Source organism: Streptomyces sp. CB01580 (assembly GCF_001905795.1).
GTDB lineage: Bacteria > Actinomycetota > Actinomycetes > Streptomycetales > Streptomycetaceae > Streptomyces.
Genome location: NZ_LIXJ01000028.1, coordinates 2284 through 59954 on the forward strand (window position 1 = coordinate 2284; position 57671 = coordinate 59954).

47 protein-coding genes and 10 pseudogenes (1 of these 57 running past the window's edge) are annotated in these 57671 nt (G+C 70.0%); 19 read left to right on the top strand and 38 right to left on the bottom strand.

What is annotated here, in order from left to right; all coding sequences use genetic code 11:
• Positions 1-124: 124 nt before the first annotated feature.
• Positions 125-706 (bottom strand): annotated as a pseudogene (locus AMK22_RS29865) (IS630 family transposase); the annotation flags it as partial.
• 295 nt (positions 707-1001) lie between these two features.
• On the opposite strand from AMK22_RS29865, the gene AMK22_RS41870 reads away from it, so the two are divergent.
• From AMK22_RS41870 to AMK22_RS40235, 8 genes and pseudogenes are all read left to right on the top strand, one after another.
• Positions 1002-1481, top strand: a complete 480-nt coding sequence (locus AMK22_RS41870; protein ID WP_274535449.1) for a class I SAM-dependent methyltransferase — start codon at positions 1002-1004, stop codon at positions 1479-1481.
• Positions 1465-1866, top strand: a complete 402-nt coding sequence (locus AMK22_RS41875) for a class I SAM-dependent methyltransferase (RefSeq protein ID WP_274535450.1) — start codon at positions 1465-1467, stop codon at positions 1864-1866. The genes AMK22_RS41870 and AMK22_RS41875 overlap by 17 nt, the downstream gene beginning before the upstream one ends.
• Before the next feature lie 239 nt (positions 1867-2105).
• Positions 2106-2185: pseudogene (locus tag AMK22_RS42440) on the top strand (Uma2 family endonuclease); the annotation flags it as partial.
• A 153-nt stretch (positions 2186-2338) separates the two neighbouring features.
• Positions 2339-2842, top strand: a complete 504-nt coding sequence (locus AMK22_RS29875; RefSeq protein WP_073790146.1) for a DUF1269 domain-containing protein — start codon at positions 2339-2341, stop codon at positions 2840-2842.
• Between the two features lie 718 nt (positions 2843-3560).
• The gene (locus tag AMK22_RS29880; protein WP_073790148.1) at positions 3561-4061 is read left to right on the top strand and encodes a hypothetical protein; all 501 of its coding nucleotides are present in this window, start codon (positions 3561-3563) and stop codon (positions 4059-4061) included.
• Positions 4062-4491: 430 nt separating this feature from the next.
• Entirely contained in the window at positions 4492-4695 is a 204-nt protein-coding gene (locus tag AMK22_RS29885) for a hypothetical protein (protein ID WP_073790150.1), read from the top strand.
• 682 nt (positions 4696-5377) lie between these two features.
• A pseudogene (locus AMK22_RS41235) lies at positions 5378-5482 on the top strand (transposase domain-containing protein); the annotation flags it as partial.
• Between the two features lie 109 nt (positions 5483-5591).
• Positions 5592-5777: a hypothetical protein gene (locus AMK22_RS40235; protein WP_199883352.1), complete on the top strand. Its 186-nt coding sequence runs from the start codon at positions 5592-5594 to the stop codon at positions 5775-5777.
• A 69-nt stretch (positions 5778-5846) separates the two neighbouring features.
• Here AMK22_RS40235 and AMK22_RS29895 read toward each other — a convergent pair whose 3' ends face one another.
• The gene (locus tag AMK22_RS29895; RefSeq protein ID WP_073790152.1) at positions 5847-6491 is read right to left on the bottom strand and encodes a hypothetical protein; all 645 of its coding nucleotides are present in this window, start codon (positions 6489-6491) and stop codon (positions 5847-5849) included.
• A 710-nt stretch (positions 6492-7201) separates the two neighbouring features.
• Positions 7202-8158, bottom strand: a pseudogene (locus AMK22_RS29900) (citrate synthase 2); the annotation flags it as partial.
• On the opposite strand from AMK22_RS29900, the gene AMK22_RS29905 reads away from it, so the two are divergent.
• On the top strand, positions 8099-8602 hold the full coding sequence (locus tag AMK22_RS29905; RefSeq protein WP_242434186.1) for a hypothetical protein: 504 nt from the start codon (positions 8099-8101) through the stop codon (positions 8600-8602). The pseudogene AMK22_RS29900 and the gene AMK22_RS29905 sit on opposite strands and share 60 nt — an antisense overlap.
• A 12-nt stretch (positions 8603-8614) precedes the next feature.
• Here AMK22_RS29905 and AMK22_RS29910 read toward each other — a convergent pair whose 3' ends face one another.
• The 24 genes and pseudogenes from AMK22_RS29910 to AMK22_RS30025 form a co-directional block, all read right to left on the bottom strand.
• Complete coding sequence (locus tag AMK22_RS29910; RefSeq protein ID WP_143203606.1) at positions 8615-8986, bottom strand: hypothetical protein; 372 nt, start codon at positions 8984-8986, stop codon at positions 8615-8617.
• A gap of 211 nt (positions 8987-9197) precedes the next feature.
• Entirely contained in the window at positions 9198-9491 is a 294-nt protein-coding gene (locus AMK22_RS42130) for a hypothetical protein (RefSeq protein ID WP_158072087.1), read from the bottom strand.
• A gap of 405 nt (positions 9492-9896) precedes the next feature.
• Positions 9897-10493, bottom strand: coding sequence for a sigma-70 family RNA polymerase sigma factor (locus AMK22_RS29920; RefSeq protein WP_073790155.1), 597 nt, complete (start codon positions 10491-10493; stop codon positions 9897-9899).
• Between the two features lie 153 nt (positions 10494-10646).
• Positions 10647-11156: a hypothetical protein gene (locus AMK22_RS41245; RefSeq protein ID WP_242434179.1), complete on the bottom strand. Its 510-nt coding sequence runs from the start codon at positions 11154-11156 to the stop codon at positions 10647-10649.
• Positions 11157-11592: 436 nt separating this feature from the next.
• Positions 11593-12621 (bottom strand): annotated as a pseudogene (locus tag AMK22_RS29930) (cytochrome P450); the annotation flags it as partial.
• Positions 12622-12634: 13 nt separating this feature from the next.
• The gene (gene asnB, locus AMK22_RS29935) at positions 12635-14443 is read right to left on the bottom strand and encodes an asparagine synthase (glutamine-hydrolyzing) (protein WP_073790159.1); all 1809 of its coding nucleotides are present in this window, start codon (positions 14441-14443) and stop codon (positions 12635-12637) included.
• Between the two features lie 83 nt (positions 14444-14526).
• Complete coding sequence (locus tag AMK22_RS38690) at positions 14527-14820, bottom strand: hypothetical protein (RefSeq protein WP_242434180.1); 294 nt, start codon at positions 14818-14820, stop codon at positions 14527-14529.
• Between the two features lie 89 nt (positions 14821-14909).
• A pseudogene (locus AMK22_RS29945) lies at positions 14910-15401 on the bottom strand (ABC transporter ATP-binding protein); the annotation flags it as partial.
• A 316-nt stretch (positions 15402-15717) separates the two neighbouring features.
• Positions 15718-16557, bottom strand: coding sequence for an alpha/beta fold hydrolase (locus AMK22_RS29950; RefSeq protein ID WP_073790235.1), 840 nt, complete (start codon positions 16555-16557; stop codon positions 15718-15720).
• A 49-nt stretch (positions 16558-16606) separates the two neighbouring features.
• Entirely contained in the window at positions 16607-17008 is a 402-nt protein-coding gene (locus AMK22_RS29955) for a hypothetical protein (RefSeq protein WP_073790161.1), read from the bottom strand.
• A gap of 308 nt (positions 17009-17316) precedes the next feature.
• Positions 17317-18396 carry a fatty acid desaturase family protein gene (locus AMK22_RS29960; protein WP_073790237.1) on the bottom strand — a complete coding sequence of 360 codons (1080 nt, stop codon included), beginning with the start codon at positions 18394-18396 and terminating at the stop codon, positions 17317-17319.
• 23 nt (positions 18397-18419) lie between these two features.
• Positions 18420-19697 (bottom strand): ATP-grasp domain-containing protein, encoded by a 1278-nt coding sequence (locus AMK22_RS29965; protein ID WP_073790163.1) that lies wholly within the window; start codon positions 19695-19697, stop codon positions 18420-18422.
• A 261-nt stretch (positions 19698-19958) separates the two neighbouring features.
• Positions 19959-22757 (bottom strand): amino acid adenylation domain-containing protein, encoded by a 2799-nt coding sequence (locus AMK22_RS29970; protein ID WP_079186465.1) that lies wholly within the window; start codon positions 22755-22757, stop codon positions 19959-19961.
• A gap of 23 nt (positions 22758-22780) precedes the next feature.
• Positions 22781-23605 carry an SDR family oxidoreductase gene (locus AMK22_RS29975; RefSeq protein WP_073790165.1) on the bottom strand — a complete coding sequence of 275 codons (825 nt, stop codon included), beginning with the start codon at positions 23603-23605 and terminating at the stop codon, positions 22781-22783.
• A complete protein-coding gene (locus AMK22_RS29980; protein WP_073790167.1) occupies positions 23596-24321 on the bottom strand; it encodes a thioesterase II family protein in 726 nt (241 codons plus the stop codon). Before AMK22_RS29980 ends, AMK22_RS29975 begins: the two co-directional genes overlap by 10 nt.
• 16 nt (positions 24322-24337) lie before the next feature.
• Positions 24338-25876 carry a condensation domain-containing protein gene (locus AMK22_RS29985; protein ID WP_242434181.1) on the bottom strand — a complete coding sequence of 513 codons (1539 nt, stop codon included), beginning with the start codon at positions 25874-25876 and terminating at the stop codon, positions 24338-24340.
• Positions 25877-25920: 44 nt separating this feature from the next.
• Positions 25921-26157 carry an MbtH family NRPS accessory protein gene (locus AMK22_RS29990; protein ID WP_079186466.1) on the bottom strand — a complete coding sequence of 79 codons (237 nt, stop codon included), beginning with the start codon at positions 26155-26157 and terminating at the stop codon, positions 25921-25923.
• Positions 26154-27779: an ATP-binding cassette domain-containing protein gene (locus tag AMK22_RS29995; protein WP_073790173.1), complete on the bottom strand. Its 1626-nt coding sequence runs from the start codon at positions 27777-27779 to the stop codon at positions 26154-26156. The genes AMK22_RS29990 and AMK22_RS29995 overlap by 4 nt, the downstream gene beginning before the upstream one ends.
• On the bottom strand, positions 27779-29518 hold the full coding sequence (locus AMK22_RS30000) for an ABC transporter ATP-binding protein (RefSeq protein WP_073790175.1): 1740 nt from the start codon (positions 29516-29518) through the stop codon (positions 27779-27781). The genes AMK22_RS29995 and AMK22_RS30000 overlap by 1 nt, the downstream gene beginning before the upstream one ends.
• A complete protein-coding gene (locus AMK22_RS30005) occupies positions 29515-34497 on the bottom strand; it encodes a non-ribosomal peptide synthetase (protein WP_073790177.1) in 4983 nt (1660 codons plus the stop codon). Before AMK22_RS30005 ends, AMK22_RS30000 begins: the two co-directional genes overlap by 4 nt.
• A gap of 77 nt (positions 34498-34574) precedes the next feature.
• Entirely contained in the window at positions 34575-38432 is a 3858-nt protein-coding gene (locus AMK22_RS30010) for a condensation domain-containing protein (protein WP_073790179.1), read from the bottom strand.
• Positions 38429-40201 carry a non-ribosomal peptide synthetase gene (locus tag AMK22_RS30015; protein WP_073790181.1) on the bottom strand — a complete coding sequence of 591 codons (1773 nt, stop codon included), beginning with the start codon at positions 40199-40201 and terminating at the stop codon, positions 38429-38431. Before AMK22_RS30015 ends, AMK22_RS30010 begins: the two co-directional genes overlap by 4 nt.
• 8 nt (positions 40202-40209) lie before the next feature.
• Complete coding sequence (locus AMK22_RS30020) at positions 40210-41136, bottom strand: TauD/TfdA family dioxygenase (protein WP_073790183.1); 927 nt, start codon at positions 41134-41136, stop codon at positions 40210-40212.
• Between the two features lie 673 nt (positions 41137-41809).
• Positions 41810-43030, bottom strand: coding sequence for a PP2C family protein-serine/threonine phosphatase (locus AMK22_RS30025; RefSeq protein ID WP_384411731.1), 1221 nt, complete (start codon positions 43028-43030; stop codon positions 41810-41812).
• A 519-nt stretch (positions 43031-43549) separates the two neighbouring features.
• On the opposite strand from AMK22_RS30025, the gene AMK22_RS42135 reads away from it, so the two are divergent.
• Positions 43550-44026, top strand: coding sequence for a hypothetical protein (locus AMK22_RS42135; protein WP_338014195.1), 477 nt, complete (start codon positions 43550-43552; stop codon positions 44024-44026).
• Positions 44027-44107: 81 nt separating this feature from the next.
• Here the strand turns inward: AMK22_RS42135 and AMK22_RS30035 are convergent, their stop codons facing one another.
• Positions 44108-44599 carry a GNAT family N-acetyltransferase gene (locus AMK22_RS30035; RefSeq protein WP_073790185.1) on the bottom strand — a complete coding sequence of 164 codons (492 nt, stop codon included), beginning with the start codon at positions 44597-44599 and terminating at the stop codon, positions 44108-44110.
• A gap of 98 nt (positions 44600-44697) precedes the next feature.
• On the opposite strand from AMK22_RS30035, the gene AMK22_RS30040 reads away from it, so the two are divergent.
• Positions 44698-45618 (top strand): LysR family transcriptional regulator, encoded by a 921-nt coding sequence (locus AMK22_RS30040; RefSeq protein WP_073790187.1) that lies wholly within the window; start codon positions 44698-44700, stop codon positions 45616-45618.
• Positions 45619-46046: 428 nt separating this feature from the next.
• Here the strand turns inward: AMK22_RS30040 and AMK22_RS30045 are convergent, their stop codons facing one another.
• The gene (locus AMK22_RS30045; RefSeq protein WP_073790189.1) at positions 46047-46940 is read right to left on the bottom strand and encodes an NADP-dependent oxidoreductase; all 894 of its coding nucleotides are present in this window, start codon (positions 46938-46940) and stop codon (positions 46047-46049) included.
• A 70-nt stretch (positions 46941-47010) separates the two neighbouring features.
• On the opposite strand from AMK22_RS30045, the gene AMK22_RS30050 reads away from it, so the two are divergent.
• On the top strand, positions 47011-47616 hold the full coding sequence (locus AMK22_RS30050; RefSeq protein WP_073790191.1) for a TetR/AcrR family transcriptional regulator: 606 nt from the start codon (positions 47011-47013) through the stop codon (positions 47614-47616).
• A 121-nt stretch (positions 47617-47737) separates the two neighbouring features.
• Here the strand turns inward: AMK22_RS30050 and AMK22_RS38695 are convergent, their stop codons facing one another.
• Positions 47738-47968 (bottom strand): sugar phosphate nucleotidyltransferase, encoded by a 231-nt coding sequence (locus tag AMK22_RS38695; protein WP_073790193.1) that lies wholly within the window; start codon positions 47966-47968, stop codon positions 47738-47740.
• Between the two features lie 48 nt (positions 47969-48016).
• On the opposite strand from AMK22_RS38695, the gene AMK22_RS30060 reads away from it, so the two are divergent.
• The gene (locus tag AMK22_RS30060) at positions 48017-48700 is read left to right on the top strand and encodes a hypothetical protein (protein WP_073790195.1); all 684 of its coding nucleotides are present in this window, start codon (positions 48017-48019) and stop codon (positions 48698-48700) included.
• Positions 48701-49058: 358 nt separating this feature from the next.
• Here the strand turns inward: AMK22_RS30060 and trxA are convergent, their stop codons facing one another.
• Both trxA and AMK22_RS30070 read right to left on the bottom strand, forming a co-directional pair.
• Positions 49059-49418: a thioredoxin gene (gene trxA, locus AMK22_RS30065; RefSeq protein ID WP_073790197.1), complete on the bottom strand. Its 360-nt coding sequence runs from the start codon at positions 49416-49418 to the stop codon at positions 49059-49061.
• 59 nt (positions 49419-49477) lie between these two features.
• The gene (locus AMK22_RS30070) at positions 49478-50455 is read right to left on the bottom strand and encodes an NAD(P)/FAD-dependent oxidoreductase (RefSeq protein ID WP_242434184.1); all 978 of its coding nucleotides are present in this window, start codon (positions 50453-50455) and stop codon (positions 49478-49480) included.
• Between the two features lie 252 nt (positions 50456-50707).
• Here AMK22_RS30070 and AMK22_RS30075 point away from each other — a divergent pair, with 252 nt between their 5' ends.
• The 3 genes and pseudogenes from AMK22_RS30075 to AMK22_RS41250 form a co-directional block, all read left to right on the top strand.
• Entirely contained in the window at positions 50708-50992 is a 285-nt protein-coding gene (locus AMK22_RS30075; RefSeq protein WP_073790199.1) for a hypothetical protein, read from the top strand.
• Positions 50993-51177: 185 nt separating this feature from the next.
• Complete coding sequence (locus tag AMK22_RS30080; RefSeq protein ID WP_073790200.1) at positions 51178-52170, top strand: LLM class flavin-dependent oxidoreductase; 993 nt, start codon at positions 51178-51180, stop codon at positions 52168-52170.
• 76 nt (positions 52171-52246) lie between these two features.
• A pseudogene (locus AMK22_RS41250) lies at positions 52247-52336 on the top strand (RacP protein); the annotation flags it as partial.
• Positions 52337-52579: 243 nt separating this feature from the next.
• Here AMK22_RS41250 and AMK22_RS30090 read toward each other — a convergent pair.
• From AMK22_RS30090 to AMK22_RS30105, 6 genes and pseudogenes are all read right to left on the bottom strand, one after another.
• Complete coding sequence (locus AMK22_RS30090) at positions 52580-53389, bottom strand: class I SAM-dependent methyltransferase (protein WP_073790202.1); 810 nt, start codon at positions 53387-53389, stop codon at positions 52580-52582.
• Positions 53390-53624: 235 nt separating this feature from the next.
• On the bottom strand, positions 53625-53975 hold the full coding sequence (locus AMK22_RS30095) for a hypothetical protein (RefSeq protein WP_143203607.1): 351 nt from the start codon (positions 53973-53975) through the stop codon (positions 53625-53627).
• Between the two features lie 169 nt (positions 53976-54144).
• Positions 54145-54511 (bottom strand): annotated as a pseudogene (locus AMK22_RS41255) (IS701 family transposase); the annotation flags it as partial.
• 75 nt (positions 54512-54586) lie between these two features.
• The gene (locus AMK22_RS39655) at positions 54587-54757 is read right to left on the bottom strand and encodes a hypothetical protein (RefSeq protein ID WP_158072088.1); all 171 of its coding nucleotides are present in this window, start codon (positions 54755-54757) and stop codon (positions 54587-54589) included.
• Positions 54758-54895: 138 nt separating this feature from the next.
• On the bottom strand, positions 54896-55717 hold the full coding sequence (ppk2, locus tag AMK22_RS30100) for a polyphosphate kinase 2 (protein WP_073790206.1): 822 nt from the start codon (positions 55715-55717) through the stop codon (positions 54896-54898).
• Between the two features lie 114 nt (positions 55718-55831).
• Positions 55832-56410 (bottom strand): winged helix-turn-helix domain-containing protein, encoded by a 579-nt coding sequence (locus AMK22_RS30105; protein WP_073790208.1) that lies wholly within the window; start codon positions 56408-56410, stop codon positions 55832-55834.
• A gap of 135 nt (positions 56411-56545) precedes the next feature.
• Here AMK22_RS30105 and AMK22_RS38700 point away from each other — a divergent pair.
• From AMK22_RS38700 to AMK22_RS30120, 3 genes and pseudogenes are all read left to right on the top strand, one after another.
• Positions 56546-57000: pseudogene (locus AMK22_RS38700) on the top strand (peptide deformylase); the annotation flags it as partial.
• Positions 56987-57501: pseudogene (locus tag AMK22_RS30115) on the top strand (helix-turn-helix transcriptional regulator). The pseudogenes AMK22_RS38700 and AMK22_RS30115, both read left to right, overlap by 14 nt.
• Positions 57502-57506: 5 nt before the next feature.
• Positions 57507-57671, top strand: partial view of a glyoxalase gene (locus tag AMK22_RS30120; protein ID WP_443333326.1) — the start only. It continues 474 nt past the right edge of the window; only the first 165 of its 639 coding nucleotides appear in the window; its start codon is at positions 57507-57509; its stop codon lies beyond the right edge, outside the window.

Below are 57671 nucleotides of genomic sequence, written 5' to 3' on the forward strand. Positions count from 1 at the left end.
AATATCTTCATCGACCTCACGTCCTTCCGTTCCCCCGAAGCGAGGTCCCCCGCTTCTTCACGCGCCGTCGTCCGTCCGACACGTCGTCGTGCCGTTCGGCTCACATCATGGCGGCGTTCTCGTCTACCGGCAGCACCGGCTGAGTCCGGTCCAGCGCCTGCACCTGCGTCTTCTCGTCGACCGACAGGACGACAGCGCCCCCAGGCGGGTCCAGGTACAGCCCGACGATATCGGCGACCTTCTCCGCGAACGCGGGGTCTTTCGACAGTTTGAAGGTGCCCGACCGGTGCGGCTTCAGATTCTCCTCCCGCCAGATGCGCGCGACATAGTGGAAGGAGACCTTGATGCCCTCGCGACGCTTCAGGTGATCGGCCAGTGTGCGCGTCGACCAGTGCGACAGGCCCGATTCCGGTGGCGGAGTCATCCTCGTGAGCGCGATCACTCGGCCGCGGGTCTGCGGCGGCACCTGTTCCTTTCCGCCACCGCGCTTCCTTTCCACCAGACCCGCCACCCCGCCCTCCGCGTACCGAGTCCTGGTTCGGTCCACCGTCCGGGCGGACACCCCCGCCAATTCGGCGATGTCCTTGCGGCGGCGGCCCTCGCCCGCCCACAACACGATGCGGGCTCGCAGCGCCACATCCGCCGTCACGTGCCGGTCCGCCGTCAACGTCCGCAATTCTGCGGCCTGTTCCGAAGAGAGGTTCACGCAGTGTCCAACGAGTCAAAGAGCTTCAGGTGACACGAACCAGATCACGAGACACTAGCGGCTCTGCTCCATAGGTCGAGCCGTAATTGATCCGGCGCTGTTTGGCCGTTGGGAATTCTCGCAAGAAATAGGATGCGTAGGGTTCCGTCGCTTCTCGGGGCCGAATGGCAGGTCATTCCGGGGATCACGAGGATCACATTCGTTACCAAAACAAAACTCGGAGACCCTTCCAAAATTTTCGTTTTTGTGATATTCTGTCAAATTCTTGAGCTAATGTCCGGCATCATGGTGAACAATGGACAACCCAGCCGGACCGCTCTCATGTCGGCCGCAGCACGCGCGGCACACCTCCTCGTCGACAAGACCCCCCTCGATCTTCGCCGATACCCTGGCGCAGGCCTTCCTGGGGGAGCGTGCCGAAGAACTCCTCGGCTACCACCGGTCCTATGGTGGGCACCCAGTCCTGTCCGGCGCGCGGGCGACGGCTGTTACCCGCAGCCGCTACACCGAGGATCGACTGGCCGAGCCGGCCAGCCGGGGCGTCGACCAGTACGTGATCCTCGGCGCGGGGCTGGACTCCTTCGCCTACGGGTCGGAACTGGCCGACGGTATGCGGGTGTTCGAGGTGGACAAGCCGACGACCCAGCACTGGAAGCGGGCGCTGCTGGTTGAGACGGGGACGACGGTGCCACCGTCCGCCTTCTTCGTCCCGGGTCGACTTCGAGAAGGAGTCCGCCCGGTCACTTGCCGCTCACCTCGTGCGGGCCGGCTTTGACCCGGGCCGACCCGCGCTGGTCAGCTGGCTCGGGGTCACGATGTACCTGACCTCGGAGGCGATCAGGCAGACCCTGGCCGTCATCAGCGGCTTCGCACCTGGTACGAAGCTTATCGTTGAGCACCTCCTCCCGGCCGGACTCCGCGACGAGACAGGTCAGTCGTATGCAGAGCTAGTCATGGCCGCGGCGGCCGAGCAGGGCGAGCCCTGGCAAACGTTCCTCAGCATCGAGCAGATGGACGCCCTTTTACTTGAACACCGGCTCCAGCCGGTCGAGTACGTCCGGCAACGCGAGACGATCGACCCTGCGGGGTGGGAACGGACCGACGCGCTCCGCCCGTTCGAATTGTCCATCCTCGCCCGTGCGAGCGTCCCCGCCCGCTGAGGGCTGTCCCAGCCTCGGCAGGCCGAGCCGCTCATTGCTCTGGTGGCTGCGGGCCGCCAGACCGCCCCCAAGAGCTGATCTCGGATGTGGTCGTGGGGCGTCGACCGAGTGTGTTCGTCCGGCCGGTGAGCATGGAGGAGGTGACTGCGGCCATCAGCCGGGAGAACCTGCGCCGGATCCTGCACGCCGGCCAGGTCGGGCATTGCGCAAGGTGAGGAATGGGTACGGAGCGTAGTACGCGCGCGGGCGTGCCGATGTACCTGCTCCCGACCGGTTCGACACGCGCGGACCGATGGCAACGCTGTTCACGGAGCCGAATCCGAACAATGAGTGATGCCGGATCCCATCGACAAACAGTCTCGGTTGACAGGGACCAGGCGGAGTTGTGAGCGGCGAAAAACGGGCATATATGCGGTGAATCACGCTAATGTTCTGGGGGACGTATCGAATGCCTGTCGGAAGGAAGTCCGCCGTGAGCAACCTGTTCGCGATCGCCTACCCGGATGTCGCCACTGCGCAGACGGTCCGTGACGAGCTGGTCGGCCTACAGAGGCAGAAGCTGATCGACTTGGAGGACATCGTCGTGGTGGAGCGCCGCGAGGACGGGAAGATCAAGCTGCACCAAGCGGTGTCGAACACCGGGATGGGCGCGGCCTCGGGCGCGCTGTGGGGCGGTGTGATCGGGCTGCTGTTCTTCATGCCGTTCCTGGGCGCGGCGGTCGGCGGCGCTACCGGCGCGGCCGTGGGCGCGTCCACGGACACAGGCGTGGACGACAACTTCATGCGCCAGGTCGGGCAGAAGATGGCGCCGGGCGGTGCCGCGGTGTTCGCGCTGGTGCGCTCCGCGACGCAGGACAAGGTGGTCCCGGCGGTGGCGCAGTTCGGCGGCAAGCTGATCCAGACCTCGCTGAGCCACGAGGAGGAGGAGCACCTGCGGGAGATCGCCAAGGCGGCGAACCCGGCGTCGACGCTCTGACGCTTCCTCAGGTTCTCCAGCGGGGTGCCGGGCAGGTGTCGCCCGGCACCCCGCGGTCCCGCAGGGCCCGACCGGCAGGGCGACTGCGCCGTCAGCCTGGCCGACGCTCCAGGTCACCTTGTCGCTCACGGCTCTCGCGGCTCTCACGGCCAGGAGTTCGACCGGGTCGGGCTCGCCGTTGACTTGACGCGCCGTGACAGCAGCCTCGCGGGAACCGTACGCGGTGGCTCGGCGTGGCATCCGGATCCTCCGCAAGCCGTCACGTTCACCGAGTCCAGCTGGAACGACTCTGCGCGGGCACCCGCCGCGGATGCATCGAGCCTCTATTCGAGCCGGGGCGGTTCAGTCGCCTTTCTGCCGGGCCGTGTCCCGGCAACGGGTCAGGTGGCCCATTGGTGGCGGGGAGTGTCTCATGGCTGTCCCGCCGTGAACAGTGGGCGTGTCAAGCCACACTCCCCCACAGGCCGACCCCTCCATGACCCTTCACAGACACGCGGAAAGGGCCTTCCAACCCCGCAGGACCGAACTTGCGATCGGGAACCATGCAAGCAGCCGAACGAGGTGGTGACCGAGGGACGCGCGGTGAGAAACAGGGCGGTCCGTGCGCTCGGCAGCAGGAGGCCAGCGCTCGGCAAGAAGGTGCCTTCCGGCTTCGGGCCCGTGTGGACGAAGATCCTGAACGGACATCAGGTCCACACGGAACAAAGATGGAGGAATTATGAAGAACGGGAAGCGGGTTGCGACACTGCTCGCGGTCACTGCCCTGCTCGCCTGTACGACGGTCGCAACGTCCACCGCGGCCCCCCAGTTGTCCGGGCCGACCACCACGCGGGCGGCGGACCTGCAGCAGCAGGTCGACGCCGTCCTCGCCGGGCACCCCCGCGGCCGGCAGGTCTCGGCCGACCGGGTCGAATATGACGGCCTTACCGTCACCCGCGTACCCCAGTCGGCGCAGGGCGACGGCAAGAGCGCCAAGCTCGCCCTGGACTGCGCCTACGGGCACCTGTGCATGCTCGTCCGCGGCACGAAGTTCGACTACTACAAATGCCAGACCTGGACCGTGAGCAACTGGACCGGCGACGGCCCGTTCGTGAACAACCAGACTCCCGGCACGGTCGCGAAGTTCTTCAACCAGGACGGCAGCGTCCGGTGGACCTCCACGGCCTACCAGGCGGGGAACGCGACGTGGGACCCCATCTATTCGCTCCGCCCGTGCTGAACTGACGCACGGCAAACGAGCCGCCCCCGGTCACGAGGGGGCGGCTTCATACGTACCGCTTCAGGAAGCACACAGCATCGCCCCATGCCTTCGGGCGCTGCCACGGCCAATCGTCACTGTCAGCAACCGAGTCGGCTGTCGCCCGGCTCGACCGGCGGGGCCGTTGCTTCGATGAAACGGTCCAGGCGCTCGTACGGACCGCGCACGGGGTGAGCGCGGCCCTGGGCCGCGCAGGGGGTGGTGGGGCGGCATTCGGTGTCTTCGAGGACGAGGTCGGCGAGCGCGCGGGCCAGGTGGTTGTCGGGCAGTTGGTGGGCGATAGTACGGACGTCGGTGGCAACCGCTCGGGCGGCGCCGGTGGGCTGGAGTGCGATCTGGTGGCCAGTCCGCGGTGTGAAGGCCCGGGTCGCTGCTCCAGGCGAGGACGGCTTTGACCGCGCAGACCGTCGTCACGGGGAAAGTCCGGCCCGTCGCCGAGACGAAACTCGCCGTTCTCGGCCTCGACGCCCACATCAAGTTCCCGTACGGCGGACACGGCGAAGACCACGACGACCGTGCCGAACTCGTCCGTACCGCCATGGCCCGCAGCCGGAAGCCCCCGGCGCCCCGATCGAAGCCGCAGATGTCCTGCTGATCGGGAACACACCCGCTGACGTGGCCGCCACAGGATCCGCAGGAGTCCCGGTCCTCGGCGTCGCCACCGGCCGTTCGACGCTGCGCACCCTCGCCGAAGCCGGAGCCTCACACGTCATCCGTCGCGCGATCGGCGTCGGTCAAGTCGGTGACCGGGCTCTCTCGTACGAATGCTCCCTGTCCGGTCGGCGAACCGCGGGCCGGGCGGAGCCGTCGGTGAGGGCATGCAGATCGACGAGCGGCACATCGCCGAGCCGGGGCTCGTGGGCTCTCCAGCAGCAGTGGGCAACCTCCGGTATCACGCCGGTGCGGCGGCTCTCGGGTGAGCCCGGGGTCCGGGCACGGGTGGATGCCGACGTGCACCAGCCGGGAGCACGATGAAGTAGTAGCGTGCGCGGCCTCGTCTGCTGCGGATTGTGCGGCGCGTATCCGGGGCGGCGGTGACCTGGCGGCGGACGCAGACCTCTAGCGGCAACGTCGTTCAGTTTGGCGTGGGGGCTGTTCGTCAAGACCGGTGAACAAGGCAGCGGAGCTGCTGTAGAAGAGGGATGTCACTCCAAGACATCTTCACCGCAGGAGCTCCGCTGTTGGAACAGGCTGCCATAACAAGGACGGTCGGGGTAGCGGCCGAAGTTTTCGCGCCGGGGCATATCGGTGAACTGACCCGGATCATCCCGTTCGAGATGGTCGACGAGGTGCTGGCGGAGACCGGTGCGGTGCAGCGCAGGATCCGGCTGGTGCCGGCACGTGTCACGGTCTACCTGCTGCTGGCCGCAGCCTTCTTCACCGGGCTGGGCTACCAGCAGGTCTTCGACCGGTTGTGCGCCGGGCTGACGGGCCTGGCTCCGGTTCAAGGGGCGGTTCCAGGACTGGGCCGAGGACGGTGGCGAAGGGATCGTGCACTGCCCGTCCTGCGCCCGGCCGTCCGGGATCGACCGGTGGAGCTGGGAGGACGACTACTACGCGTGCGGGCACCTCGGGTTCACGTTCTGGGGCTGGGCGGAGCTCACGTCCGACTTCACCCGGGAGATCGGCCGCAAGCTGGGCGGCCACCGCACCGTGCTCCTCGCCGGGAAGCTGTAGAGCGTGGGCCGCGGGCCGGGCAGGCCGTCAGGGACGGGATGCCCGGCCCGCGGACACGGGAACGGCTGATCAGCTGGTCCAGAGGACCGGGCTGTCGCTGTACGCGTCACCCTCCTCGAACGAGGCAACCGCGATGGGATCGGTCTTCGTGGCGCTGAGCGAGCAGGTCTCGTACGACGCGCCCTTGGTGGTGAAGTCGCGGGGTGCCGTCTCGCTGTCGCACTTGCCCGGGAGGTCGCCGATCAGAATGACGCCCGTGGGGCCTCCGCCTTCCAGCTTGCCGCGCAGCCTCAGCGACGAGTACGACAGGTCGGTGCCGCCGACGTTCTCCACCTTCATCCGGATGTAGTAGGGCGTCATGCCCTTCGCCTTGTCACCGAAGGAGGCCATGTCGGCCTCGGCGCCCTTCTCGATCGCCGTGACAGTCACGGCGACGGTGCCCTTCTTGTCGGTCCCGTACTTGAACGGCAGGACCGCTCGGTCGCCTATCTTGAACTTCGTGCCCGGTGCGGCGACGTCACCACCGGCCGGAGCGGCAGCGTCGTCGCTGGGGTCCGCGGACGGGCTCTTGCTGCCCGGGTCGGACGACGCCGGGGCGGAGGCCGGCGGCGAGTCCTGCGCCGATGCCGCGTCCTCGCCGTCGCTGCAGGCCGTGAGCCCGAGCGCCAGGGTGGTGAGGGCAACTGCGGAGACGATACGTCCCTTGTGTGTCATTTTGGCCTAACTGGCAGTGAGGGCTGCCCATACGGCAGCCGGAACGTTCAACTGGGCGAAGCGCCCGGCCATGTGACCGGACGCGCCGACGCGGCACGACGACGGTGCGTCAATGAGGCGCGCCACGAGGCCATCTCAGACTGAGGCGGGAATGACACAGACTCGCCACAGGTACGGCACAGGCATGGCACAGGGCGCGCGCGAGGGGTGCGGCACAGGTGCGTGACGGGCGCGGCACGGCTCGGAGGGTCGTTTTCCGAAATGCTCACGCTGGTTGCGATGGGCAAGGGCGTCCTGCCGGTCGGAGATCATTCCCGGAGTTACTACCCGCAACCGGATGTGGCCCATGTGCCCCTGCGTGACGCGCAGCCGATAGAACGGGGACCGGTCTGGCTGGTCCCCGGTGCCTGGGACCCGTTCGCCGCCGCCGAGCAGGCCTGGCTGACCGGCGGCGACGCGCCGGTCCGCTGCACGCACTGCCGCGCCGAGTCCCCGCTCACCGAATGGACCGACATGGACAACGCCTTCGCGTACGGCAGCCCTCGGCTTCACCTTCTGGGGATGGCCCGACCCGACCCCCCGCGTCCTCGCCGAGTTCGGCCTCTGCCTGGACAAGCACCGCACGGCCTGCGTACGCGGCAAGATCGGAACGGAACAGAATGGAACGGACGGGGGTGCCGCGGCGTCTCCCGTCCGTCCGGACCCGGGCCTCAGTTCCCCAGATCCGCCAGCTGCTCGTACCCCGGGATCTCCCGCGGATCACGCGAGCCCGGCCCCACGTACCGCGCCGAAGGACGCACCAGCCGCCCCGTGCGCTTCTGCTCCAGGATGTGCGCCGACCAGCCCGCCGTGCGCGCGCACGTGAACATCAATGTGAACATGTGCGCCGGGACCTCCGCGAAGTCCAGCACGATCGCCGCCCAGAACTCCACGTTCGTCGCCAGCACCCGGTCCGGGCGCCGCGCGTGCAGCTCCTCCAACGCGGCCTTCTCCAGCGCCCGCGCCACCTCGAAGCGCGGCGCGCCCAGCTCCTCGGCGGTACGCCGCAGAACGCGCGCCCGCGGGTCCTCCGCCCGGCAGACCCGGTGTCCGAAGCCCATCAGCCGCTCGCCCCGGTCCAGGGCCCGCTTGACGTACGCGGTGGCATCGCCGGTCCGCTCGATCTCCTCGATCATGCCGAGGACCCGGGACGGCGCGCCCCCGTGCAGCGGCCCCGACATCGCGCCCACCGCGCCCGACAGCGCCGCCGCCACATCGGCGCCGGTCGAGGCGATGACGCGGGCCGTGAACGTGGACGCGTTCATGCCGTGCTCGGCTGCCGACGTCCAGTACGCGTCCACGGCCTTCACGTGTTTGGGGTCCGGCTCGCCGCGTCAGCGGATCATGAACCGCTCGACCACCGACTGCGCCTTGTCGATCTCGCTCTGCGGAACCATCGGCAGCCCCTGCCCGCGCGCCGACTGGGCGACGTAGGACAGAGCCATCACGGCGGCCCGCGCCAGATCGTTGCGCGCCGTCTCCTCGTCGATGTCGAGCAGCGGCCTCAGGCCCCACACGGGAGCGAGCATCGCCAGCGCGGCCTGCACATCGACCCGGATGTCACCCGAGTGCACCGGGATCGGGAACGGCTCGGCGGGCGGCAGACCGGGGTTGAACGCGCGATCGAGACCGCGTACGCGGAACTGAAGTCCACGATCCTGGGCGGGCGCGTCCTTCGGGCCCGCACCCCGGACGGCATCGAGCAGGAAGTCTGGGCCCTGCTGACCGCCTACCAGGCACTGCGGACCGCGATGACCGACGCCACCGACAGCGTCCCGGGCACCGACCCCGACCGGGCCGGCTTCACCACCGCCCTCGCCGCCGCCCGGGACGAGCTCCTCCTTGCCGCCGGCATCATCACCGGCACCGACATTGATCTGGTCGGCACCATCGGCCGTCACGTCCTGGCCCAACTCCTGCCCGCCCGGCGGGTCCGCGCCAAAGACCGCATCCTCAAACGCGCGATCTCCAAATACAACGCATGCGGACCCGCCATCGACCGAACCACCTACAAAGCCACCATCAACATGCTCACAAGCAGCCCTTGGCACCCCCGGCCCCGCCCTAACTGAACGGCGTTGCCTCTAGCGGTCACCTTCGCACGCGTCGAGGCGTACGGCGGACAGGTAGTGCGTGCTGTGAGGGTTGACGTTTGCGGGCAGTAGGAGCTTGCGGTCCGACGGGTCGAGGACCTCGGTCAGTTCGTGGATTGGGTAGCCGAAGAGGTCGAAGTCTCCGAAGGCGACCGGAACGTCAGCGGCTCGGTCCGGGACCCTCTCGGTCCGCTCGACAGCCAGGTGCCCCATGGCCTGCTCGGCACAAGCCGTGCAGGCATAGGCCGTGACCAGGACGCCGCGGTGAACGAAGAAGAAGGTCCAGTGCGCTCCGCAGATCCACCCGCCGGCGCGGATGTCCGCCAGGGTTGACGCCGTCCACTGCGCCGCATGCTCGGTCATGCCGAATCGCAGGACGCCTGCATTCGCAGGGAGAACGAGCCCGGTGCCGGGCACCAATTGGAAGGTCACTCGAATAGTGTGCCGGGACGCTTTGGTCGGGTCACCGCCCTGAACAAGACTCATCGACAATCGATGCCCGCTCTCACCCGCGCAGCCAACCCAACTCCCCGTCGCAGAAGGGGAGTCAGAATCGTCGCAGTTCAGAGGCGGTTCACGAGCTCCTGCGGTCGGTGAAGTCGACGAGCACCACCGCCTCAACCCCCGCACCACCGGCGCCCAGACCGCCGGCCTCCTCGAAGACCTCACCGAACGCATCGGTGCGACGTCCGTGTACGTGGGCATCGACGTCACCACGACCGCCTTGTTCAACGGTGCGCGTGGGGCGAGGCTCGCCGGGCTGGCCTCGCTCATCGAGTGCGGGCCGCTGCCCGCCCGGCGCGGGACACACGAGCCCTTCAAAGAACTGATCACCCGTCTTGAGAACGCCCTCGTCCTCCAGCAGCACCGGCCCGGTGCCCTCCCCCGCCACGCCCCCATCTCCATCAGCGGACCGCGGGGCGGATCGGGAGCCTGACCCGGCTGGTCCGCCAAGCCGCGCTCACCGCCATCTGCGACGGCACCGAAAAAGTCACCAAGACCTTGAGGGAGAGCCTCCCTGACCAGCGAAAATCCAGTCAGACCCTTTAGCTCCATGGACTGTCACGACACCCCGCACCCTGTCGCAACAAAACCGCAACAACCGATGTCGGGGCTCGCCGCCCCGCCCGCGTGACCGCCATGCCGCCGGAGCGGGTCCGGCGCCACGACCATCTAGGCAAGCACGCTTCCAAGGAGCACACGCGGGCACGGGCCAAGCCGCCGTTCCGGCCGGAGCCGGGCCACCGCCCGGAACGACGGCCCGGCCGTGCCGTCAGGCCACAGCGGCCTCGGCCCGGCAGGTGATGCCGGGCTCGTCCGCCATCATCTCGGCCAGGCTCGTCCGGGCCCTGGAGACCCGGGAGCGCACCGTGCCGACCGGGCACCGTGCCACTTCCGCGGCCTCCGCGTACGGCAGCCCGTACACCTGCGTGAGCATGAATGCCTCACGCCGATCGCGTGGCAGGGAGTCGACCAGTTGCATGAGGGCGACGCCCTCGTCGATACCTGGCAGGTCGGTTGGCTGGGCGCGCTCGGCGGCACCCTCCCAGTCGACCGTGTCGGCCGCCTTCGGGCGGCAGGCCGCACGGCGCAGACTGTCGGCGACCGCCCGGCGGGCGATGGAGAGCAGCCAGACACGGGCCGAGGAACGGCCCTCGAACCGGTGCAGCGAGCTCAACGCCCGCAAGAACGTGTCCTGGGCGAGGTCGTCAGCGGCCTGCGCGTCATCCGCGAGGTGCGCCACATAGCGGCGTACGTCGCGTTGGAGGGCGCGCACGAAGCTGTCGACCGCTTCGCTGTCGCCGCCGGCGGCGGCGAGCGCCCACGCGGTGACCGTCTCGTCGGTCACGGCGGGCAGGGCAGGGCTCATCGTCCCGTGGTCCTTCCTGGGAAGATCCCGCACGGTCGGGCCGAGATGGGTCCAAAAGACCATCGGCCGTCGTGCGAGTGGGGAGATCCGTCCGCGCGGACGCGCGCACGGGAGACCGCCGCCGCATCGAGCGCGACGGCGGTGATCCGGCTGTCAGAAGACAGCGATCGCCCCGGGAGGCCCCCGGGTGGTAAGGGTGTGGGCGAGCACGAGCTGCCGCAGGCGCCGCCGGGACCGCGGCGACGGCCGGCAGGCGGGCGGACGCGCCAGCGGTACGAGTACGGCGAGCACGAGCCGCAGCGGTACGAACGCGCGGTCCGCGCAGGCACGCACCAGCGCGAAGGCCGCGCGCTCCCCCTGGGCCAGCCACAGTCCGCACAGAACGGCGGCCAGCAGGTGGGCAGCGAGCATGCCCCAGTGGGCGGCGCCTGTCATGTGGCCCATGTCATGCATGCCCGCCATCCCTGACATGTCAGTCATGGTGGCCGCGTCATGGCCCATGGAGGTCATGGCGCCGACGTCGTACCCGGGCGTGTGGCGCAGATGCTGCGTCAGGCCAGCCCGGACCGCGATGTCATAGGCGTGGGCCGCCTCGGCCGGCGTGGGGTCCGCGCCGCAGAGCACGTACCTGGCCCACTGCTGGACGGTCTGCGGGCTGTTCACCGCCGACGTGAAGGGCTGCTGCCCGCCGGACTGCGCGAGCGTGAAACCGATGTGCAGACCCGTCTGTACGGCGACGGTCAGACCGGCCACCGTACGGCGCCGACGCTCCTGGCCGCCGAAGGCCCAGCCGATGGTGCCGACCGCGGCGGTGCCGGACAGCAGCACCCACCAGGGCAGCCCGGCCCCGGACATCAGCACGTGGCCGACGGCGGCGAGCACGACGCAGACGGCCGCGAACATCGCGGCCCGCAGTGCGCGCAGGGTTCCGCCAGCAGACATGACACCCCATCCTGGCACCCGCCGGATGGGCCGGGCACCCGGGTGCCCAACGCCTTCCGGATCGGGACGAGTCGTACGACGGGCACGCCGCCCTGCTCACGCCCGTTCCTCGAAGTGGCCCGGTCTGCCGTGCCGGTGGACGAGGCGCCCGTACCGCTCGGCGCGGGTCGCGGTTGGCGGCGCACAGGGAAACGATCACCGAGTCGCCGGCGGGAACCTCGCTGCCCTGCAGATCGCTGTCCTGTTCGAAGAAGCGCCAGGTGGTCAGCTCGAAGGCACTGTCGTAGCGGAGGAGTTCGTCGACCGCGCGGGGCAGGAGGTCCGGGTCGTCGCGCAGGCGGGCGAGCTGGGCAGGGTGGCGGAAGAGGGTGATCAGGGCGGTGGTGATCTGGTTGGTGACCGGTTCCTGGTCGGCCACGAAGAGCTGGAAGATCATCGAGTCCAACTCCTCCTGCGACAGCTCGCGACGGTCGCGGGCCACCACCAGGCGGCTGAGGAGATCGTCGTCCCCGTGGTCGCGTTCGTAAGCGACGACGTCGGCGATATAGCTCTGCAGGCCGTGCAGCCGGGCCTCGTAGTGCGGCCGTCCGGCGTCGGTGGGGCCGACCGGCTGGACAACCTTGCCCCAGTCCCGGTCGAAGCGGGCCGCCAGTTCTGCCGGGAGCCCGATGACCTCGGCGAGGACCTGGAAGGGGAAGGCGGCGGCGAACGCGGCCACGAGATCGGCGGGACCCGTCTCCGGGAGGGCGTCGACGAGGGCGTCGGCCAGTTCCTGGAAGCGGGGCCGCAGCCGCTCGACACGGCGCGGGGTGAACGCGTCGGTGACGAAGCGCCGCATCCGCGTGTGCTTCGGCGGGTCCTGGTGCAGCAGGTGCACCTGGAGCTGGGAATGCTGCGGCTCGGGCATGATCGAGGCGCGCTCCCGCCAGCGGTCGTTGCCGCGGTCGTGGTTCTTGCCGAGGCGGTCGTCGTTCAGCGCGGAGTGGGCGGCCTCGTAGCCGGTGACGAGCCACGCCTGTACGCCGCTGGGGAAGAGGACGCGGTGGACCAGGCCGGCCTCGCGCATCCGCTCGTACAGCGGGTAGGGGTCGGCCTTGTACGGGCAGCCCATGAGCGGGACCGGGTCGGGCAGGGGTTCGTGCGGGCCGTCGGTGTCCGCGGCGGGCAGCCGCTCGTGCAAAGTCATGCGGGCGTGCTCCTCACAGGGCGAGGTCGGGCTGGTGGTGGTCAAGCCAGAGGGCGAGGTCGACGACGCGTTCGAGGCGCAGCCGGTGGCCCCACTGGAGCTGATCGGAGGCGGTGTCGAGGCAGGGTTTGACCAGGGTCTCGTCGGCGAGGGAGCGGACCGTTTCGTCGGCGAGCGCGTCGCGGGCCAGGTCCTGCAGGCCGCGGTTGTAGTCGGGGTGGTGGGTGGCCGGGTAGTGGTTCTTGGGGCGGTGCAGCACCGAGTGGGGCGCCAGGCCCGTGCCCGCCGCCCGCAGCAGGCTCTTCTCGCGGCCGTCGAAGCTCTTCAGCGCCCAGGGGGTGGCGAAGGCGTACTGGACGAGCCGGTGGTCGCAGTACGGGACGCGCACCTCCAGGCCCTGGGCCATGCTGAGGCGGTCCTTGCGGTGCAGGAGCTGGCGCAGCCAGCGGGTCAGCGACAGGTGCTGCATCTCGCGCTGTCGGTGCTCGGCGGGCGTCTCGCCGTCGAGGTGCGGTACGGCGGCCAGGGCATCGCGGTAGGTGTCGTCGCGGAACTCGCCGATGCGCAGGTCCAGTTCCGGATGGAGGGGCATGGCGGCCTCATCGCCTGTGACCAGCAGCCAGGGGAAGGTGGGCGCGGCGAGGGCCTTGGGGTTGCGGAACCAGGGGTAGCCGCCGAAGACCTCGTCGGCGGCCTCCCCTGACAGGGCCACGGTGGAGTGCTTCCGTATCTGCCCGAAGAGGAGGTACAGGGAGGTGTCCATGTCACCGACGCCGATCGGCGAGTCGCGGGCCACGACGACGGCCTTGCGGTGTTCGGGGTCGAGAAGCACAAGGGGGTTGAGGACGACGGTGGAGTGGTCGGTACCGATGAAGGCGCCCGCCTCGGTGGCGTACGGGGTGTCGTGGCCGGTGCGCAGGACGTCGCCGGTGAACTGCTCGGCCTGGTCGCTGTAGTCGACCGCGTAGGAGCGGATACGGGCGTCCGGGTTCTCGCGCGTGCGCAGTTCGTCGGCGAGCAGGACGGTGGAGTCGATACCGCCGGACAGCAGGGAGCACAGGGGGACGTCCGCTTCGAGCTGGCTCCGCGCGGCGGTGCCCACCAGGGTGTGTACCCGGGCGACCGTCTTCTCCTGATCGTCGGTGTGCGGGCCGGCCTCCAGCTGCCAGTAGTGGCGTTCGCGGATGCCGTCGCGGTTCAGGACCAGCAGTCCGCCGGGTTCGACCTCGCGCACCCCGGACCAGATGGTCGGCCCGGTGTTGAACAGCAGGCTGTACGCCTCGCGCAGCCCGTCCGCGTCCACCCGGGGCCGGATCTCCGGGTGGGCGAACAGCGCCTTGGGCTCGGAGGCGAAGGCCAGGCAGCCGTCGACGTGCGCCCAGAACAGGGGCTTGACGCCGAGCCGGTCGCGGACCAGCAGGAGCCGGGAGGCGCGCTCGTCCCAGACGGCGAAGGCGAACATGCCGTCCAGGTGGTCGGCCACCGCCTCACCCCACTCGGCGTACGCGCGGAGCACCACCTCGGTGTCGCTGCGGGTACGGAACTCGTGTCCCCGGCCCCGGAATTCGGCCCGGAGTTCGTGGTGGTTGTAGACCTCTCCGCTGTAGGTCAGCACGGTGGCCGGGGCGTCGGGCCGGTCCGTCATCGGCTGGGCCCCGCCGGCCAGGTCGATGACCGCCAGGCGGCGGTGGCCGATCGCCGCGTGCTCGCCGAGCCAGACGCCGCCGGCGTCGGGGCCTCGCGGGGCGAGCGTCGCGGTCATGGCCTCGATGACCGGGGCCTGGGTGCGGGCGTCCTGGTGGAAGGACGCCCAGCCGGTGATTCCGCACTTGCGTGGGTCTCCTCGGGGGTGGTGATGGAGCGCGGTGGCTCAAGGGCGTGCGGCGGGAGCCGCGTCGGGATGGCTCAACGGCGTGCGGCGGAAGCCGCGTCGGCGGTCTCCTCTGACGGGGCCACCGGTCGCCGGGAGGGCAGGGCCAGCAGCGGTACGGCGAGACAGGCGGCGGTGGCGGCCAGGGCCAGTCCGGCCCGTGCGCCGCCGTTCGGGCCGGTCAGGCCCCAGGCGGCGGTGGCCAGGGCCGGTCCGAGCGTGAAGCCGAGGCTGCGGGCGAGCTGGACGGTCGAGCCGACCGTGGCAGCCCGGTCCGGCGGGGCGGCCCCCATGACCAGGGCCTGGACCGGGCCGCCGTTCAGGCCCATGCCGAAGCCGGCCACCGCCAGCCGCCAGCCGCCAGGCCACGTCCGCCGGCGACCAGCCGTCGCCCAGGGGGACGAGCAGCAGCAGACCGACGGCGGTGAGCTCGGCGCCGGTGAGGGCGACGGGCCTGGTGACGTATGTCGAGGTGGTTGGTCGGCTCGTCCAGGACCAGGACGTCCGTCCGCTGTGCGAACGCGCGGGCGAGCAGGACGCGTTGCCGCTCTCCGCCGGACAGTTCCGTGAAGCGGCGTTCGACGTGGTCCGTCATGCCGACGTCGGCGATAGCCCGGGCCACGATGTCCCGGTCGGCGGCGTCCTCGCCCGCGAAGGCCCGCTTGCAGGAGGTGCGGCCCATCGTGACGACCTCGCGCGCTGTCAGCTCGAAGTCCCCGCCCCGCTCCTGCGGGAGGGCGGCGATGTGCCGGGCGGATCGCGCCGGGCGGAGCCCGCTCAGGTCCGTGCCGTCGAGCAGGACGCGCCCGGCGACGGGCCTGAGATGCCGGTACACGGTCCGCAGCAGCGTGGACCGAACAGCGCCGACACCGGCAGCAGGCGGTGGTGGTCGCCGCCGACGACCGCGCAGTCCGTGACGGTGACCGGGTAGTTGGCTGCGGCCGACTTCCCGGCGGCGGGGCTCGCCCCGCCGCCGTCACCGCAGCCCGCCACGAGACCCCGTCTGGGCGTCATTCATAAGCCGGGAAGCGTGGATCAGGCCGGCTTCCTCGACCACGCGCGCCCGACCGAAACCCGTCCACCGTCTCCAGCTCGGCCGCCCGAAGGTCCTGGTCGAACGTGCCCACGTCGAAGAACAGGGCCTGGCAGCCTGTTTGCTGCTCGCCGCAGCCTGGTTCCAGGTCCTCGCCAGCACTGTTCCCACGCTCAGACGTGATGGCGGCTGGTCAGGTCCTTCTGCATCGACCGCCAAGAATGGAGTCGAGGAATCGGCGGATTGCAACTGCTGACTCCTTCGGTCTTCGTAGATGAGGCCAGTGGTCGGCGTTCAGTTCGATCAGGGTGGTGTCGGGGCGTCGAGATGCCATCTCGCGGGCCTGCGCGGTGGGCAGCACGGTGCTGGCCGTGCCGTGCAGGAGCAGCGCGGGGCAGTGGGAGCTCAGCCATTGGTTCCAGTGGTTGCCGAGCACGCGGGTGTCGGAGTCGACCATGTCCGTAGGGTGAGAGCCGAGCCGCCACCCGTCGTGGTGCGGTCGCAGTCCGCTTTCCAGCAAGGGTGTCAGGGGGCCGCAGGCGGCGAGGAGTTCCTCGCGTGTGGGGGCGGTGTACGGAAGGTCGAGCAGAACGGACAGCGGGGCGTGGTCCACAACTGGCAGGTACACAGGCCCATCAATGTTGATCAGGGCGCTTACAGCATCAGGTCGGGCCGCGGCCAGGTAGTAGGCGTTGATGGCACCGAGGGAGTGCCCAAGGACGGGCAGAGGCTGATGGTCAAGGCCCAGGTAGGTGAGCAGGAGACTCAGATCGTCGAGGTATCCGTTCCGATCGTACTGCTCCGCCCGGTCGGAGTCCCCGTGCCCCCGCTGGTCCAGTGCGACCACCCGCCACCCGTCGGGGCTCAGGGCGCGGGCGAGCTCTGCGAAGTCAGCTCCTTCGCCGAGATGTCCGTGCAACCCGAGCAAGGGCCGCCCCCCTGCCGGCCCGAAGTCGAGATAGGAGAGGCGCCGCCCGTCGGGAGTGGTGAGGTATGCGCGCACGGGCAGACCTGAGGCTGGTTCGGTGGGCATGGCTTCACCGTAGAGAAAGCTCACGCAGGCATGCCACAGCATCGTCGGTTCAGAAACAGCTTCTGACCACCCCGAGGAAGGCATCGGCCCCCTGGACCCCGCCGATGGGCGCCGGACGCCGTACCAGTGGCCGGCGCGACTGCCGCGTGACGGCATCGGCGAGCAGGGCCACCCCTTCGGCGAGTTCGTCACGGGACGCCGTCAGCGGCGGCAGGAGCTTGGCCACCTCGTCGGCGGAACCCGAGGTCTCGACCAGCAGACCGCGGAGGTACGCCTCGTGGCTGATGCGCGCGCCGAGGTCGGGGGCGGCGAAGGCGATGCCCCAATCGAGGCCGCGGCCGCGCACGAGGGCGCCGAGAGCGAGGAAGTCTGCCTCGGCGCGCGTCATCATGTCCAGGCTGCGCGCGATGCCGTCGGCTTCGATGCAGTCCGGCAGGGCACGTTTGAGCACGGGGGTGGTTGTGGCCGTAGTTCAAGGTGCCGGCGCCGGCGAAGAAGTCCGGGTAGGAGCGCCCTTCAAGGTCTGTCGGACGGCTCCCTTCGGCGATTCCGAACACCGCCGGCCACATGCGGGAGCAGTTGCGTACCTCCGGCTCCAGCGCGATCGGGTCGAAGGGAGCGCACTCGTCGCGGGAAGACGTCATTCGCCTCCTGGGCGGGTCGGCCCGGGTGATGGGGGCAGGCCACGGGATGGGAGAACCGGAGAAAGCCGAAGGAGGTCCATGGAAGACCAAGGAAGTCCGGGGAAAGTGCCTGCGCCTATTCGCTCTTGCGGGGTGGCGCCGGGCGGGCGAGGGAACCGACGATGTCGGCCAGTGCGCACGGCTGACCCTGGCGCCCCCGGTGGAAGAGCCCGCTGAACGAACGGTCCACGGTGGCGTACTGGGCGTCATCGAGTCTGATGCGCCGCGCCCGCTCCAGGTTCCAGTAGGGCGTGCGCGGATCGAGATGGTGGTCCAGATGACGGTGATCGGCGTACGTACCCGTCAAGAACAGCTCCAGGCCCCGGCTCATCCGGTTGCGCGTCATGAACAGACTGATGTTGGAGTCGCGCACCAAGGGGGTGTGTTCGGACAACTCGATGTACCAGCCGAGTATTTGAAAGGTCGTCAGGTAAGGGATCAGCCAGAACAGGACGATCAGGTGCCACCAGCCCATCGCGACGCTCGCGCCGACCACGACGGCCCAGAACAGGGCGAAGACCACGCGGTCACGTCGTTCCCTCCGGCCACGGGCGGCGCTGCCCGCTGAGCCGCCCGCGAGCTCGTCGGCGTGCTGCCCTCCGAAGCGATTGCGTACCAGATAGCGCAGATACGACCACGTCGACGATCCCAGCAGGGGAAGGACCACCAGGCTCCACCACAGCCTCTTCTTCGACTGCCGCTGATAGACCTTCCGCTCGATGAAGTACCGCAGATCCGGATCGCGGTCCGGGTTCCCGAGGTGTGGATGGTGTTCGGCGACGTGCGACCGCTTGTAGGCATAGTGCAGCTGGAAGATGGGGTAGGCGGTGAGCACCGTGCCCAACAGCAGATTCAGCCTCCGATCGGCGGTGAGGATGTTGTGCGCGCTCTCGTGCAGAAGGTTGGAGAACGCCCGCTGCCGGGAGCCGATCACGACCAGCGCCAGCGGATAGAGCCACCAGCTCACACCGGTACACAGCAGTACCGAACCGATCACCAGCAACAGGTCCCTGGTCCAGCCGAGCGGACCGTGCCAGTTGTCGAGGACATTGAGTTCCCGGATCCGCTGTTCGATGTCCGGCGCGAAGCGGTACTGGCGGTGCCTTCGGCCGTCGAAGGCCCACTCCGGGGTTTCGCGCTCCGATGTTCCTCTCATCTCGTCCGTCCCCCATTTGCCGTTCACAGTCTTCCGAGCTCAGTGCCGTTGAGAATGTGCACGGTGCCGTCGCCGGGAAAGGTGACGTGGAATTGCAGGCACCGCGCCATCTCGTCGACCTTGGCCACGAGTTCCGCGTGGTCGGCGACCGTGCCCATGGCCACATCGAGTTCCTGTGTGTTCGTGCCGCCGGGAAAGGAGGTGCCGGGCCTGACATGGGACCGGTACACGGAGACGCCGGGCAGCTTGCGCAGCAGATCGGCCCCCTCGAACGCGACGAGGTCACACGGCACGGTCGGGCCGGAGTGGAAGACGTGGAAGTAGACCTTGTCCTCGGGCATGGCAGGCAGCGTCACCGGCAGCCCCAGGGCGACACGGCCGGCCGTCTCCGTCAGGCTCAGGCCCATGACGAAGACCGCCATCGCGTTGATGTCACCGCCAAGACGCCCGTTGATCTCGATGATGCGGGGGCCCTCCGCCGTCATCTTGACCTCTGTGTGGGCCAGCCCCGACCGTACCCCCACGGCGTGCAGGGCGCGGGTGGTCAGCTCGTACACGGCCTCCCGGTCGGCCGCGTCCAGGGCCGCGGGCCAGAAGTCGCCGGACTCCCTGAACGGCGGGAGGACCGGCATCTTCCCGGTGATGGCGAGGTGGCGCACCGCGCCGTCCTCGGCCACGCTCTCGACGGAGACATAGTCGCCGAAGGGCCCCGAGGGGCGCCCCACCAGATACTCCTCCAGCACCAGCGCCCCGCCCTCCTCGAAACCGGGGCAGCCCTCTGCCAGCAGCCGCTCCGCCAGCCGGCGGCCGGTCTCCTCGTCCTGGACGAGATAGGTGTTCCTGCTGGATCCCCCGTGGGCGGGCTTGAGCACGGCGGGCAGCCCAACTGCCGCCAGCGCCGCCGGCCACTCTCCGGGCTCCGCGATGCGGTGGAAGCGGATCGAATGCACCCCCGCGTCGCGCAGTGCGGTGCGCTGCTCGAACTTGTCGGTCAGCAGCGTGGTGGTCCGCCGACTGTGGAAGGGCAGGCCGAGGCGCTCGGCGAGGACCGTTGTCAGCCGCAGCGCCCGCTCCGAGAAGGTCACGATGCCGGCGGGCTGTTCCGCGGCCAGCTCACGAACCGCGTCGTCGACCGAGGTCGCATCGACGGTCCTGCCGAACTGGGCGAGCAGCGGCTGCCGGGTGCGGGCATGCTCGCTCGGCGCGATCACCGTGATCAACGGTGCCACGTCGGCGAGTCCGGCGGCGATTTCACTGGGCTGCGCGGCGCCCTCGTCGTAGACGACGACCAGTGGTTTCATCGCTGGCCCCGTCCCTGCCCGAAGGTACCTTGCCACCTGATGGCACTCGGTACGGAACGACGTGCCGACACGCTCATGGTTCCTCCTCCTGTCGAGATGGCTTGCGGAACTGTGTGTAGAGCGGCTCGAAGAACGGCTTCGACCGTGCGGTGCGCGCGTCCGCCCGGACGCTTCCGACGCCCCATGGCCACGCAGGCGTCGTACGGTGGGTGGTCACGACGGCGCCGTACGCTCGCGAGGTGCCGGCGGCAAACACCCCGCTCAGCCGGCAGGGGTGCTCAGGGCCAGGGCCAGTTCCCGTACCGACGGATTGAGGTACAGGGTGCGCGGCGGTACGTCCGGCAGCCCGCGCTCCCGCAGGACCACGCCCATGCGGACCACCATCAGGGAATTACCCCCCAGCTGGAAGAAGTTCTGGTCCGGGGTCACCTCACGGCCCAGAAGGTCGGCCCAGACGCCGCACAGCGCGTCCACCAGAGCGTCGTCCGCCACGCTGTCGGCGGCAGCGCCGGGCCCGGCCGTCCCGGCTCCGGCGGCAGGCGCGGGCAGCCGGGCCACATCGAGTTTGCCGTTCGCGGTCAGCGGCACCCGCGGCACGGCGGTCACCGTGGCCGGGACCATGTAGTCGGGCAGCAGCCGAGCGGCCCGTCGCCGAATCGCTCCGGTTTCGGTCTGCGGCCCCGGTGCCTGCGGTCCGCCCCGCAGGACCACATAGGCGTCGATCCGCGCGGTCATCGGGTCGTTCGGGTCCGCACGGCGCACCACGGTCGCCGCGGCCTCGACCTCGGGGTCGTCCAGCAGGACGGCACGGATCTCGTCCAGCTCGATGCGGAATCCCCGGATCTTGACCTGGCTGTCCATGCGGCCCAGGTGCTCCAAGGTCCCGTCGGGAAGCATCCGCCCCAGATCGCCGCTGCGGTACATTCGCCCGCCGGTGAAAGGGTCGGGAACGAAGCGCTGCGCCGTCAGCTCGGGGCGGTCCAGGTACCCGAGCGCCACGCCCGCGCCACCGACGACGAGTTCCCCGCTCGCCCCCGGGGGCAGCAGCCGCCCGTGCTCGTCCATCACGTGGACGTGCCAGCCGGGCAGCGGACGCCCGACGGAGCGCGTCCCGGACAAGGCCATGCGCCGTGTGATGGTCTGCGCCGTGACGTGCACGGTGGTCTCGGTGATGCCATACATGTTGACCACGCGGCAGCGGTGCTCGGGGTAGCTGTCGAACCAGGGCAGCAGGACATGGCTGTCCAATGCCTCACCGCCGAAGACCACCAAGCGCACCGCCAGCGACGCCGGGCGTTCGCGGACCTCGGGCAGGAGCTGGGAGAAGGCCGACGGAGTCTGACTCAGGACCGTCACCCGCTCCCGGTCGAGCAGCTCGTGAAACTCCTCAGGGGTGCGGGAGACCTGGTACGGCACCACGACCAGGTGTCCGCCTGTGAGCAGACAGCCCCAGATCTCCCACACGGAGAAGTCGAAGGCGCTGGAGTGGAAGAACGTCCAGACGTCGCCCGTGCCGAGCCCGTATTCCTTCTCGGTGGCCTCGATGAGACCGACGACGTTGGAGTGCGCGACCAGTACGCCCTTGGGGCGACCGGTGGAACCGGAGGTGTGGATGATGTACGCGGGGTCCGCCGGGTCGAACTCCCCCCGGAACGGCTCGTCCTGCCCGTCGACCAGTTCCTCGACGCCAACCGCATCGGGGGTCGGGAAGCCCTCGCGGTCACTGACGGCGAGCCGCCATTTGGTGTCCCCCGCGATGAACGCCACCCGGTCCGCCGGGAGATCGGGGTCGACGGGCACATAGACCGCCCCTGCCGTCAGTACGGCGAGCAGGGCGACGACGTGGTCGGCCGAGCGGGGCAGGCACACGCCCACCCGGTCGCCGGGTCCGACGCCGCGCGAGCGCAGCCCCCGGGCGAGCAGCCCGGCGCGCTCCTGCAGTTCCCGGTACGTCAGCCGCACACCGCCGGACGAGACGGCAATGGCGTCCGGCGTACGGTGGGCCTGCTCGGCGACGAGGGCGTCGATGCGGCGCAGGCCCACACGGGGCGGCGGAGGCGCGGTGGTCCCCAGGGCCGCGAGGCGCTGCCGCTCCGGGCCGTCGAGGAAGTCCGCCGTGGCCGCAGGTGTGCTTTCCTCGTCCCCGCACACCTGGCGGAGGGCCGCCGCGAGATGGTGCAGCAGCTGCCGTACGGCCGGTTCGGCGAAGTCGTCCTCGTGGAATGAGGCGTACAGGGTCGCGTCGGGCCCGGCGCCGACGGTGAGCGGGAAAGGCCGTCCTGGGGCGGGCCGGTAGTCGACGCCGTCGGCCGTGCGGAGGGGGAGGCACAGCCCGACCGCCGCCGGCGGGGTGTCCCGCCGGGCATCCGCGTCCCTGAGGTGGCGCCGGGCCCGCGAGACCAGGTCGCGCAGGCTCCCGTTGCCGGTGTCCAGGTGCCGGGAGCGCACCCGGTCGTCGGCGATGCCGACCGCCGGCGCGGGCTCCCCGCCGTAGCGGGCCAGAACAAGGGCGAGTGCGGCGAGCCAGGCCGCCTCGTCGGCGCCGTCCGGGACACCGCCGCTGAACGGCGACTCCACGATGACCGACACGGTCCCGCCCGCTTCGGAGCGGCTCCCCGAAGCCCAGGCGGGGATGGCGGGCCAGGACGGATCGCGAGGGGCGGCCTCCTGGGGCGTGCGAAGGCCGGGCGGTTCCGCCGTGCCCTGTGCAGCGTGGCGGGCCAGGCGGCACAGGCCCTCGGCATCGAGCACGTCCCGGCGCGCGACGACGATCAGATCGGCGGGACCGTCACCGGACCGCAGCAGTACGGCCCGTATCCCCGGGCCGGTGCTGGGCAGCGGACGGGCCAGCTCACGCTCGGCGCGGGCGAGGTGGCGCGCCGCGGGGGTACGGGCCCCCAGGTCCTCCCTCCACAAGCGGGCGTACGGCGCCAGACGCCGGGCGATGGCATCGGTGTCGGTGTCCGGCGGGGACGCCGAGGTGCCGGCGAGCCGGACACGGACGGCGTGGCAGCGCGACGACAGGGACTGTGCGAGGTTCAGCGGTATGTGCGGGGACATGGATCCGGCTTCCTCGGTTCGTGTCAGCGAGCGGTGAATCCACCGTCGACGGTGAGCACCGCGCCGGTGACCTGAAGAGCGTCGTCGCCAGCGAGCCAGACGGCCGCGGCGGCGACGTCATCCGGTTCGATCAGGGCGTTCATCGGCTGCGCCTGGAGGAAAGCCGCCTCGTGCTCGGCGACGGGGACCTCCAGCGATCGGGCGATCTCGGAGAGCATGCGGCCCTCCACCGTGCTGTCGTCGCGGACCGAGCCCGGACAGATGGCGTTGACGCGCACCTTCATGGGGGCGAAGTCGAGTGCTGCCGCCTTCGTCAGCCCGACGAGTCCGTGTTTGGCGGCCACATAGCCCGCGAAGTGCCGATAGCCGACCGTGCCGGCCGTCGAGGCGACATTGATGATGCTGCCGCGGCGGCGCTCCAGCATGGGCCCGGCCACCAGGCGTGTCATGCGCCAGGCGCCGGACAGGTCGACATCGAGCATGAGGTTCCACTCGGCTTCGGCGATCTCGTGCGCAGCCTTGCCCGAAGGGGCGGCGATACCGGCGTTGTTGACGAGCACGTCAATTGTGCCGAAGCGGTCGACAGCCTGCGCGTACGCCCGCTCCAGGGCCTCGGCATCCCGTACGTCGGCGGTGAGGGCCAGCGCAGCGGCTCCGTGCTCCCGGCACAGTTCGGCGGTGTGCTCCAGCTGACCGGATGTCCCAAGGGGGTAGGGCACGCCCGGGAGGTCGGCGCAGATGTCGAGCAGCACCAGGTCGGCGCCCTCGCGGGCGAAGGCGGTGGCACAGGCCCGGCCCAGGCCGCGCGCCGCTCCGGTGATCAAGGCGGTGGTGCCGCTCAGACGCATGCGCCACCGTCCTCGACCGTGGCCAGCTCGGCCTCCAGCAGCTGTACGCAGTGGTCGGCGGCGCCCGCCAGATACATGTGGCCGCCCTCGGTCTCCATCTGCCGGAAGCCGCGGCTGGTCGCCTCGCGCCACTGCGCCACTTCGGCGGCGGAGACCAGTTCGTCCCGGTCCCCTCGGATGGCCGTGATGGGGACGGGAAGCGGCGTGCGGTCGGGCGGGGAGACGTAGCTCTCGTGCATCTCCACGTCGGCGCGCAGGGTCGGCAGCAGCAGCTCCCGCAGGGCGGGGCTGTCGAGCGCGGGATGGTCGTAGCCCGCGAATTTGCGTACCTGGCACAGGAATTCGTCGTCGGGCAGTCCAGAGGCACGATCGCGGCGGCCCGCCCACGGCGCCGGGGAGCCGCTGACGATGAGCCGGACCACTTCGCTGCGGCCCTCCTCGACCAGACGGTGTGCCAGCTCGAAGGCCAGTACGGCGCCGAGGCTGTGGCCGTACAGCGCCAGGCGCCCACCCCGGGGTGTCGCCTCGGTGACCCTGGGCAGCAGGTCCGCTGCGGCCTCGCACGCGTCGACGTGCGGCGGCTCGACGAACAGCTCCTCGCGACCGGGTAGTTGGAGGGGAAGGATCTCGATGTGCCGGGCGACGGCGGTCCACGAGCGGTAGAACGCGGCTCCCGCACCGGCGAACGGCAAGGTGATCACAGTGATGGGTTGCATGCGTCCGGGCGCTCTCTCAGTCGATCGCCGCAGTGGCGAGGGGAAGGGCCGGGGAGTCGGGCTGGGTCGCGAGCCGCTCCGCGGCGCGCAGCAGGGCCTCCCCCAGGCGCTGTGCGAACCCCTCGCCGTAGCGGGCCGTGTCGGCGGTGACGTCGAATCCCAGGCCCAGGCCGCGCGGGTCGTTGATCAGCTCCACCCGCACCGGGAGGCTGGTGTGGTCGTACATGTCCTCCTCCACCCCCACGAGGCCGGAGGCGAGGAGGTCGTCGCGCAGGTGGAAGTGGACATAGCTCAGGGCGACCTCGAACGGGTCACCGCCAACGGCTTCCCTGATCTGTGCGTAGGGGAAGCGGCGGTAGGGCAGCAGCTCGTGCTCGGCGGCCAGAGCGCCTCGGGCGGCCTCCTGCCAGCTGAGGCCGGCGAGTTCGAGCCGGAGCGGGAGGTGGTTGAGGAAGAGCCCGATGGTCAGGTCCCCGCCCTCGGTCTCCGGCCTGCCGTTGACGGAGAGGCCGACCACGGGGGCCGGGACCTGCCACACCTCGGCCACCGCCGCGCAGTGGACGGCCACGGCCAGGCTCTTCATCGGAACGCCCCAGTGGCGCGCAAGCTCCTCCCACCGCTGTGCGATCGCATGCGGGACAGGCATCGAGCGCTTGTCGTGGACGGCCTCCGCGGAGTGGCGCGCCGCCGCGGTGCCGTCGTACCTCGTGACGAAGAAGTCCCGCGCCCGAGGGTCGGCGGCGGCCTCCCGCTCCAGCCGTACGTACTCCTCGTAGCGGGCGGGCCGCGGCAGCGAGACCTCCTCGCCGCGCAGCAGGCCCGCGTACAGACGAACCAGTTCGGAGACGAAGACGGACTCGCTCCAGCCGTCCATGATCGCGTGGTGGAAGGCGTACGAGAGCCGGAACGCGCTGTCCCGGTCCGGAAGTCCGGCCGCGTGCACCCGGATCAGCGGCCCGCTCTCCGGGTCGAACGGTTGGCCGAGATCGGTGAGTGAGGGGCTCAGCCGCAGCACGGCGGCTCTCGACACGACGGCCACCGGGACGTCGAACCCCGTCAGGTCGAAGCGGGTGCGCAGCCCGGGGTGGCGTTGTGCCATGGTCTCCAGCGCCTGTTCCAGCAGGGCCGTGTCCAGCGGCAGCTGGATGTCCCTGGCGACGGAGTCGACGTAGACCGTGCCCCGGGACACCAGACTCTCGTAGATCATTCCGAGCTGAAGGCGGGTCGCGGGGACCGCGGACTCGGCGTCCGCGGGCAGATTCTCCCGGTCCTCGGGCCCCAACAGGTTCCATTCCTGCGGCAGGTCGCCGAGCGGCTGTTCGGCGGCGCTCGACGCACCGGCCGGGGACAGTCCCGCACACGCGCCGCGCAGCGTCGGGTTCCTGAAGAGCTGTACCAGGGTGAGCGGGAGGCCTCTGGCCTCGGCCTCCGTCACCACCTTCAGGGCGAGCAGGGAGTCACCGCCCAGGGAGTAGAAGTCGTCGTCGGGGCGGACGTCCTGTGCGCCGAGGACGTCCTTCCACACCTGCGCCAGCAGCAACTCGGCTTCTGTCATGGGGTGTTCACCTTTCTGGGTGCCTCGTGACCAGGGCTCGGGGCTCATGACTCTTCATGGGTTCGTCCAGGGGGCGACGGGCGTGTTCGGGATGTGGTGGGGGGCGGTGTGCCCGGGCCGCCCTCCTGCGGCCTCAGCTCCGTCCATACGCGGGCGATGTGGTCAAGGCACTCCTCGCGTGTGCCGGTGAGGCCGGTGGCGCGCCAGCCGTCGGGCAGCCTCTTGGCGGATCGCCACACGGAGTGCCGTCCCGCACCGTCGGTCACGACGTGGTGAGTCATGCGCCCACCCGTGCCCGGTCGAGGCGGACGACCTGGTCGGCTGCGGCCAGCAGATCAGGGTTGTGGGACACCACGATCCACACGGCCGGCCGCAGCCGGGGCAGATCGGCCCACATACGGCGTGCGGTCTCCCCGTCGAGTGAGGAGTCGCAGTCGTCGACGACATAGACGTCGGCGGGGCGGCAGAGCATTCGGGCCAGGGCCAGCCGCTGGCGCTGGCCGCCGGACAGCCCGCTGGCGTCTCCCGAGCCGATCCGGGTGTCCAGTCCGTCGGGCAGTTCGGTGGATCCCGGCTCCAGACACACCGCGCGCAGGGTCTCCTCCAGACTGTCCCGGTCCACTGCGGCGCCACCGAGCAGCAGGTTGTCGCGGGCGGTGCCCTGGATGAAGCGCGCCGACTGACGGGCGTAGGAGGCCCGCGGCGCCTGCCACCACCCGGCGTCGCCCGTCACGTCCCGGCCGTTCCACAGGACCCGGCCCTCGGCGTCGGGCGTCAGCGCGAGCAGGGCGTGCAGGAACGCGCTCTTGCCGGTGCCCACTTCGCCGGTGACGGCGACCAGTGTGCCCGGGGTGGCGGTGAAGGACACCGGACCGAACCGCCCGTCGCACGCCAGTTGTTCCACCCGCAGTTCGGTGAGGCGGGGCGCGTCCTCGGGCACGGGCGCGGGTTCGCCGTCGGCGAGCTCCCGCAGCCGGTCGTACGAGACGCGGCCCTGCTCGGCGCGGGCCATCGCCCGGCCGAAGAAGAACACCTGCTCGCTCAGCCAGCTGGTGTACGTCAGGAACAGTGCCAGCTCGCCGACGGTGAACTCGCCGGCGGCCATACGGGTCGCCGTTACCATCAGCACGATGGCCGTACCGAAGGTCACCATGTTCTGGAAGAGACCCGAGAGGAAGTCCGAGGCAACCTGCTGGCGTGCCTGGACCTTGCGGCGCTCGGTGAACTGGCCGGACAGGTCCTCCACGCGGTGGTGCACAGTGTTGGCGAGCCGGACGTCACGGATGCCGCTCAGCAGGTCGGTGAAGGCCCCCGCTATCCGCCCCTGCCGCTCCCTGGTCTCCTCCTGGAGGGTGCCGATCCTGCGCTTGAGCGTCGTACTCAACCACACCGCACCGACGAGGGGCAGCAGTGAGAGGGTCACCACCACATCGGTGCTCAGCAGCACGCCCAGCGCGATGAACAGCAGCACGGTGCGGTAGAACAGGTCTGCGGTCCACCCCAGGAATTCGGCGATCTCATCGGTGTCCTCACGGATCCGGTTGAGCTGGTCGCCTTCCTTCAGCCGCGGTCCTCGGGCCCGGGAACGGCCCACGAGCCGGGACAGCACCGAGGTCTTGAGATGGGCGCTCACGCGGAAGATGAGGGTGAAGTCGAGGCCGAGACCGCCCACCAGAACGAGGGCGCGGGCCGCCATGGTGGCGACCACCAGGCCCAGGAGCCACCATGTGGAGCTCGCGGTGGGGGCGCCGGCAGCCTCGTCGAGGAGCGCCTGGACCCCCACGCCGACCAGTAGGGGCAGGCCGTGAATCATCGTCCATACGACGGTGCTGCTCAGGTAGAGCCCTTTGTACCGGCCACCGGCATGCAGCAGGAAGCGCGAGAACGCGGTCTTGAACGTCATCACGAGAACACCCCCGAGTTCATTCCCCGAGCGGCGCCGGGGCTGTTGGGGCCGCCGGGGCGGCACGCAACGACCGCTCCGTCGGCCATCTCCACGATCTGGTCGGCGTTCTCCAGGGTGGCGAGCCGGTGCGCGACCATCAGCACCGTCCGGTCCTTGCAGGCCTGTTCGACCACCCGGGTCCAGGTCCGTTCGGTAGCGGCGTCCAGCCGCGAGGTCCCCTCGTCGATGACGAGCAGCGAAGAGGGACGGACGAGCGCACGCGCCCCGGCGAGCAGTTGTGCCTCGCCCTCCGACACCGTGCGTCCGGCGGCGCCGACCATGGTGTCCAGCCCCTCGGGCAGGGCGCGGACCCAGTCACCGGCGCCGAGACCGTCGAGGACCTCCCAGATCCGGCTGTCGGGCACGGGGGTGCCGAAGAGCGTCAGGTTGTCCCTGATCGATGCGGAGAACAGGTGGGAGTGCTGGCTGAGCACGGAGATCCGGGACGCCATCTCCTCGGGGTGGATACGGGATGCCTCCACGTCTGCGATGAGCACCCGGCCCTGTTGCGGCGTGCCCAGTCCGCACAGCAGGTTGACCAGTGTGCTCTTGCCCGCGCCGGTACGGCCCACGATGCCGGTCACCTGCCCTGGCCGGGCCTCGAAGGTCACCTCGCTCAGCACAGGCGCATCCGTGGTGTAACCGAAGGTGACGCCGTCGAACCGGACGGCCAAAGGGCCCTCGGGCAAGCGCTCGTACCCGGCCTCCTCCACCGCGCCACAGGGCTGCGGCTCGGCCAGCGTGCGTGCGGCGATCGCCAGCGAGGCCAGCATCCGCTGCACCTGGTCCATCTGGGAGGAGAGGTCCTCCAGCGGTTCGCTGAGGCGCTCGACATAGAGATAGATCATGGCCAGGGTGCCCACGCTGATGCTGCCGACGCCCAGGGCGCGCAGCCCGAAGGCGAAGCTGATACCGAAGCTGACAGCGAAGAAGAGCTGGGTGCACGGCCAGAAGGCGCGCCCCCCGATGTAGGCCCGGCGCTCGCGCACCAGCAGATCCGCGAGCAGCCCCCGCGCCTTGCTGGTGACCCACGGGGCCTCGCCGAGCGGCAGCAGGTCGTCGCGCGCGGCCAGCGCGTCGCCGATGAATCCGAACGCCTCGGCCTTCTTGGCGCGGGCGGTCTGCCAGCGGCGTACGGCGAGCCGGGTGAGCTTCGCCAGGACGAGCGTGATGATGACGAGCAGCACGGCGACACCTGCGCCCGCAGCGGGCGCGATGGTGAAGATGATCACCACCGTGCCGAGGGCCAGCGCGAGATTGCCCATCACCCGGAACCCGGCCTCGGCAAGCGCCTCACCGATCACGTCCGCGTTGCCCTCGACCGATTCGAGGACCTCGCCCGCGGACCGGCGCTCCACCTCGAGCACCGGTCGGTCGACCACGACCTTGCGCAGCAGCCGACGGCGGATCGTATCGGCCACGCCCCAGCCGGAGCGCGCGGCGAGATAGCCCGCCAGCAGATTCGCGCCGACGCCTACGGCCGCGATCCCCAGATAGATCAGGGCCAACCGCATCAGCTCATCGACGGAATCACTGCCCGACGCCCCGTCGACGTAGGCACGGATGACCAAAGGGCCCGCCAGATCGCAGACGAGAGCCACCGCGAGGATCGCGAAGCCCCCGACGACGGTGCGTCTGGCCGAACCGATGGCGTCCCACAACAGACGCAGACCGCCCGTGGATTTCTCCGACGTCATTTCCCGTTCTCTCGTAGAGCCTGCATGTAGAAAGCGGCCAGTTCCCGCACCCTGTCCTCCGGCAGGGCCTGGTCGCTGAACTGCCAGCGGACCTTCAGCCGACTGTTGGTGATGGAGGCGTTGATGTCCAGGAGGTGGGCGCGGGGCGCGGCGGCCGGCTTCCACTGCCCGGTGTCCTCGGTGCCCACCGTGTCCAGGTGTTCGAGCTCGCCGTCGAAGTCGTAGCGCACCAAGGGAACGGGCAGGGCCGCCAGTTCTGCGCGCGTCGCAGGGTCCGGATGCAGATGGCGCAGCGCCTCGAAACCGAGACCGCGCTGCGGGACGTCTCCCAGCCGCCGGGCCACCGCCTCACGGTGGGCGGCCGGCCCCCGGTCGCCGGGCAACGGCAGCAGCAGCGGGTAGGACGTGGTGAACCAGCCGACGGTACGGCCGAGTTCCAGGTCGGCGAACAGGTCCTCGCGGCCGTGACCGCCCAGTTCGATCAGCAGGTCGCCGCACTCCGCACCCAGCCATCGGCCGCCCGCTGCGCCGAAGTCGGCCAGCAGGCAGGCGAACAGGGGCTGTTGGGTGCTTCTGCTGTGCGCCACGTAGCGGCGGGTCTCCTCGTGGTCGAGTTCCGTCCACACCGCCCGCGCACTCGCTTCGGTGCCGCGGTCGTCGGTGGCCGACCACGACAGCCGACCTGCTCCGGCCAGCGTCCGCCAGTGGGTGAGCCCCAGGCTCTCCGGGGCCCGGCGCACATGCGCGGCAAGGCGTGACGCCCAGGAGTAGTAGGACGCTCCGGGCTCCTCCAGGGCGGCGGGCGCCTCACCGCTCAACAGGCGGTTCAGATCCTCGGCGAGCACGTTCCATGAGTAGAGATCGACCACCGCGTGATGCACCACGAGAAGCAACTGGTCCGCTGCCGCGCCGGGCGTCCGGAACAGGGCCGCGCGCACGACGGGCCCGCGGTGGAGATCGAGCGAGGTGTGCAGGCCGTTCGCGATCGTGCCCCTCCTCCGCGCGGCCTCCTCGGGGGCGTACCCGCTCAGATCGTGGACCGTCAGGGGCACATCGGCGTCCTCGGCGGGCCCCTGCAGCAGGCCGCGCGGGGTGCGCACGAACCGCGCGCGCAGCGCGGAGTGCCGCCGCAGGAGGCCGTGCAGCACGCTCGCGATCCGTTCCCGGCTGTCCCCCGACGTCACGTCGAAGAGCACGCCGTGGTTCCAGTGGTGGTGATCGGGCAGGTCGCGGGCGAAGAAGGCGTACTGGGTGGGCGTCAGGGGGTGCAGGGACTCGACGGCCGGGGCGTCCAGGGACGCGGATCCGGTCTGCTCGGTCAGGGAGCCGCGCCAGCGGGTGAGCAGGTCGTCCAGTTCACCGTGATCGTGCCTGCCCGGCACGTATTCGACGTCCACGGTCAGGGCGCCGTCCACGACGAAGGCGTTCACCTCCAGCTCGCAGGGGCGGTGACCGCGTGGCGAGCGTCTGGTGCCCAGGTCCTCCACGACGGTGAACAGACCGTCCTCCTCCGATTCGTCCAGTCGGCCAAGGTAGTTGAAGCTGACGGCATGGGCCGTACCGAAGCCGGGGCGGGCTCCGTCGATCGCCGCGGCCGCGTCCGCCCAGGACAGGTCCGGTGCGACGGGCAGCGCCACCGTGTCGAGCACGGTGAACCACCCGACCGTACGCGTCACGTCCAGGACCGCGTCGGCCTCCGCGCGGCCGTGACGCTCCACCTCGACGAGGAGTGTCCCGGAGGGGTGGACGTGCGACAGGGCCCGGCCCAGCCCGGCGAGCAGAGCGGCGGGCACACCGCTCTCGCTCTCGCGTGCGGCCCTGCGCACCAGCCGGGTGGTCTCCTGCGGGCTCAGGGTGAACCGGGCATGGGCCCGGTCGCCGTACACATTGGCCACCAGGGGGTCCGTGGCGAGCGCGGGTACGGGCGGCGGGCCCTGGGGCACGGCCGGCTGTGCCGCCGCCGGCGGCCCGGCCTGCGCGAGGTGACGGGCCCAGGCGAAGTAGCCCCCGCTGCACGGGCCGAGCCCGTCCGCCGCGCCACCGTGCCGGTACAGGATCTCCAGTTCGGACAGCAGGACGTCCCAGGAGACCTGGTCCACCACCAGATGGTGGGCGGTCAGGAGGAGCCGGTGCCCGTCGAGGAGCGCGGCGCGCAGCAGCGGCCCCTCGCTCACGGACAGCGAGGCATGGGCCGCATCCGCGGTCTCCTCGGCCGGACGGTCCACGGCACGCCACAGCAGATCCTGCGGCACCTCCGACATGACCTGCCGCAACTCGCCGTCGACCCGGGCGAACCGGACGCGCAGCTGGTCGTGGCGCTCCACGAGCCGCCGCAGCGCACGCTCCAGGACTTCGGGGTCCAGTGGCTCCTCGCCTGCCAGTACGTACGACTGGTTCCAGTGGTCGGGATCGATGAAGTCCTGTGTGAAGAACCAGCGCTGAATGGGAGTCAGTGGCGCATCGGCTCCCTCGGGCTCGGCCGTGTGCACGGCCTCCTCGTCCTTGGCGAGGCGCGCGAGCTCCTCAACCGTGCGATGGGTGTAGAAGTGCTTCGGGCGCAGCGCGATGCCCTGCCGCACTGCCTCCTGCACGATCCGGATGCTGACGATCGAGTCACCGCCGAGCAGGAAGAAGTCGTCCCGGATGCCGACGGGCACCTTCAGCGCCTTCTCCCACAGGGCGCAGAGCGTCTTCTCGGCCTCGGTACGGGGTGCGGGGCTGCCCTGGTGCCGCCCCGCCGCCGCGGGAGCCCGCTCCGTGTGCGCGAGGGCACCGAGTGCCTTGCGGTCCACTTTGCCGTTGCGGGTGAGCGGCAGGTCGCCGAGGCACACGACGTCCGAAGGGACCATGTAGGCGGGCAGTCGCTCGGCGGCGAAACCGGTTACTTCCCGGGCGAGTTCGTCCGGTTCTGCCCGGTGCGGGGTGGCCACGAACGCGACGAGCCGCTCCGCGGCGCCCTGGCGGGCCACCTCCACCGCGACCGCCGTGACGTCGGGGTGCGTCTCCAAGGTGCGTTCGATCTCGCTGAGCTCCACCCGTCGGCCGCGCAGCTTGACCTGGGTGTCCTGGCGCCCCAGGCACTCCAGTGTCCCGTCGTTGCGCCATCTGCCGCGGTCGCCCGTGCGGTACATGCGGGCGCCCGGGCACGGGCTGTGCGGGTCGGGGAGAAAGGCGTCGGCCGTACGCCGGGCGTCGCCGAAGTAGCCGCGACCGACCGAGACACCGCCGACATGGATCTCGCCGACCACGCCCACCGGCACCGGTTCCAGATCCCGGTCCAGTACGTAGACCCGGGCATGCGGCAGCGGACGGCCCACCGAGGTGTGGGAGCCGGCTGCCGGGTCCACCGCTCCTTGGGTGACATCGTCCGTGCACTCCGCGGGGCCGTAGGCGTTGAGCAGCGGGACCGTGGGCATCGACCGGGTCCATCGACGCGCCAGTTCGACGCCGAGCACCTCTCCCGTGGAGATCACCCCGCGGAGCCGCTCGCGCAGGGCGCGGGCTTTGGCGGGTTGCTCGTCGAGGTGGTCGAGCACCAGCGCGATCATCGTCGGCACGAGCTCCAGGTACTCGAAGCCGTGCAGCACCGACAGCTCCACCAGAGCGACGGGATCCCTGACCGTCTCCTCCCCCACGACGCACACGGTGGCCCCGGCCGTCAGGGCGCTGAACATCTGCCACACCGAGATGTCGAAGGACACCGGCGCGGTCTGCGGCAGCTCCGCTCCGGGGCGCAGCGCGCAGTCCGCCGCGCGGAACGCCATCAGTGCCAGGAACGAACCATGCTCGATACAGGCGCCCTTGGGCAGGCCCGTGGAGCCCGAGGTGTAGATCACATACGCGAGGTCCGAGGGGGCCGGAGGGGGCCCGAGCAGCTCCGGCACCTGCTCCGGGGTGCAGGTGAACGACCGTGCACGCTCGGCCAGTTCCTCCGTCCTGAGCACGGTTCGGGACGGGTCGTGCGCCGTGTCCTGCGCGCTGACCAGTACGCGGACCCCGGACAGCAGTTGCTGTCGGCGCAATTCGGGCAGCGTGTGGTCCACCGGCATGTAGGAGCCGCCGGAGAAGAGAATGCCGACCGCCATCACCAGGTACCAGGCGTCCCGGGGGCCGCTCAGCGCCACCGGCATGTCCGGGCCGACACCCGCCTCCCGCAGTTCCAGGGCGATGGCCGTGGCGTAGCGGCACAGCTGGCCGTACGTGAACGAGTGGCTGCCGTCGTGCACGGCGACCGCGTCGGGGTGCGCGCGGGCACGGGCCAGCAACAGGTCTCGGTAGGCCGGTCCGGGCGCGGGCGGCTGTTCGCTGTTGAAGTCCTCCAGGATTCGGTGACGGCTGTCCTTGCCGAGCAGGCCGATGTCGGCGAGCGCACGACCGGGCTCGGACAGCCCGGCCCGCATCGCCATGACCACGCCGGTGGCCAGATCCTCGATGTCCACGCCGAGCCGTACGTCGCAGGACACCACGACACTGCCGGCGTCGAGGCCGATCGCAATGCCTTGCCGGGCGCCGGCATCCCCGACGACGATCTGCAGAGGGCTGTCGGGCACGTGGACCCCTGCGCCCTCGGCCGGTGCGTGATCGCATGCCTCGGCGACGGCCTCGCGCACCCTGCCGAGCCACTGCGCGAAGCCGAGATCGGTGTCGACTTCGAGGAGAACGGGCAGCCCGGTGCCGAAGGGCGCGCCGAGGCGGACCGCCACCGTGGGGCCCGCGCCGAAACGGCTCAGCACCAGTGCGGTGGCGGCGGCCAGCACCGTCCACGCCAGTTCGGGGCTGCCGCCGGTGATCTCCTCCAGGCGCGCCACGGTGGCGTCGGGAAGGTCCGCTCGGGCCCTCGCGCCGCGGTCGCTGCGAGCCGGACCGTCGGGAGCGAGATAGGCATCGGCGAGCGCCGACTCGGCGTCGCGCAGGGCGTCCGTGCGTTCCAACCAGAAGTCCCGTACGGCGAGGGGACCCTGGGCAAGGGTAGGTGCCATCGTCCTTCCGTCTCAGAAGTCAGGAGCCTCGAACGGCAGGGGTCGCTGAAGCCGGCCGCGGACTCGGGGCTGGTGGGTCAGAAGGTGAAGTCCGGTAGGTGCGTGCCTGCCCGGGGTTCGGTCGGCGAGTCCAGCAGCTCGAACAGGTCGCCGGTGAACCCGCCCCGAGCGATGCGCTCGAGGATGCCGCGATAGTCGTCGAGCCACTGACGGACCGTGTCCTCGCGGAACAGGGCCGTGGAGAACTCCAGCGCCGCCTGCAGTTCGTCCCCGTACTCGACCCAGCCGAGATTGAGCGCGAACTTGGCGCCGTCCGGCTCGATCTCCAGGAGTTTCACGGCGGGCCCGTCGGCGCCGATCCGGCGCAGCGGGTGGAAGCCGCTCTGGAAGTCGAACATGGTGTCAGCGGCGGTCTGCCCGGCGAGACCGGCCAGACGCAGTACCTGGTCGGTGGGCAGGTACCGGTGGGCCTGAGCGCGCAGGGAAGACTCGCGTACCGTACGCAGCAGTGCGGAGAACGGCTCCTGCGGACCCAGCTCCACCCGTACGAGGAGGGTGTTCACGAAGCAGCCGAGGATGTCCTCGTCCTCGGGGCCGCGGGCAGCGACCGGCGTCGCCACACAGATGTCCCGTGCCGCGGTGACCTTCCACAGCAGGGCCGACCAGGCGGCGAGCAGCAGCATGTGGAGTGTCACCCGTTCCCGGGCGGCCAGTTCGCGCAGTCCTGCGAGGGTGTCCTGGCCGATGCTCAGCGGGAGGCTGGCGCCGGCGAGCGCCGATGCGTCGCGCTCGTCGCTCGTGCTGTCCCGGGGCAGCTCCATCGGCCGTACGCCGCTCAAGTAGTCGGCCCAGAAGGCGGACAGCTCGGCCCTGCGCGGCCCGGCGAGCAGCGCGCGCTGTTCCTCGGCGTAGTCGAGATAGCTGCGGTCGGACGCCGGGAGGTCCGCGTCGCGGCCCAGGTCTTCCAAAAGGATCTGCCAGGACCAGCCGTCGAAGAACAGGTGGTGGAAGAGCAGCACCAGGATCTGCCGCGGGCGGCCCGCGCCGGTGACCGTCAGCAGGTGGTACCGGGCCGGTGGACGGCCGTACGGATCGAGCGGGACCCGTACCAGCGCGCAGATCTCCTGAGTCAGTGCGTCCTCGTCGGCGGCACGGCTGGTGTGCCGCTCCAGCCTCACGGGGCCCGGTTCGGCGTCGTGCACCACCTGTTCCACCGTCCCGTCGGCGGTCTCCCGGAGCGAGCAGCGCAGCATGGGGTGGCGGCGCCGGATCCTGCCGAGACGGACAGCCAGGTCCTCCGGGTCGGCCGGATCCACCAGTTCGAGGACGACGGGCACGGTGTACGCCGCCGAGTCCGGGGCCAGCCGTTCGGCCGCCCAGATAGCGGTCTGCTGGCCTGACAGCGCGGCACGGGTGCGGGCGGAACGGCCGGTGCCCGCGGCGCGGGTTGTTTCCGTGGCTTGCATGTCTGTGGCCGTGGGGGCCTGTGCGGGGGAGGCAGCCTCGGGCGCGGAATCGGCGACGAAGTCCGCGAACTCGCCCACCGTCGGCCGGTCGAAGAGGTCGAGCACTTCCAGTGCGGTACCCAGGCGGGCGTTGAGCCGCGTCACCAGCTGGGTGCCGTTGATGGAATTGCCGCCGAAGTCGAAGAAGTCGTCGTCGGGGGCGAACTGCTGCTCTCCGAGCACCTCGCGTGCGACGCTCAGCACCAGGTCGGCGACGCCGACCGGCCCGTGCTCGGGCTGGGGCTGGGCCGAAGCGACGCGGCCGCTCGCTTCGCCCTCCTCGCGCGTCCGGGGCCAGCACGGCGCCTCCTGGAACGGGGCCGCGGGCAGTTCCAGGCGTCGTTGTGGCGGTCCGGCCAGGCCCCGCGTCCAGTCGAGGGTATGGCCGTGCAGGTGGAGACGGGCGACCGAGCGGGTGAAGTCCGTCGGCTGGGCCGGCGGGGCGATGGCTGTGTGCAGTGCGCTGCCGGTACCGGCAGCAACCAGAAGCGGTTCCCCGTCCATTGCCTGCAGTGCGGTCCGCAGCGTGTCGCCGTCCACGGGCGCAGCCGACCGTTCCCGTTCCTGCGCCGCGTCCAAGGCGTCGCGCAGACTGCTCTCGCCTCGGGCCCAACGGGCAGCCGCGCTGCCCGCGCCGTGCGCAAGCAGGGTGGTGACGGGGACGCCGAGATCGGCCAGCGCCGCGGCGCTGCCCGCGCCGTGCAGCACAGCGAGTTCGGCCGGGGTCCAGTGCGCCGTGGCACCGGGCTGCCTGCCCGTCTGCCGTGCAATCTCCCGCGCCTCGGTGAGCACGCGGGCGAAACCCGCGTACACCTCGGCCAGCGCCTCCAGTTCGGCAAGGCCGGCCGTGCCGGTGCCGCCGAGCACGAGCGCCACGGACAGCCCTTCGCGCGGCGGAAGAGGCATCCGCAGCGCGCTGTCGAGCTGCCGCAACAGTTCGGGGCCGTCGACGGCGGCGGCCGCCCAGCGGTGCGGGAAGTGTTCCCGGCCCCAGGCGAGCACGGCACCGGCCGCCTCGATGTCGAAGCCATGGGGGTCGGCGGCGACCAGGGAACGCAGTTCGTGCAGCTGGGTGCGCAGGCCCGTTTCGTCGTGCGCCGACAGGACCACGGGACGGGCCGTCGCCGCCCGCCCGAGCGCGGGGGCGGTCCTGGGGCCTTCCTCGACCACGAGGTGGACGTTGGTGCCGCTCAGACCGAAGCCACTGATGCCGGCCCGCCGAGGGCCGTGGGTCGCGGGCCACGAAGTGCGCTCCGCGACCACCCGGACCGGTGAACCCTCCAGTCCCAGCAGCGGGTTGGGCCGCGAGAAGTGCGCGGTGGGGAAGAGCTCCCCGGCCCGGAACTGGGCCAGGATGCGCACCAGCCCGGACAGCCCCGCCAGTGCCGCGAGATGGCCGAAGTTGGCCTTGGCCGAGGAGACAGGCAGCTCGGTGCTCCGCCCCGCCAGGGCGTCGGTGAGCCCCTGCACCTCGATGGGATCCCCGATGCGTGTGCCCGTGCCATGCGCCTCGACGTATCCCAGTGACCGAGGGTCGACACCGGCGTCCTGCCACGCCTGCCGGATGACATCGGCCTGTGCCACGGGGCTGGGGGCGGTGATCCCGTTGCTGCGGGCCGCGTCGGAGTTCATCGCACTGCCCAGGATCACGGCGTGGATGTGGTCGCCGTCCCGTTCGGCGTCCGCCAGCCGCTTGAGCAGCACGAACCCGCCGCCCTCGCCGAACCCCACGCCGTCGGCGGCCTCGTCGAAGGATCTGCTGCGGTCGGTGGGGGAATCCACGCCGAGGCCTTCGCCCGCGTCCTGACGGTGCGGGACGGGGCCCAGCACCATCTCGCACCCGCCGACGAGCGCCGCTTCGCACTCGCCGTGCGCCAGGGCGGCGCGCGCCTGGTGCAGGGCCGCGAGGAAGGACGAGCACGCGGTGTCGACGCTCAGTACGGCGCCGCGCAGGTCGAGGTGGTAGGCGATCCGGCCTGCCGCCAGGGCCTGCAGACTGCCCGAGAAGGCGAGGCCGTTGTTCCGGTCCGCGGGGTCCAGCAGGTCGTACAGGCACGGCTGCGGTCCGCCGTTCGCCGCGACGAACACGCCGACCCTGCCGCCGCGCAGTTCGGCGGGCGCATAGCCCGCGTTGGACACAGCCTGGACGGCCAGCCGCAGCATCCGGCGCTGCCGAGGGTCGATCAGCTCGGCCTCGGTGCGCGAGAGCCCGAAGTAGCGGTGGTCGAAGCCCGCGATGTCGTCGAGCCAGCCGCCCTCGCGAGCGTTGTCGGGGATACGCACCCGCGTCGTGGCGGCACGCTCCTTCGGCATCGGGCGCACGAGGTCGCGGCCCTCGCGGAAGATGTCGATGGCCTCCGCCCAGTTCGAGCAGCCGGGGAGCTCGAACGCGATGCCGGTCAGGGCGATCCGTGTGTCGGCGACGGTCACAGCTCCACCACCGTCATCCCGCCCGTGGCCACCGGTGATTCGGCCGCTTCTCCGTCCAGGGCCGCGGCCAGTCCGGCGATCGTCGGGTGCGCGAACAGTCTCCCGATGGTCAGATCGGGAAAGGTCCTGCGCAGGCGGCCGAAGACCATCAGCGACTTGAAGGAGTCACCGCCGATCTCCAGGAACTTTTCGTCGCGGCCGACCTGTTCGCGCCCCAGGACCGCACACCAGATCTCGGCGATGAGGCGTTCCGTCGCGGTGTGGGCGGCCCGGTCGTCGTCCGGGGCGCCCACGGCCCCGGGGCGGGCGACAAGGCCGCGCAGCGCTTCAGAGTCGATCTTGCCATTGGCGGTCAGGGGCAAGTGCTCGACGCAGTGGATCCTGCTGGGCACCAGCCCCGCGGGGAGCTCCCCGTGAAGCTCTCCGGACAGCTCCTCGGCGGAGGAGTCCGCGACCACGTAGGCCACGAGTTCGGTCGCCGCCTCGGACGTGCTCTGCTCCCCGGTCACCCATGCCTGGCGCACCCGGGGCAGGTCCAGGAGGGCGGATTCGACCTCTCCCGGCTCCACGCGGTGGCCGCGTACTTTCACCTGCCGGTCGGCGCGGCCGAGGAAGACGTATGCGCCGTTCTCGTCCATGCGCACCACGTCGTCGGTGCGGTACATGCGTCCCCAGGCCGTCCGGGGGAACTTCTCCGCGGTGAGTTCGGCGTCCCCGCGATAGCCGCGGGCCACGCAGTCGCCGCCGACGTGCAGAACGCCTTCCTCGCCATGAGCGGCCTCGCGCCCGTCCGGGCCGAGTACGCGCGCCGAGACTCCGTCGAGGGGGGTTCCCACGGGTATGTGGAGGCCGTCGGCGTCGTCGGCCGTCACGCGATGCATCAGGACGCCGATGGTCGTCTCCGTGGGGCCGTAGTGGTTGAACACGGCCAGGCCCGGGCGTACGGCCCGGACGTCCTTGACGAGGGATGGGGACAGCCGCTCGCCGCCCAGGACGAGAAGCCTGCGGGGCAGCAGACCCGCGAGATCTCCCTCGGCGGCCAGCGCCGACAGGTGGGAGGGGGTGAACTTCGCGCAGTCCACCGGATGTTCACGCAGTTCGGCCGCCAAGCGCGGCGGGTCCAGGGTGAGTTCCCTGTCGAGGATGTCGAGGCGAGCTCCGGTGGCGAGCGCCGCGTACACACAGGTGTTGCCCAGGTCGGAGGCGGGCGTGGTGAGCGTTGCGTAACTCGCGGGATCCTCCGGTGCCACCCGCGCGAGGAATCCCGCCGTGTAGCGGATCAGGGACCGGTGCTCGACCTCGACGGCTTTGGGGTGTCCCGTGGTTCCCGAGGTGAATACGAGATAGGCGCGGTCGTCCGGCGCCACGTCCGTCAGGAGCGCGTACGGGGCGGGAACCATGTCGGACGAGGCGACCACGGTACGTCCCGTGCGAGCCGCAGTCGCCGTGTTGTGGTCATCCGCGATCACCCATCGCGCTCCGGACGCGTCCAGCAGCCGCTCGATCCTCGACTCGGGCTCTGTGCACTCCAGGTGGACGTAAGCGGCGCCGACCGCCCAGATCCCCAGGGCCGTCGCAGGGTGGAGCGGGGACCGTTCGAGCAGCGTGGCCACCGTGTCCCCCCGCCGGACGCCCAGACGCGACAGGCTCTGTGCCACACCGCCCGCCAACTGGGCGAAGTCCCGGTAGGACAGCTGTGTGGAGCCGTGGCGTACCGCCGGCCGGTCCGCGTGGGACACGCTGATGCCGGCGAAGGAATGCGGCAGCATAGCCCCGCTCACTGAAGCCCCCCCTTGTTCTTATGCGCATAGGCCGATTCCATGGCACCCGTCATGGCCACGCATACACGGCGGTTTCCGTGGAACGGTTCCCGGCCGTGGGCCACGGAAAGGTTGTCCACCACGAGTACGTCGTGGGCCTCCCATTTAGGGAGAATCGTTTCTGCGTCAATGGCGGATCTGATCTCCGCGAGCATCCGCTCGGGAATTTCGGAGCCATCGCCGAATTTCGCCGTACGCGGATGCCCATCGACCCCGAAGGCTGCTTCCAGGCCGGACCGGACCTCGGGGTCGAGGCTCGACGGATGAAAGAGATTGACCTGATTGAACCAGCTTTTCTCGCCCGTGCGTGGATGAGTAAGAACACCCTCCACGGTCGTTCGCGTCAAGAGGCGGTCATCGCTCAGCCAGGTGAACTCGACCCCGTCACCCTTCAGCTTCCGCTCGACCATATCGCGCTCGCCGGTCCCGAATACGTGCTGCCATGTCAAGTCGAAACCCGTATTGAAGCGCCGCTCGTACATGACGCCCTTCTCGGAGAAGGCCGCACGGATCTCCTCGGGAAGCCGGTCATGGACCCTGCGGTAGTCGGCGAGAGGCGTCTCGCCGCCCTGCTCGGCCGGTACACCGCACCAGAACCAGAGCAGCCGTGGCCAGCTGCGACGGTAGGCCATCTCGTTGTGCAGCGGAATGCGCTGGTCGCTCGGATACTCGGTCGAGGTGAAGACCTTCCCGCCGACCTCGGAACGCGGCGTCGACGGTTCCTCGTAGTCCAGCATCTCGGGATCGGCAGCCGTCACCGAGGCCCTGAAATGATCTACGTCCGGTACAGAAAAACCCCGAAAGAGCAGGGCACCGGACTCATCGAGTCGCTTCTGTGCATTGTTCCACTCGGAAGCCAGCCACTTATCGAGTGGCAATTCCACTGAAGATGCATGGACCGTCCACGGAAGCCTGCTCACTTAGTGAACCCCTCGATTAATCGATTGCAGCCACATGACTGCCCCGAGGGAGAGGACACCTGTGCGCATTACAGAATTGAGCACGACGAAACATCCCCCGCAGCGCGGCTCATTGCATGATCTGCATACCCGACCACTCTAAAGTCGATCGATCCGCACAGGACGCTACCCTAAGATCAGCAGGCTGAAAAGGACACGGTCTTGGCGTGAAGTGATCTTGGCCGGTTTCATCCGGTGAGGGCTGCGATGTTTCTTTGGCCGTCTTACCGGTGAAGACCAATGGCCATCGCGCGGGGCGGTTGAGCGGCACGCATTCTGGAGGCGTCCTCGCACAGGCCCGTCGCGGACGTGGTGAGGCCTGTTTCGATGCATCGCCTCGCGTGCTGCGCGCAGCGAGCCGGCCCCGTGAACCGCCGCGTGGTGGCGAGCAGCAGACAGGCCAGGACCCCGCACACCAGCACGACCCCGGGAGATCCGGGCGGCCTTCGGAGCGCGGCGAACCGCCCTGATCGCGGCTCCCACGAGAACCATGCAGCCCGCCCCGAGGGCGCCGATGGTCCAGCACGGTGTGCGGTCCCTCATCGCGGCTGCGGCTCGGGCGAGGAATGGGCGCAGCGAGGCTCGGCTCAATGCCGCATCACTGGTGCTGCGGGTGCCAATCGAAGAGCAGGATGGTTGCGTCGTCCCGCAGTTGGTTGCGCTGGTGGTCGAGGATGGCGTGGATGAGCAGCCGCAGCACCTCGGCGGGGCGCTGGCCCGCGGCGGAGGAGCGGATGATGAAGTCAGTGAACCGGTCGAGGCCGAACTCCTGACCGTCCGCGTCGCGTGCCTCCACAACGCCGTCGGTGTAGAGCAGGACGTGATCGCCCGGTTTCAGTGTCGTCTCGTGGACCTGCCGGGCTGCCGGGGCCAGTTGACCGGCCAGGCCGATCGGGGGCTGCGGGGGGCTGTCCAGCGCCCCGTCGAGCACCCGCTCGGCACGGATCAGCAGTGGCGGAGGGTGACCGCAGTTGACCCAGTGCAGCACCCCGGTCTCCGCATCGAGCCGGCACAGCACGCCTGTGCAGAAGTGGTCGGGCAGCCACCGGGCGAGCGCCTGGTCGACGGAGTTGACGACGTCGGCCAGGTCGCCACCGCTGCGGCGGGTGTTCCGCGCCGCCGCCATGGCGACCGATGTCGTCAGGCCGGAGGCCAGATCGTGTCCCATGGAGTCGAGGATCATGGTGTGCAGCACGTTCTTGACCACGGAGTGGTCGAAGGCGTCGCCTGCGACGTCGTACGCCGGTTCCAGGACCGCGGTCGAGACGCACCTGCTGCTGCCGACGGTGCGGGGTGGCAGGAAGGCCCGCAGCATCTCGGCGGGCAACCGCATGGTCGCGGTGCGGATGCGGGCGGCGAGCCAGTCGCTGTAGGCGCGCTTGGAGGTGATCAGCATGGCGAACAGATGGGCCAGCATCCGGCTGCGACGCATACGCACCCCGTCGAGCGAGACGGCCCGCACCGCCAGCACGCCCAGCCGCTCCGCACCGTCGACCAGAGGCATCCAGACGATCACGCCGTCGTCGGCGTCGGCCACTCGCGGGGAGACGGTTCGGTACGCCCACCCGGCCAACGAGCCGTCCACCGGCAGCGGCTCCAAGGCCTCGTCGAGTGGGATGAGCAGCCGTTGTTGGAGGTCCACGAGGTAGATCAGCGCGGTGTCCAGGCCGAGGGCCGAAGCGCACCGGTTCGCCAGGGCGGACAGTTCGAACGGCAGGGCCGTCTGCGCCTCGGTGATCAGTTCTTCCAGCTGACTCTCGTCAACGGCGGCGTCGGGACCGGCGGACGTGTGCGGCGGTGGGTCTGACACGGGGATCACCCCTTCCGCGCCCAGTCTCACACCAGTCCCGACCTCTCTCACGTCAGGCACGATCGCGCCAGGTGCGGCCGCGGCGAAGGCTGTTCCGTGTCACCGAGGGGTGAGCGCGGCCGCGACCCGGCTCGCTCTCACCGGCCTCGGCCGACCCCTGCCCGCCTTCGACATCGCTCTGCGCCACTACTGGGACCATCAGCACCCCGGCGAGGACCTGGAGGAGCACCTTCGCCGCGGCGGCCTCGCCTCCCGGTTCGGCCCAGCGCTGCCGCAGCAGATGCAGTCCGCGCTCGGAGACGCCGCCCAGGCGCTGCTCCTGCCCGGCACCGTCGGATCCGTCGTCGGTGAAGCGACCGACTCACTGGCCCGGGCCCTGCGCGAGCGCCGACAGACCGTCCGCGCGCTCGCCCGGTGCACGCGTCTGGCCGACCTGGTGGAGGCGGAGCCCGATGTGGACGCCCCCCTCCTACTGCACCGCACCTGCTGGCCTGGGAGCTCGGTCAGCTCCCGCCCGCCCGGCGGGTCGTGCCGGTCATCCTGCCGGACGCGTTCGAGGGCACCGGCGACCGTACCCACCGTGACCCGGAGCGCTCCCTGCAACGCGTGGTGTGGCTCATGCCGAACGCGTTCGTCGTCATCACCGGCCGCTCCCGGCTCCGGTGGGCCGACCAAGGACTCCATGGACAGCTCGACCGGACCGGCCGGGCGGCCTGGCCCGGCCTGGCCCACCTGGCCCGACTCGCCGGAGACTTCCCCACCGCCCTCACCGCCGCCGAAACCCTCGGCCGGCCAGGCCGCCACCACCGCGCCCTGGGCGACGTGCACTGGGTCCAGGGCGACATGAACCGCGCCGCCACAGCGTATGAAGCGCCCGCAACGATGCTGAGCTCCACGGCGTCGCGGGCGAACGGGCCACCTCCCAGGCCCAGCGCGCCTTCGTCCTCGCCTTCACCGACCCCGACCGGGCCGACGACGAAATCCGCCTCGCCCAGCAACTGCTGACCAAACTGCGAGGGACGGCGGAACCGACGTGCTGGTGAAGACAGCCGTGGCAAGGCAGATTGCGGGCCCCGGGCCGGGGCGTCACTTCAGTTCCATGAGGATGTCGGCGCGGGCGTAATAGTCGGCCACCGGGAGACGGTCGCGGGTGATCCTGACAAACCCGGCTTCCTCGTAGAGGTGGATGGCAGGAGCCAACTTGCTGTTCGTACCGAGGAACAGCCGGGCCCCGCCGAGTGCCTGGGCGCGGTCGATCACTGCGGCTACGAGTTGGCGGCCGATTCCGCGTCCCTGCGCGGCGGGAGCCACGGCCATCTTCGCCAGCTCGAACACTGCGTCCGGGTAGGCCAGAAGCGCGACGCACCCGACGACGGTGCCGCTGCCCGGCTCGCACGCCAGGAGCACGTCGCCGCCTGGGCCCACAATGCGGCCGAACGGATCTCCGAGAACCGCCCGGTCCTCTTCCTGCAGGGTGAACAGACGTGAGATCCACTCCTCGTTCAGCGCTCGGAACGCGTCGGCATCACTCTGTGAGGCGATCGAGGAGACCTCGATCGAGGCAGAGGTGTACGGCATGAGGCGGGTTTCCTTCCGATTCAGCTTCCCGCTAGCCTCTGACCCCACTCACCCATATGTCCAATACAGCATCTTCCCTCCATCAATAAGCTGGAGTTATGGATCAGCGTATCGAGCTCCGCCATCTGCGGTACTTTCTGGCTGTGGCCGAGGAACTCCACTTCGGCCGTGCCGCCCATCGGCTGAGCATTGCCCAGCCAGCCCTGTCCCAGCAGATCAGACAGCTCGAGAAGATGGTCGGTGTTGAGCTGTTCCGGCGGACCTCTCGAAGCGTCCGCCTCACAGACGCGGGAGCGACGTTCCATCCACGGGCGAGGGACCTTCTGGGCCGTCTGACGGCCGACCTCGACGAGGCCGGCCGTGTCGGGCGCGGCGAGGCCGGTCGCCTGGACGTCGCCTTCATCACGTCCGCCGCCGCGATCATCAGCGAACGGCTCCGTGAATTCTCCCGCCGCCGCCCAGACGTCCAGATCAAGCTGCACGACGGCTTCACCGTCGATGTCCTGGCGGCCCTGGAGCGGGGCACAGCCGACGTCGGGATCGTGCGGGATGCCGAGGAGCGAGACGATATCGACCTTTCCCTGTTGACGACGGAACGGTTTGTCGCCGTCCTCCCCGCAGAACACCCCGCCGCAAGGGGTAGCCATGTGCAAGCAACGGCGCTGGCCACTGACCCACTTGTCCTGTTCCCGCGTACAGCAGGAGCTCAAGCGTTCGACGTGAACACGCAGCCGCTGCGGGACGTCGGCGTCGACGTCCGGATCGCGCAAGAGTGCTCGAACTGGCACACCATCATCATGCTCGTCGCCGCTGGACTCGGCGTCACCATCGCCCCCTACAGCGTCACGACGCTGCTCCCCGCAGGCGCCCGACGGCTCGAACTCGACGGGCCTCCCACACTGAGCCGGATCTTCATGGCCACCCGCCGAGGAGACAACCGTCCCCTCGTGCAAGCCTTCACCGCAGCATCTGAGTCCGTGACAGGTCGTGGCCACGGCCGGACGACGAGAGCTCGTTGACCCACCGAGCGAGCACCTCCAAGTGCAACGGCCGCTCGAAGGCGTACCGTGCGTAGCCCCACCCGCCGCACCTGGAGCACCCACCGCTGGGACAACAGCCCGAGCCGACCGCTCTGAAACGGCCCCTGCCCGCCCAGCCTCTCAATGGCCACCAAAAGAGCGACGCAGACTTTTCAGAGCTCCGAGCGTCTCGGAGGCCGTGGTCATCCGTCATCTCAGCGTGGCGGACACGCACCGCCGTCCAGGGCTCCCTGCGGGCGTCGCCTGCGTCGGTGTTCCTCCCGGCGAGCCCGCACCTCATCGATCCGCCACCTCGCCTCCACGCCTGGCCCCGGCTATCGCCGAGGACCTCGGCCACCACGACAAGGCCGCCGTACGACGGATTGCCGATGCCGGAGAAGCTTGAGCCCGAATCGCCCAGCCGGCTTTCAGGCGAGTATGACCCGGCGCCCGCGCGTGTGGCCTGCTCGGCTGTCGATGTGCGCCGCCGCGGCCTCGGCGAGCGTGTACGACTTCTCGACCGGGATGTGGAGTTTTCCCCGCGAGATGAGGTCGGCGGCCACGGCGAGCGCTTCTGGCACGCTCCCGGCCACGCCAGAGAATCGGACACCGAGCTCCGGCGCACTGAGATCGGCGATGGAGATCACCTTGCGCGGGGTCCCGGCCAGTTCGACGAGCTCGCGGATCACGCCCGAGCCGGCCAGATCGAGGGCCGCGTCGACATGGCCGAGCTGCCGCACCCGCTCGACCCAGCCCTCGCCATACGTCGTGGCGAGGGCACCCAGGCTGCGCAGATAGTCCTGGTTCGCGGCCCCAGCCGTGCCGATCACCGTGATGCCGCGGTCGCGGGCGATCTGCAGCACCGCTGAGCCCACTCCCCCGGACGCGCCGCTGACCAGCAGCGTCTGCCCGGACTGCGCACCGACCTCGCGGATGAGGCGCAGCGCGGTCTCCACCACGGAGGGGTATCCGGCCGCCTCTTCGAACGTCAGACCCTCGGGCATACGGGCCCAGGCCGACAGCACGGCGAACTCGGCATAGGTGTTGAAGCCTTCGCCGAAGACGTGGTCACCGGCCTCGACTGCTTCGACGCCCTCGCCGACCTCGTCCACCACCCCGGCGGCGTCCAGCCCGACTCCGGAGGGCAACTCGATCGGATGGGCCCCGAGCTTCTGGCCTTCACGGATCCTCCAGTCGACGGGGTTCACGCCCGCCGCCCGCACAGCGATGCGTATCTGGCCGGGGCCCGCGTGGGGCTCCTCGGCGTCCACGAGGTGCAGAACGTCCGGACCACCAAACTCGGCGAAGCTCACTTTCTTCATGCGGGGAACCATAACGCTAACGGTTAGCTTTTTGAAGTTGATGCAGATTCGTATCTGATAGCGTCCGGTTATGACCGTGCCGCCCGGACGCCGTGAGCGCAAGAAGGCCGCGACCCGCCAGAAGATCGCCGACACCGCCCTCCGGCTCTTTTTGGAACGCGGGTACGAGGCGGTGGGAATCCGTGACGTGGCCGCTGAGGCCGACGTGGCCGTCACCACGGTCTTCTCCCACTTCTCCTCGAAAGAGGCCCTGGTGTTCGAGCAGGACGACGGCTTCGAGCAACGTCTCACGCAGGCGGTCACCGGCCGGGCGCCGCACGAGCCGCTCATCCCCGCGCTGCGCCACGGGATCCAGTCCCTGGTCCGACATTGCACGGCGGACAGCGCCACCCCGATCTGGCGCATGATCGACGAATCTCCCGCCCTGCGGGAGTACGAGGAGTCGATGAGGCTGCGCCACGCGGAGTCGCTGGCAACGGCCATCGCCGCCGATCCCGACCTGTCACAGACCACGACGGCGAGCCGGACGATCGCGAGGTTCGTGATCGACGCCTACTCACTGGCCCGCGAGGCGCCCAATCCGGACGCCGCGTTGGACGAGATCTTCCACATGATCGAGGCAGCCTGGGCCGTCACCTGCCCCTCCAGAAACTCCACCGGCACGGCCGGACCGTAGTCAGGACTCGCCCCGCCCGACGCTCACCCATCCCGGAAGCCATCGCCACCCACCCCCGGACCTCGACCTCCTCGGCTTCGATCACCTCGAACAACGACCCCGTCGGCACCGCCTCCTCCCCTCAGGGAGAAGACCTGCCCACCCCGACGCCAATCAACGTCTCCCCAGGTCGGCCCGCCCCTCGAAACGAGCCGCACTCTTCGACGATCCCGACCGCGGCGATGGATCTCAGCGCATGGAAAAGCACGGGTTCGTCGACCACCGGGACGAGGGCCTTGGCCAACGTACGGGTGTTCGGTCTCAGTCTGCTTCCCAGCCCACCGGCCGGGCCGAGCGCCTTGGGAGGAGCCATCCGCCCGAGAGTGGCATGGACCAGGGCGCCCCGCCAACACGAACGGGCATGGCGGCCATCGGCATCACCACGACGGTGTTCGTGGCCGGCCCTGGCCGCCTAGCATCGCCTGTCATGGACATCGCACTCGTCCGTTCACGATGGCGGGCCGTACTCGCCATGTTCGCCGTACTTCCGTGGGGGCTTGGCCTGCCGTTGGCGGCCCTCACAATCGGGTTGGACACCGTCGCGGGGCAGCCTGATGTGCGGGGCGCCGCGATGGCGGTGGCAGCCGGTACGGCGTCCTTCGCGACCGTGCCGGCTCAGGTACAGACCGTCAGGGCTCTGCTGTCCAGACCTCGTCTCACCCTGGAGACCGACGCCCTGGTCATCCATGACGCCGTGTTCCTTCGCGAAGGCGCCCGGATCGCGCGCGAGCAGATCGCGGAAGTCGATCGGCTGGACTGGAAGGACGCCGAGGTCAGCTTCCGCATCGACTACGACACGATCGAGCTGACTCCGTTCCGCGAACCGCTGAACGTGGAGGTACGGCTACACGGCGACCACGGCTTCGCCTCGGTCCGAAGGCTTCACCACGGCACCTGGATCTGGCGCTTCGCCCGCAGATGGGACCGATCCCCGCAGTTTACCGGTGCCGGGCGACCGCTACCGAAGGATCCGGATCCGTGCCAAACACCCGGTGGCCGCCCTCACCGCCCTCACCGAATGGGTCACGAGCTCAGCCGCTCCTGATGCCGGGCGCACTCCTCATGGAACGGCAGGCGAGCCCTACCAGGGTCCGCCCGACGGGTCGCTCGGGGGTGGCCATCACGACTGAGCCGCGCATGCGGACTCGCCCCGAGCCACCTCAAGAAGGTTCAATGCCGGGGTGGTGGACTGGGCACAGATGCGTGACTGCTGGTTCGAGGTTGATCGTGTTCCGGAGCTCTTGGAGCGGGTCGAGCGCGGTGACGTCGCAGACACGTGGAAGGAACTGGGGTGGCGGCTCGTCCTCGAACATGACCTGGTGTCCCCAGCCAGTTTCGCCGCGCTGCCACGCCTGGTGTGCCTTGCGCCTCGCAGTGCGGAGGCGCGGGCCCTGGCGGGGCACTCACTGGCTGCTGCTCCCGCTCCGCAGGATCGAGGCGAGCTGCTTCTCCAGGACGTGCCTGGGCGCCGCGCCGACCCACCCGCCTGCGGGCCGGCCGCTGGTGTAGACGACGAAGGCGGGAACAGAGGTGATGCCGAGCCGGGCGGCCAGCCCGGGCTCCTCGTCCAGGTCGACCTTGACGACGTCCAAGTTGCCGGACTGTTCGGCGGCCAACTGCTCCACGATGGGGGTGACCATCCGGCACGGGTGGCACCAGGTGGCCCAGAACTGGATCAGGACGGGTCGCTCCGCCTGGAGAACGCGCTCGGTGAATGTCTGCTCGGTGACGCTGTCAACCGGGCGTGAGGCATGTGCGGGCATGCGTGGTCTTCCTGTCTTGTACGGGTGGGAGGAGGAGGTGTGGCGTTGCCGTGCGTGGGCTACCGGGTGGCAGCAGCTGCGTGGCGGTGCTGTTCGACGGCGCGGTCGACGTCCTCGTCGAGCAGGTCGGTGTTGATGGCGAAGCCGGCGGTGGACCCCATGCCGGCCGCGGCCACGACCTGTGCTCGCGCGTCGGCGACGTTGCCGACGGCCCAGACGCCCGCGACGCTCGTGCGGCCGGTGCGGTCGGTGACGACCCAGCCGGCGTCGTCCTTGTCGCAGCCCAGCCGGGTCAGCAGTTCGTCGTGCGGGACGGGGCGGGGGAAGAGGAAGGCAGCAGTGCGGGGGACGACGCGGCCGTCCGCGAGTTCGATTCCGCGGAGCCGGTCATCGTCGACGACGAGCTGCTTGATCTCGCCCTCGATCAGGTACAGGCCGCGTGCCTTCAGTTGTTCCCGGTCCTGCGCGGTCAGGTCCAGGGTGTGCGGGAGGAGGACGACGTCGTCGCTCCACTGACGCAGGAGCAGCGCCTGGTGGACTGCTCCCGGGTGGGTGCCGAGGACGGCGAGGGGTTGGTCGCGGACCTCGTAGGCGTGGCAGTACGGGCAGTGCAGCAGGTCCCTCCCCCATCGTTCGCGGACGCCGGGGATGTCGGGCAGTTCGTCGCGCAGCCCGGTGGCGACCAGGAGACGGCGGACCCTGAGCACGGGACCGCCCTCCAGGCGCACCCCGTAGCCGGGCTCGACGTGCTCCACCCGGCCCCGGATGACGTCGACCCCGTAGTGGGCGATCTCCGCCTGCCCCAGGTCGAGCAGGGTGGCCGGGGGCAGTCCGTCACGGGACAGGAAGCCGTGCATGTGCGCGGCTGGGGCGTTACGTGGTTCACCGGCATCGATCACCACCACCCTGCGACGTGCCCGTCCCAGCAGGAGCGCGGCACTCAGGCCGGCTGCTCCGGCACCGATCACCGCCACGTCGTAGACCTCGTCACCAGTCGGGGCCGTGCTGCCACTGCTCGTATTCACCGTCGTCTTGATCACTGCGATCACCTCCGGCCCCCAAGGTGCTCCAGCACCGCACCACGAGCAACTTCTGTTGCCATTTCCGGGACAGCCGGATTGATGGGGTCCGGAACAGCCGGTTCGACGGGGCGCGTGGACGAGCAGTCCCCCGTCGCCGCCACGCTCGCCCGGACCGGCACATGGCTCCGCCATGCGTGAACCGTGCCCGCGCTCGCCGAGACGAAATGGAGGAGGGGTTCGTGGACCGTGGATCGTAGAGTCTCACGCATGCGTGCAGAACGTTCTCCCGAGCCCCGTGCCCTCCTGATCAACGGCACTGTCGGCGTCGGCAAGACATCGGTGGCCGAAAGCGTGGGCGACCTTCTCACCCATGCGGGCATACCCAACGCCGTGCGCAGCCGGGCACGCCTGCCCCTCGCCGCAGGCACCAACGTCCCTCTCGCCACCGGACTCGGCTGCCTCGGCATGCTCGCCGGCCCCGCCCGCACCGGCCGGATGACCCGCCTCATGGCGCTCGACCACGCCTTCCCGCTGCCGCCCCGCGCTGCGTGACCGCGACCGCGACCGCGACCGCGACCGCGACAATCCTGTGCGCCGGAACCGACCCGCCCGCACGAGACGGCGCAGAGCCACTGAACGCCCGAACTGCACCGCCCTGACACCGTTCCCCCGTTCACCCCGGCAGACTGCCAGACCGGGTAAAGGACGAGCACACCACCGTGTACAAGGAACCTGCCATGATCGAATCAGACCGCAACCCCGCCCGCGGCCGCATCGGCGTAATGCTCCCCCGCGACCTACCCGTCCAGGACATACTGCCGTTCGCCCGGCGAGCAGAAGAACTGGGATTCGACCAAATATGGGTGGTCGAAGACCTCGGCTGGCGCGGCGGACTCGCACAAGCCGGTCCCGCTCTCGCCAGCACCACCCGCATCACCGTGGGCATCGGCATCATGCCCGCCGGTGCCCGCAACGTGTGCTTCGCCGCGATGGAACTGGCCACCCTCGCCCAGCTCTACCCCGGCCGGCTGATCGCCGGCATCGGACACGGCATGCCCGACTGGATGCGTCAGGCCGGAGCCCGGCCCGCCAGCCCCCTGACCCTGATCAGGGAATACACGACTGCGCTGCGCCTGCTCATACGCGGCGAGCCCGGCCCTGCCGGCGGCCGCTACGTGCACTGCGAGGGCGTCCTCCTCACCGAGACCCCCGACGTCGTCCCCCCGGTCATCCTGGGCGTACGGGGTCCCAAGTCGCAGGCAGCCGCGGGCGAGGTGGCCGACGGTCTCCTCCTGGCCGAGCCCGCAGCCCCCGCCTACATCTCCTCCTCGCTGCAGCACATGAACGGCGCTCCCCACACGAGCAGCCCCGAAGTCGTCACCTACGACGCCGCCGCCGTCGACGACGACGAGGACACCGCTCTCGCCCGCGTCCGCGACGGCCTGACCGCCATCGGCGAGCCGGCCTGGGCCGCGCACATCGACCCCCTGCCCTTCGCCACGCAACTGCGTGAACACCGCGCCGCCTGCGCCGACGCCCGGCAATTCGCACAGACCATGCCCACCGACTGGGTTCGGCGGCTGAGCATCGTCGGCACCCCTGCCCAGGCACGCGAAGCGATCAAGGCACGCCACGCAGCCGGCGCGACCAGCGTCGTCCTCACCCCCGTCGGCCCCGGCCCTCTCGCATCCCTCGACTCGCTCGCCCGTGTCCTGGACCCCCGCCCCTGAGCCTAAATGGCGCCACGATCTCGAAGAACCTCATACCCACCGACTGACAAATCGCGCTGTTCGACCTCTTCAGGACGCCACAGCCCACCCGGGCGACAAGTGGGTCAAGCACATCATCGCCCAGCTCAATTCCATCGAATCCACCCTCGATCTCGTCGTCTCGGCCCGACCCCCGAGGGGGCGCCCGGCCTCATGCCGGGCACCTTCTCCCCCATCCGGCCTGGAGGGAGACCGCCGCCATACGTCAGCGTCGCCATCCCTCCGACACCACCAGCGCGGAATGGACCAGGCGCCTCGCCCGGAAAGGTGCGACCCCAGCTGACCGAGGAAACCTGCCGCTGTCGACGGCCGACCTGCGAAGGTCAGCTGGACGAGGGAAGCCTCGGCCCATCCGCTTGGGCAAGGCAACTCAAGCCTGGCCATGCGCCATCAGGGCTGCATGAGGCAACGCCAGTACACCGCCCGGACCGGCGAACTCCGCGGACAACGACTCGAAGTGGTTCTTGATCTCGGCAATGACCACCGGGTCCTGACTCGTCACAACCTGGCCGATCGTCGCCACTCCGGCGGCCGGTCCGCTCCACCACTCCTCAAGCGTCGTCCGATGGTCCCAGGTCAAGGTGTCGCAGCGGACGTCCGTCAGACCCGCCTCACCGAGCAACGTGGCGAAGCCCTGTTCAGTACGGGGGAAGTCGTCCTCGGGAGCAAGAGCCGGCAGGTGAGCGGGACGGGTGACTCCTGCCGCCTGGACAGCCCTACCCAGCAGGGCCTGCCCGGCGGCCGTGGGAACCGGCCAGATGGTGACGGCTATCCGCCCGCCAGGACGCGTCACACGCCGCAACTCCCTCAGGGCTTCCCGAGGCCGTCCGACGTGGTTGAGAACGAAGTTGCCGACCACGGCATCGAACTCGTCGTCGGCGAACGGCAAGCAGGGCAGAGCAGCAAGCCGCGCGTCAGCTTCCGGAGCCGCGAGCGCGGCCCGGGCGACCATGCCGGGTTCGGCGTCCACCGCCGCCACCTTCGCTCCCCGATCACATGCGGCTGCGGCTGCGGCGCCCGTGCCCGTCCCCACATCGAGGACCCGCGCGCCCTCCCTGACCCCGGCAGTGTCGAGGAGCCCAGGCACCGGATACGCGCAGAGTTTGGCAAAACTCGCAGCATAGGCATCGACCTGCCCCGCCCACGCCCGCCGCTCGGACTCATCAAACGCCGTCTGCACTGCTCGTCCCCTTCCCGGAACAACCACCGCCGCGACAACAACCCGACGGACCCCGACGCTAACCCATGGCTGATCAACACCGATCGGGGATCGGAAACACGCACAAGGGGAAACGCGATGCCGGCCGGACCTGCTGGGACTTCGAGAGGAGCGTCACCCGGCTCGGGGCGGCGATCCGGCAACCTGCTTCGCCAGGCGTATCAGCCCGCCCAGGCGGTCCTCGAGGGTGCCCGGGTCACGCAGCCCGGCGAACAGTACGGTCAGGATCCGGTCCTCCAGCGGCTCCCAGCCCCATCCCTTCCCGGCAGACCACCCATACGTCGACGCCGTCGATACGCCGGCGGGCCAGCATCCAGGCCCGCGAACCGTCTGGGCCACGCATGCTCCGACGCACCGTGTCGGGCTGTGCCGGCACCCACTCGTCATCGATGATCCGCCAGCCGTACACCATGGCCGCCGCTCTATGCGATCTGCGCGCCCGCTCATCGGCCTGCCGCAGGCGCCGTTCCTCCCGAACCAGGAGGACCACAACGGCGGCAACGATCACGAGTCCTGCGGCGATCACGATCCCAATGACGAGCATCACCCATCAATACCCCGTCCGCTCGCAGCGGCGACAGGGTGCGGTGGACGGGGCCAGGTGAACCCGCGAACCGGCACCACCGCGACGGCCGGAACAGCGGCCGGCTCCTGGACCGGGCAGATCACCTCCGCCTGTGCGGTCTTCCACCTCGCCGCCCGCCGCCGGGCCCACAGGAGGTCCAGCGGCGGACCCGCTGATCGTCGAGGCCGGCCAGGCCCTTGCCGACCTGGAAGGTCTCCTCGCCCGTCCAGCGCCGCCCGGCCACGCGCACCAGCTTGGACCAACGACACCAGGCGGGGTGAGAAGTGACGGTCGAAGGCGAGTCCGCCGCTTCGCCGGTTGCGGCGGACCAGTCGCCACTAGTGCCCGGGCTGCCCGGCCGGGCCAACGGAGTCGATCCGGGTCCAGTCGTAGCACCTCTCGCCCTTGGCGCCTGCTCCGGCGGACAGCCGCTGCCAGGCCCGTTCCGGGATCCGCGCGACCAGCGCCCTGGCTTGGAACTCGCCTGCGCGCGTGACGACTTGGTGGATGCTGGAGACCGTCGGCCCGCGGGAACCGTCCTGTTCAGCTCGATGCTCTCCCGGAAAGGCGCTCGACCAAGCTCCCCGACGGCGTCAGACACTCACCGTCAGCGCCTGGCCGGCCCGCTTGCCCGACTGGTGCCACGGCCCGAACGCGAGTTCCGCCTCTGTCGGCACGATCCCCCGCGCCTGCGCGTACGTGACCGACGTGTACACCCTCAGCGGTCGGGGCGTCAGGCCCTCCGCGGCCGCGTCGGCACCCACACGAACGCCTCCTCCGACGGGCTGATCGACCGCACGGCCCGCACCTCGGCCGGATCGTTCGCACCCTGCTCCTCCACGCCGGCTGTCCGGTGGCCGTCATCCCCTTTGACCTCCTGACCGGGGGAGGCTTGTCCCGTCTCACTTGCGCAGCTCTGACGCATAGTCGGGGACGTGCGTCTGAAGGTCTCTCGGCGGACGTTGGTATCCGGTGGCCGGCGGGCGCCGGGGCAGTTCGATCGGCGGCCAAGTGACCTCCTCGTACGGCACGGTCGACAGCAGATGGGCGATCATGTTCAGCCGAGCCCGGTGCTTGTCATCACTCTCGACCACGTACCAGGGAGCTTCCGAGATGTCCGTGTGGACGAACATCTCGTCCTTCGCCCGCGAATAGGCCTCCCAGCGGCTGATCGATTCCAGGTCCAGCGATGAGAGCTTCCACCGGCGGGTGGGATCCTGCAGTCGGCGCCGGAACCGCTGCTCCTGCACGGCGTCGCTCACCGAGAACCAGTACTTGCGCAACAGGATGCCGTCCTCGACCAGCATCCGCTCGAAGACCGGACACTGCCGAAGGAACCGCTGGTGTTCCTCCATCGTGCAAAAGCCCATGACGCGCTCAACGCCCGCGCGGTTGTACCAGCTCCGGTCGAGCAGGACCACTTCCCCAGCGGCTGGAAGATGCTCGACATAGCGCTGGAAATACCACTGTCCGCGCTCGCGCTCGGTGGGCCGAGGCAGCGCGACGATGCGTGCCACCCGCGGATTGAGGAATTCGGTGACGCGCTTGATGGTGCTGCCCTTGCCCGCCGCGTCACGTCCTTCGAACACAACGACGAGCCGTGCGCCTTCGGCCCGCACCCACTCCTGGAGCTTCACCAGCTCGGTCTGGAGCCGGTACAGCTCCCGCTCGTACAACGAGCGCGGCAGCCTCCCGGGCCCACCCGGGTCTTTCTTCTCCGACATGGGATGACGTTATGGAAGAGATCACGCTCGAAGTCAAGCGTCAGCGCCGAACCGGATTCACCCCCGAGCCAGTACGACAAGTTCGACATCGAGTGCGTAACGGCCGACGACTCCTCAGTCCTGGTCCGCGCCGTCCGCCGTGTGGGGAAGCAGGGGGAACAGACGGGTGATGAGGGCCACGGGTCGAGCGCCGTCGGGCCGGGCCAGGGGGCGTTGTTCGCGGTCCTGGTAGGGCGCCAGGGCCCGTCGGATCGCATCCGCGACCCGTCTCATCTCTTCAGGTGTCAGGTACGCAACGGCGCTGAAGGCTTCGTCGTAGCGCCACTCGGACGGCGCCTCGTCTCGCTGGGTCAGCCATCGTTGCCAGCTCTCGTCCTCCAGCCCGCGGGCCAAGTCGCCGAACTGCTCCTCCATAGGCCGATTGGCGGCGGGGACGTGTTGCTTCAGACGCCAGGGACGTGCACGGCCCCCGCTGTGGGGGGCCTCTTCGATGTATCCGTGCCGTGCGAGCTGCCGTAGGTGGAATGAGCAGAGTCCGGAGCTGTACCCCAGCCGGGAGGCGGCTTCGGTCGCCGTGACGGTGCCGACCTCGGCGAGCAGGTCCAGCAAGGCTGTGCGGACTTCGTGCTCGCGCAGCTCTTCGCCGGTGCCGTCTGGCTGGTCGTTCGGGGTGTTGACACCATCTTCAGTCACTTTGCAAAGTCTGCTACTTCGCAAAGACCTTGGCAACTGGTAGTGCTTGCCGAAGGCATCATCTGCCGTGATCTCCGCGGCTCTGCGGCGTGCACAAAAAGGGAGACGGTGATGTCTGTTCGTCACGAGCGGTCCTGCCCGGACGACTATGGGTCCGGTATGTCGGCCACATCATCAACCCGGTACTGAGCCTGCCCGGTCCGGGCAGTCGGCGACTTGTCGACGAGTTCGAGGGTTGCCTGTCCGTGCCTGGCGCTGCCATGGCGGTTCCCCGCACCGATCGTGCTGTCGCTCGTGGGTTCGACAAGGACGGCAACCCTCTCGTGATCGAGGGGATGGGCTACTTCGCCTGATGTCTGCAGCATGAGACCGATCACCTCGTCGGCCACACCTGTCTTGATCGGCTCTCCGAGCGGGACCGCAAGGACGCGTTGCGGCAGATGGACGACCGGCTGGTCGAGTCCGACGGGCCGGTCCACACCTTCGGGCGTCTGGGGCGCCCCGCCGAGACGGGCACCCCGGACGCCCGAAGACATCGATGGCAAGAGAAGAGGAACGACAAAGGGGCGCGTTCTCCTGTGCAGGCCTGAATGGCGGCGTGCGCGTGTCCGGGCGCAGCGCCTGGACGATCTCGCGCGGCCGCGCCGTGTCCGCGACCGGATCGACGGGGAGTACGCGCAGCCGCTGAACGTGGAGGCGCTCGCCCGTGATGTGCACCTGTCCGCCGGCCACCTGAGTCGGCGGTTCCGGGCCGCCTACGGTGAGTCGCCTTACGCATACCTGATGACACGTCGTATCGAGCGGACGGCGACGCTGCTGCGGCGGGGCGACCTCGGCGTCACCGAGGTCTGCCTCGCGGTCGGCTGCGCGTCGCTGGGCACGTTCACCACCCGCCTCACCGAGCTGGTCGGCATGCCGCCCGGGCCTTCCGGCGCCAGGCGGCCCATGTGGCCGCCGCCGATGCCGCGGGTACGGCCCACGACGCGGGCACGGCGATCACGGTGGAAGGGATGCCCGCATGCGTGGCGAAGCAAGTCGCGAGACCGGTCAGGAATCGAGAAGCCCCGGCCGCCGCGCGGCCCCTAGCGTGATGGTCATGGCAACCACCACTTCCGCCGCAGCCCACACGTCCCTCGCGTCCGTCACCCTCGAGGTGGCCGACCTCGGGGCCGCCCGCCGCTTCTACGACGCCTTCGGCGTGGACACGTACATACGTTTGCGTGCGTCCGAGGTCCGCTCGACCGGATTCCGCGGCTTCACC

Bases quoted from the DNA above. Each gene is read 5' to 3' on its own strand.
- AMK22_RS41870 (WP_274535449.1), top strand. From the start codon at position 1,002: ATGGACAACCCAGCCGGACCGCTCTCATGTCGGCCGCAGCACGCGCGG.
- AMK22_RS29880 (WP_073790148.1), top strand. From the start codon at position 3,561: ATGAAGAACGGGAAGCGGGTTGCGACACTGCTCGCGGTCACTGCCCTG.
- AMK22_RS29895 (WP_073790152.1), bottom strand. From the start codon at position 6,491: ATGACACACAAGGGACGTATCGTCTCCGCAGTTGCCCTCACCACCCTG.
- AMK22_RS29910 (WP_143203606.1), bottom strand. From the start codon at position 8,986: ATGACCGAGCATGCGGCGCAGTGGACGGCGTCAACCCTGGCGGACATC.
- AMK22_RS29920 (WP_073790155.1), bottom strand. From the start codon at position 10,493: ATGAGCCCTGCCCTGCCCGCCGTGACCGACGAGACGGTCACCGCGTGG.
- AMK22_RS38690 (WP_242434180.1), bottom strand. From the start codon at position 14,820: ATGGGCCTGAACGGCGGCCCGGTCCAGGCCCTGGTCATGGGGGCCGCC.
- AMK22_RS29950 (WP_073790235.1), bottom strand. From the start codon at position 16,557: ATGCCCACCGAACCAGCCTCAGGTCTGCCCGTGCGCGCATACCTCACC.
- AMK22_RS29960 (WP_073790237.1), bottom strand. From the start codon at position 18,396: ATGAGAGGAACATCGGAGCGCGAAACCCCGGAGTGGGCCTTCGACGGC.
- AMK22_RS29965 (WP_073790163.1), bottom strand. From the start codon at position 19,697: ATGAAACCACTGGTCGTCGTCTACGACGAGGGCGCCGCGCAGCCCAGT.
- AMK22_RS29970 (WP_079186465.1), bottom strand. From the start codon at position 22,757: ATGTCCCCGCACATACCGCTGAACCTCGCACAGTCCCTGTCGTCGCGC.
- AMK22_RS29975 (WP_073790165.1), bottom strand. From the start codon at position 23,605: ATGCGTCTGAGCGGCACCACCGCCTTGATCACCGGAGCGGCGCGCGGC.
- AMK22_RS29980 (WP_073790167.1), bottom strand. From the start codon at position 24,321: ATGCAACCCATCACTGTGATCACCTTGCCGTTCGCCGGTGCGGGAGCC.
- AMK22_RS29985 (WP_242434181.1), bottom strand. From the start codon at position 25,876: ATGACAGAAGCCGAGTTGCTGCTGGCGCAGGTGTGGAAGGACGTCCTC.
- AMK22_RS29990 (WP_079186466.1), bottom strand. From the start codon at position 26,157: ATGACTCACCACGTCGTGACCGACGGTGCGGGACGGCACTCCGTGTGG.
- AMK22_RS29995 (WP_073790173.1), bottom strand. From the start codon at position 27,779: ATGACGTTCAAGACCGCGTTCTCGCGCTTCCTGCTGCATGCCGGTGGC.
- AMK22_RS30000 (WP_073790175.1), bottom strand. From the start codon at position 29,518: ATGACGTCGGAGAAATCCACGGGCGGTCTGCGTCTGTTGTGGGACGCC.
- AMK22_RS30005 (WP_073790177.1), bottom strand. From the start codon at position 34,497: ATGGCACCTACCCTTGCCCAGGGTCCCCTCGCCGTACGGGACTTCTGG.
- AMK22_RS30015 (WP_073790181.1), bottom strand. From the start codon at position 40,201: ATGCTGCCGCATTCCTTCGCCGGCATCAGCGTGTCCCACGCGGACCGG.
- AMK22_RS30035 (WP_073790185.1), bottom strand. From the start codon at position 44,599: ATGCCGTACACCTCTGCCTCGATCGAGGTCTCCTCGATCGCCTCACAG.
- AMK22_RS30040 (WP_073790187.1), top strand. From the start codon at position 44,698: ATGGATCAGCGTATCGAGCTCCGCCATCTGCGGTACTTTCTGGCTGTG.
- AMK22_RS30045 (WP_073790189.1), bottom strand. From the start codon at position 46,940: ATGAAGAAAGTGAGCTTCGCCGAGTTTGGTGGTCCGGACGTTCTGCAC.
- AMK22_RS30050 (WP_073790191.1), top strand. From the start codon at position 47,011: ATGACCGTGCCGCCCGGACGCCGTGAGCGCAAGAAGGCCGCGACCCGC.
- AMK22_RS38695 (WP_073790193.1), bottom strand. From the start codon at position 47,968: ATGGCTCCTCCCAAGGCGCTCGGCCCGGCCGGTGGGCTGGGAAGCAGA.
- AMK22_RS30060 (WP_073790195.1), top strand. From the start codon at position 48,017: ATGGCGGCCATCGGCATCACCACGACGGTGTTCGTGGCCGGCCCTGGC.
- trxA (WP_073790197.1), bottom strand. From the start codon at position 49,418: ATGCCCGCACATGCCTCACGCCCGGTTGACAGCGTCACCGAGCAGACA.
- AMK22_RS30075 (WP_073790199.1), top strand. From the start codon at position 50,708: ATGCGTGCAGAACGTTCTCCCGAGCCCCGTGCCCTCCTGATCAACGGC.
- AMK22_RS30080 (WP_073790200.1), top strand. From the start codon at position 51,178: ATGATCGAATCAGACCGCAACCCCGCCCGCGGCCGCATCGGCGTAATG.
- ppk2 (WP_073790206.1), bottom strand. From the start codon at position 55,717: ATGTCGGAGAAGAAAGACCCGGGTGGGCCCGGGAGGCTGCCGCGCTCG.